Genomic DNA, 43,945 nt, shown 5'->3' on the forward strand with positions numbered 1-43,945 from the left:
TTATTTGATAAATATCAGCAAAGTAGTAAATTCAGTGTTTGTTTTTCCGGAAAGCGGCGGCAAAAAGACAATATAAATGCAATAACGCTTTTAGGGGTGTAAATGATAATGGCGTTATGGGGTTGTTGTGTGTAATGCCACAAACAGATAACACATTAAATAATAGATTATGAAGAAACAGTACATATTGATACTATTAACGCAATTCATATTTAATAGCTGCAACGTAAATAAACCGGAGAGCCAATATTATCAGATTGTTTCAATACTATTTCAGGAGAGCATTAATATTCCAAGAGCAAGTGAACAAGATGGAGAAAGGCTTATTATTTGGAATAAAGAGGATTGTCGTTTTAATCAGGAGTGGAAACTTGAAAAAATTGCCAAACATTATGTCATTAGTTCTAAATTTAATAATAAAGTAATTACTGCTGAAGGAGATATTGTTGTGCAATCAGACTTTGAGGAATCTGAGGGTCAGTTTTGGAAAATTAAGGAAGAAAAAAATATTATTTATATAATTTCAGTAAAAAGCGGATTGGCATTAACTGCAATCAAGAATGTCGATGGCAACAAAGAACTTTCTCTAAAAGAATTTGAAAAGGCTGAATCTCAGAAATGGGTATGTGAGCCATCCGGGATGCAATATATTAAAGCTGATTTTAATCGAGTTTTGACTCCCGATGAGATGACAGCGGATTTTGAATATTTTTTCGAAAAACTTGAAGCTGTGCATGTAAACCCGTATGCATATGTTGGAAAAGATAGTGTTGCGCAACGAAAAGAGGAGTTGAAGAAAATATTTTCAAAGCCATTGAAATATTATGAATTTAACAGGGAGTTTGCCAAACTAAACGGATTATTTGATGGTCATACCAATATATACCTTGATTGGAGTTATTATAGGACCTACTGTAATCAATATGGTAGACTATTCCCATATAATGTTAAACTTATTGAAGATAATCTTTACATACAAAACGAAGTTGACTCATTAAACAATTTATTAATACATTCAATAAATGGAATTTCATCTAACAGAATAATTACAGAGATAAAAAAAACTATAAGTATAGAAAATGAACAAAAAAGAAATATTTATCTGGAATCGAATTTTAAAAAATTGATTATCGCCATACTTAACATTGAATCCCCATATAATCTGTTATTAAATAATCGCAACTCCCTTGTTTTAAAAACGATGATTGTTAATGGATCTCCTTATTTTAGGTTTCCTGAAAAACCTAATGTTACTCATTCAGATTATGAACTAAGGGAGTACCTTCAAGATTCCATTGCTATAATTGAATACAACTCATGCGCTAAACTTAACTGGGATAAAAGGAAAAATGAAGTCGATGGTATATTTGATTTGGTCAAAAATCACAATATAAAATATTTATTCATTGATATTTCAAGAAATGGGGGTGGCAGTTCAAGGCCAAATTCCCTATTTTATAATAATATAAATCACTCCCCTCATCCATACGTATTCCAATTTGCACGAAAAATGAGCTTGGAAAATAGCTTGTGGCGTTCAAGATTTCAAAAGATGAAAACAAAAGAAGATATTCAAAAACAGGAAAATGAATATTTGTCCATTATAAGTACAAAAAAGTTTACTACAGCAGAGAGAGATTCTTTTAACATAAATGGAGGTGGACTAAAAGAACAAAACTGGGAAATGTGTACAGATAGTATATCTGATGGTTTTGATGGAGAAGTTATTCTGATTCAAAGCGAAAAAACATATTCTGCCGCATTTGGATTTTCTGCATGGTTTAAGTATGGCAACATAGGAACCATTATTGGTTGTGAAACTGGAAATTGTACCGAGATGTTTTGTGAAGCAGTCCCTTTTCGAATGCCGGGAAGTCAAATGGGATTTCGAATAGCTGACAATTATTCTAAGTATCCCAATGGCAGTCTTTACAAAGGAGTAGTACCTGATATAGACCTTGGATATAGTTTTTATAAGGACAAATACGAGCTTGATGATTTAAAAGACTTTTTGAAATTAATCAAAGAACAAAAACAGTGGTAACATAAACGCATTATACACAATATATTAGGAGTATGAGCGGTCGGCACGATCCAGCGATTACTCCAGGTTGAAGGACATCCCGGTAGAGCTACAACAAAATACTATGGACCTACTGTCGTTTTTTTATGTTTTTGAGAAGAATGCCCATGCTTTAATTGTGTTGCTTTTGTTCAATTTATTTGATAAATATCAGCAAAGTAGTAAATTCAGTGTTTGTTTTTCCGGAAAGCGGCGGCAAAAAGACAATATAAATGCAATAACGCTTTTAGGAGATCAACGATAATGGCGTAATGGGGTTGTTGGCAGTAATGGAATAGAACAGATTGCAAAATATAAACGAATGAAGAAATTATGATAGAATCACCAAGAGGTATGACAATTATGGAAGCTTATGAGTTATACCGTAACAATAAGCTATTTATAAATAGAAGATATCAAAGAAAACTTGTGTGGAGTCAATTAGAAAAGAAAGCTCTTATTGATTCTATAATGCAACAATATCCGATCCCCTTGATTCTTTTAGCTACACAAGGGGATAAGTATGAAATAATTGATGGAATGCAAAGATTGAATTCCATTTTTGGGTTCATTGAAAACCATTTTTCTGTTTTGATTGATGATATAGAAAAATACTTTAATATTTCAGACTTTACATTTGCTCAGACTCAAGTCAATAAAGGTATTGTTGTTCCCAAAGAACAAGTGGAATACTTGACCCAAGAACAAGTTTCGTCATTTATACAATACCCATTCCCAGTGACAATATTTAAAACTGGTAGTACAGACGAAATTAACGAAACTTTTAGACGAATTAATTCGACAGGAAGAAAGCTGTCTCCACAAGAAGTGCGACAAGCTGGAAACACCTCTAAATTTTCATTACTTGTAAGAGAAATTTCTTCTGAAATTCGAGGCGATGCTTCAAGGGAAGAGTTATTACTACAGGACATGCCAACAATAAGTATTGACTCTAAATTATCAAAGCATGAATATGGTGTTAATGCTGAAGATACATTTTGGTGTAAGCACGGAGTGTTAAATGTTTCAGATTTAAAGGAAAGCGAAGATGAACAAGTTATTGCAGACATAATATTGTCATGTGCATTAGGAGAGCCTTTTCCAGCAAGTCGTGTTGCATTTGATAATTACTATGGAAGTGGTAATGATGACAAATCAAATGATATTGATGTGAAAATTAATGCCTTGGGAGCAGAGAATATAAGAGCAGACATCTTAACTGTTTATTCCGAAATCATAAATCTGGTTGATTTTCATTTTGGGGACGATAGATTGAAGAAAGTTTTGAACCCAAATGCAGGCGGTAACCCTGTCAAAGAAGCTTTTTATACTGTATTTATGGCATTTTATGAATTAATGATTGGTGCGAATAAGGTTCCTCATAATTATTTGAAAATTAAAGAATCTGTCAATAACCTGCACGCAAAACTTGTACGGTCAAGAAATTATACAACCACAAAAGATAGACGAAACAATATTAATATTTGCAAAGGATTGATTCAAGACCACTTTAAAAAATCAAATTCAAATTTTAGAAGTGCTACATCATATATTGTAGATTTTCAGGCATACTTAATGAAGTCAAAGTCTGAATCAGCAGTTTATGATTTCAAACAAGGTTTTTACACATTGAATCCTTCAAAAAGAGAATTCGATGAAGCCAGTTTTTATAAGATACTATGTAATATTTCAGCTCTTGCAAATTTAGGAAAAGAACGTATTGGTTATTTATTCATTGGTGTTACTGATAAAGAAGCTGACACATTACAAGTTGAAAAAATTGACGGATTAATCAATCTTCCTAGATTTCATGATTTTGGGGTGGTAGGTCTTGAAAGGGAAGCAAAAATCAAAGGTGTTTCTCTTGACCATTATATTAGCTTCATCACTTCAAAGATTAGTAATTCGGGACTTGATTCAACTTTAAAAACGAGAGTTACTAAGGACTTAACCCCAATAACTTATCACGGGCAGACAATTTTGATGGTAAAAGTTGCTTGTGGAGATGAACCAGTTTACTTTGATGAAAAATTATTTCAACGTGATGGAGCAAACTGTGTTGAAGTTACAGGTTCAAAACAAAAGGATATATTTAAGCTATTTTAAGGAACCACTACTGCCAATATATAGGCGTATGAGCGGTCGGCACGACCCAGCGATTACTCCAGGTTGAACTACACTCCGGTAGAGCTACAACAAAATACTATGGACCTACTGTCGTTTTTTTATGTTTTTGAGAAGAATGCCCATGCTTTCATTGTGCTGCTTTTGTTCAACTTATTTGATAAATATCAGCAAAGTAGTAAATTCATTGTCTGTTTTTCCGGAAAGCGGCGGCAAAAAGACAATATAAATGCAATAACGCTTTTAGGCCATAAATGATAATGGCGTTATGGGGTCGTTGTAAGCAAGCGGAGGAAACATCCTGCAAATGGATTGGATGATTGGATAAGATATTTCATCGGATTTGTATATTTGATAAATAAAATTTAAACTATGGATTTTGAAGACCCATATGAATTAGAAGATTGGGAGGATGATAAGATTCTTTTTGAAAAGGAGGATTGGCCCAACTTATTAAAATTGAGAGAAGAAAGAGCAAATAAGAGTCCTTCTGATTTATATGCCCAACAACGATTTGCGGAATCACTTAATCTAAATAAAAGATTTGCAGATACATTGGAGTTCATTACACCTTTATATCGAGATAACTATGAGGTTGGATTTGGAATACATGAAATAATTGAAGCACTGTATGGATTAGGTAAATCAGAGAATGATTTTAATTGGATTGAAAAACCGAAAATAATAAAGCTTGATTCGGATGCATTGAAATTATGTGTTGATTTTTTAAAACCAAAAAGAAAGGTCAGTAGTATTACCGATATATATTGTGATTTAATAATGCAGGGGGATTATTCGGATTTTAATGAGGAGCAGTTGGCAGAGTTTTTATTAAAGAATACAGACACAATTGATATAAAAACAGACAGTGAATACCATTGGGATATGAAGATAAAATTAAAAAGAAAATAAAACCGCCAGCTTACAACACACAATATAAAACAATTGGGGTTCAGTGGTTTGCGAGGGTTTGTTCTCGCATCAACTTTTTTCCTCGGTGGATACAAACGCAGCCCGAAAACCCAACCGTTTCATATTGTCAAACGTTAGGCACAAGCAAAAAAAACGATACAGAGAAATTCCATTAGAAATTACATAACAAATGATAACTTTATGAGGTAAAATATTTATGACAATTAAAAGGAATAATGAATAACAAGATTATAAAAACGAAACTCGGAGAAATAGAATTTAGCATAATTGGACAAGGTGTTCCAATATTATTTATTCACGGAGGGCATTCAAATAGTAATGATACCCTTTGCTACAAAGGTTTTGATTTAAATAAATATCAACTAATAACGCCATCTCGTCCTGGATATGGAAAAACACCTTTGAATAACACAAAAACACCTAGCCAAGCAGCGGACTTAATTACTGAATTAATTAATTATTTGACTTTAGATAAAGTGATTGTTTATGGAGTTTCAGCAGGTGGTCTAACAGCTATTGAACTTGCAGCAAAATATCCAAATAAAGTAAAAAAACTAATTCTAGCTTCCGCTGTTTCAATGGAATGGCTCAACTTAAAGGGGAAAACATATAAAACAGCAAAAAAAATGTTTGCCCCAAATATTCAAGGAATAATATGGAAAACTATTCGTTTTTTTGGTAAAATTTACCCTAGAATGATTGCAAATAATTTTTATTCTCAACTTTCTAAAAAAGAGTCTCATCGTTTACGAAAAGAGGATATTCAGGAGCTTATATCGGCTCTTAATAAATATTGTTCTAACGAAGGTTTTATTAACGATATTAATCAATTACATTACGGAACCAATGAGAAAATAATTTCACAAATCAAGTGTCCGACCTTAATTATTCATAGTGAATATGATAATAGTGTTTCTCTTGAACACGCAAGATATGCAAATCGAATGATAGATAATTCAACGATTAAGATTCTTCAAAATGAATGGGGACATTTGTTTTGGATTGGACAAGATTCTAATGAGTCAATAAAAACGACAATAAAGTTTATTGAAAAAACTAATGCCAGTGCCTAATATATAGGCGTATGAGCGGTCGGCATGACCCAGCGATTACTCCAGGTTGAACTACATATCGGACTGATTTATATGGTGATTAACGAAGGTTTTAGTATCGTGGAAAAAGATATTTGAAGAAGCCAGGTTTTTACAACAACCGGTTCTGTTTTGATGATAATAACAAGATATTGCAAGAAATGATATAAATTCGTTTTCTCAGGGAGTTGCGAGCAAATATTTTATTGACATATAATATTCATACCGCCAATACCGCTATAAGAACGTTGTGCACCATTTAACAACAGCAGCACGTTCAGAACAAAATTTGACAGAAGCTGCTGATTAATAAACATTTATTAATTCAATATTTCGATTAGAGAATGTTTGGCAGTAATATCAAAATTCACGATTTTTACATTAAAAATAAGGCAATGAAAACAATAGATATTGTAAAAAACAGATTGATTGACAGAATAATGGTCACAAATAATGAACAATTACTTACTGCCATTGAGAATATTCTTAGCTCTACACAGACTGATGATAAACTGACATTAGATTCTCATCAAATTGAAATGCTTATGATGAGCGAAAGAGATATTCAGCAAGGAGCCTTAATATCAGAGTCAGATTTGAAAGAAGAAGATTCAAAATGGATCAATTAAAGATATTTTGGACTAAAACAGCCAAAAAACAAAGAGACCATATTTTTGATTATTGGAATAAACGCAATAAAAGTAATTCGTATACAATAAAACTAAATTCTGCAATTGGAGAAAAAGTAGCGTTGATTAAATTTCATCCAGAGATAGGAAAAACCACCAACTTTGGAGATACAAGGGCAATTTCTATGAAACATTACAGCATTCTGTATACGATAGATAATTCAAGGATTATTATAACTGGATTTTGGGATAACAGGCAAAATCCGGAAAAGCTTCTTAAATTCTTAAAAAAGTAAACAAGAGACCTTAATAATGAAACCTATTATCGACCATATTCAAATTACAGTCAAGGATTTATATAGTGCAGAATTGTTTTACGACAAATTCTTTCCTATTTTAGGTTTTGATATAAAAAATAAAGTAAAAGCATTTATTGCAGAACACGATTTTCACGTCATTGAATATACACACGATTCATTAGCTTTTGCAATTACATCTCCAAGAGAAGCATTTAAAAATGAGATAATAAATAGACGAAAACCAGGAGCTTTACATCATTTAGCATTCAGAGCAGATTCTAAATCTGAAGTAGACGATGCTTATTTGAAACTATTAGGAATTGGGGCAAATATCGTTTTAAAACCAGCAATTCATCCTGAATATAGCGAGAACTATTATGCAGTGTATTTTAAAGACAATCAGAATATTAAATACGAAATAGTTTATGATAAGAAATAAAAAAACGGTGCACAATATTTTGCATATTCCATACGGGTTTTAGTGGTATGCCAGCAGCGGTTTTCCGCTCATTCTCTTGTCCGTACCCAGACGCTGAATCTCACGCAAACCCATATGTAACATGCAAGTAACCGTTGGCAACAATACGCGATGACTTGTGAGTGGTTCGGATATGGTGTATGTTTACATCAAAAATAATTAACGCTATGGGAAGACAAAGCATTTCGTTCACACAACCTAACGATGAGTGGTTAAAAAATCAAGAGGACAATAATGAATACTCTAGTAAGAGTGAGGTAGTAAATGATTTGATTAGGCAAGCAAGAAAGCAGCAGGTTCAGATTGATTGGATTAGAGCTAAATTGGAGAAATCTGAAAAAAGTGGATTTACAGATGAAACTAAAGAACAGATTTTAAAACAATCAAAGTCTTTGCTTAATGTCTAAATATAGATTGAGTAATGAGGCCAAAGCAGACTTGATCAAAATTCATCAATATGGAGTTGGGAAATTTGGAATTGTGCAAGCCGATAAATATTTTGATGCTTCCTTTGAGTATTTTGATATTATTGCTCAAAGACTATTTTCATTTGAATCTGTTGATTATATAAAACAAGGATATAGACGTTGTGTTTGTGGGGTTGACAGTATATATTACCGGGTAGAGAATGGAATAGTTGAAACCATGGCGATTATAGGAAGACAAGATTTAAATAATATTCTATAGTCGTCTCAAACAATAAATCGTTTCGTTAAAATACGGTGAGTGAGAAACGATACGGAAATAGAAAGAGTTTTAAAAAAGTTAATCCAGATATGGAATCATTGATTGAAAGTGATGGGAGTTTTGGATTTTTTGTTAGGTATGCTTCAATGGAGTGCCATATGGATTGACTCATGAAGAAATGGTATAAAAAGTAATGAAATTTCTGAGATGGAATTGTCTTTATACTCAACTGATTAGCCGGAGACAGCCTTGTATGTAGATTTAAAACCGGACAAAGAAAGGACGAATTGTGATTGAAAATTCAAATTATGGCACTTATTTTTACATTAATTCGGTACTTAATTGGGAGTGTAATCTGAACTCTGTCCGTTCGTTTTTATTAGGTTTTCAAAATAAGTTATTTTTTTTCGTTGAACCAATTTCTAAAAGTTTATTAAGGTAGCGATCAGGTTCTGTCAAGGGCGGCTGAGGAACGAAGCCGTTTATATACCCTTGACGGGTTCTGAGAGTGACTTATCTTTGCTTTTAGTCATTGGTGCTTATAACTCTAGATTAAAGCGTCCTTCAAACAAAATACACAACTGCTGGGCTGTTAACGCCCGATTGTGCAGCGGCTGAGTCCATTGTTTTTTTGAGATGTTTACAAAAGTTTTTGTCATCCTCCAGTTCGATGTATTCATCTATAAGCATATGTTGATGTCTGTTTTTAGGCAACTCCCGCTCGTCAAGGTTGATTTCTTCAAACGAATGATAAAATAACTATTGGTTTTATGCCATCTATAAAGATTTCTAAAATCAATATAAGTTCTGTCAGCAACTACACCATTCTTGGCAGGGAGTATGATTTCCTTAGCAGCTTTTGCATCGTTGAGTTTGCCATCTGAAAGGTTGATGTAAATTGGGAGGCAGCCGTCAAAATCCATTAAGAGGTGGTGCTTTGTTGCCTCTTGTGTCCTTCGGAAGCTCTGCAATTAGGTTGGCAGCCTGGTTTATTTTCCTTTATGGTAGTGATACCACATCCGATGTAGAGGAATTAAAGCGACATAAAAGCAAAAAAAACGCATCACTTAAAAAGTGATGCGTGTAAAAATTCGAGGAAGCCTGATAGATGCTTAATGTTCAAGCTAAATTGCGGAGAGAGAGGGATTCGAACCCCCGGAACCTCACGGTTCAACGGTTTTCAAGACCGCCGCAATCGACCACTCTGCCATCTCTCCCGAATGCGGTTGCAAAAATAGGGGATATATTTTATTTGCAAAACTTTTTGTCGGCTTTTTTACGATAAAAAATGAGTTTTTTTCGTCTGTTTTTAAGCTTTTCGGACTAACTTTTTGCTTTGCAAAGAGTTGGGGTATTAGGGAGAGGTTAACGGCAGGGCAAGATTTTTAACGTGCCCGGATTGCAGTTCTGTTTCATTTCATGCTTGTGAGACTTTTTGCTATTTGTGTGCCTTGTTTAATGCGGTCGGCCATACCTATTCCATCACGAAGATTTCCGGCCAATATGATACCCGGAAACTGAGTTTCAATTTTCTCAACGGTTTTCAGTCGTTCGCCCGTTGTGATGCCATATTGAGGAATTGCGTACTGGTGTCTGAAAATTCGAAACAAATCCGGTTTTTCATCGGTAGGGGTTAGCAGCATACATTGTATTTCGGCCATTACCATTTCGCGAATAGTTGCATCGTCGTAGTCAACGACTTCAGGTTTGCGCACGCCACCAAGAAAAACGGATAGCAGGGCGCCTTCTTTGGGGGCTCTGTCCTTCAGAAATGAGGAAAGAAACAAAACTCCTAGCACATTTCTGTTCTCGCGATAGGGCACCAAACCACCAAAAGCATGAATGGGGATGCCGCGCCATTTTTTAAACCCGACAGCCACTTGTACTACCCGTGCATACGTCAGGTTGCTGATGGTTGCCTTTTCTTCCTGGTTAAGGAAGGGCAGCAGGTTGGGCACTTCATGCGCCCCGGTGGTTGAGATTACGATGGGACTGGTGAGATGTTCTGTTTTTCCGTCGAGACTATAACTAACCTGATATTGATTGTCTTTGGGGTAAACGGTTAAATCACGACAGTTGAGAATGATATTTTCAGTTCCAATTTCTTTCACCATGGGAGCCACCAGTTGGTCCAATCCACCGGGGATGGAAAACATCTCTTTGGTTACTTTTTTCTCTTCATCGGATTTTGGTTCTGCGCTTTTTTTGATGCTGCCTTTTATGAAGCTGCCATATTTTTGTTCCAGGTTATAGAGCTTTGGAAGGGCATAGCGTGTTACCAGTTTTGACGGATCGCCGGCATATATCCCCAGTATAAATGGGTCAACGGCATAATTCAGAAATGATTGTCCCAGTCTGCGTTTTACCAGTTGGTCCAGTGTCTCATCGGGGTTGGAACCGGGTTTGCGAAATGGTTCCAGCAGGATGCGGAATTTATCACGCCATTTAAACAAGGGGGTTGTAATACCCCCTTTGAGGCCCGACGGTAAATCATGCCAGCGGCCTTTTTTCCATATTAACCGTCGTTTGGCATCTGCATTGGCCGGTTCGTAATGAAAGTCCGGGCCCAATGATTCAAACAGATTTATCACTTCGGGGTATGAAACCATTCCGGTGTTTGGGCCACTTTCAAAAATAAAGCCATTTTCGCGGTAGGTATGTATCGATCCGCCATAATGGTTCATTCGTTCAATAATTGTTATGTTCCACCCTGCGCGTTTAAGGTATAATGCTGTGGTTAGGCCGGTAATACCCGCGCCTACTATGACTGCTGATTTGGTATCCATTAATTATCTGATATTTAAATGCGTCTTCCTTTAATTTGTTTCATTAATAACCTGAACGGTATAAAAAGGGTGATGAACGATTGGTTGCACATGATTTCACCCTGTGGGCAAAAATTGTGAGGTGTAATTGTCATCACCAAAATCAGGTTAGGCTTTCCCTTTCTATTAAATTAATATAGTGTTTGCCTGAAAACGCCTGTGGTCGATCGGAATGTCTGATTTTTGAGACTCCTGACGCTTAGGTTCCCATGCTAACACTAATAGTATTGGGCGTTTGGCTCTAAAGTTTAAATCCGGGGTTGACACAGCTCGAAAAATGTAAGTTTACTGATGTAAATGACCATTTTGAAAGCAAGCGTAACGTATAAGCTGGATTTTATAGTTAAACACTAAATACTTTTAGAGAAACGTTTATTACCACTATTTAGTTTAGTGTCTAATGTGGCAACAATATTTCGTATTGTAAATCGTCCGGCTTCGGTAATGGTCAGAGCCTCGTCGGTTACTATTAAAAGACCGTCATCAATAAAGGTCTGCATCTTTTCAGGCCGGTAATCGGTGATGGTTTTTATTTCGTTCTCGCTAGTATTAAGTCGATGGGCTAATTTTTCCCAATTCAGATAGTTATTGCACATTAGTTCGGTTATTACTTCTCCGGTAATATGCTCTTCGGGCGAAAGGTTATAGCCCCGTTCAATGGGAAATTCTCCTTTGTTTATAAGGCTGATGTATTCTGTTGTATTTTTTGTGTTTTGGGCATACATACGGTTTAGCTGACTGATGGCCGACATCCCAAAGGCATACACTTGTCCGGTGGTTTCGCGGGTACAGTACCCCTGAAAATTCCGGTGCAGCATGTGGCTGTTGATCGCAATACTTAACGGGTCGGAGGGTATTGCGTAATGGTCTAATCCTATGGGTTGGTAGTCGCTGGTTTGTGTGATGACATCGTGGGCTGCCTCATACATCGATAGTTTGTCGGCCGCATTGGGTAGTCCTAGTTTTTCGAGCGGTATTTGATGTGGTTTTACCCATGGCACATGCGCGTACGAAAAAGTTACCAAACGGTCGGGCCGAATGGTCAGCGCCTGTGCGATTGTATCCTTAAATGAAGACACGGTTTGTCCGGGTAAGCCGTAGATGAAATCGAAGTTAACGCCGGCGTGGTGGCTCCGGATTAAGGCTGTAAGCTCTTCTACCGGTAATTTGGAGGGGTCACGGTGTACGTTTTTTAGGATGTCGTCGTTAAAATCCTGTATTCCCAGACTAATGCGGTTAAAACCCATATCCATCAGCTCGTTTACATATCCGGTGGTGAGGTAGGCTGGATTACATTCAATGGCTATTTCTGTTGTTTTGCCTATTTTGAATGTCTTGTGAATTAAAGCCATGATGCTACCAATTTGGTTGGTTGATAAGGCGTTGGGTGTTCCGCCACCCCAGTGAATTTGCGTCACCGGACGGGTTAAATCAATCAATTGGCTAACCATTTTAATTTCCTGCTTAATGGCGTCTATGTAACTCTCTATAAGCTCTTCTTTTTTTGTTATAAGTGTTGTACATCCGCAGTATAAGCACAGTTTAGGACAAAATGGGATGTGTAGATATAGTGATATTGCCTGTGGCTCTTTGGCATTTGAGGCTATAATACCTTTTTTGTAATCGTCGGCGGTAAAATCTGTCTTAAAATAGTTGGCTGGCGGATAACTGGTGTATCGGGGAAGAGGCTGATCGTACTTTTCAATTATTGCTTTGTTTATCATTGTGTGCCGTTTAGGTAATGTGTTATATGATTCGGGTAGTGTTTGAGAAACGCTGGTTTCCGAAGGTTATAGTAGTTGTCGATGTATCTTGAAAACCAATGTTTGGTCAGTTTTTTTGAAACACCAAAAGTAGTAAAAAGGTTTTGTTTTTTGAAATGGCCGACCTCAATGTCTTTTGATTTCTTTTAGGTTGTTTAGTAGTTCATTAGTGTTTGCCCGAAAATGTTTTCGGCAGATAATACAGCCTGATTTTTGAGGCTTGCGAAGTTTTCAACATATGCGCTTTTTGATGTAAATAACCATTTTGAAAACGATGGTAACGAAAGAAATGGCATTTTTCCTGACTTTGTTTGGCGCCTGTCCCGTAAATTGGGCGTTTGAGCCAGCAAGTTTAAATACAAGGCCTGCGCAACTCGAAAAATGTGAGTTTACTAGTGTAAATGACCATTTTGAGAGTAAGCGTAACGCAGTATTTGGACTTGCTGGCCAAACATTATTTATCGTTAAATTTGGTTGGCGTTATACTCAATAAATCATTAAATTTAGTTTTCACTTACCAATCGTATGATATTTTAAGCTTGTCATTTTTTACAAATCAGGATAAAGTAATGTTAAAATTTGTTTTGATGGTTTTTAAAAAGGGGTATGCTTTGTTTTTGGGCTAAATTTTGGTATTGTGGTCTAAAAAATACGGGGTGTTCGATTAAAATTGTTAAAAAATTTGATTTTACCTCTGTTCATTGGCTATCTTTGCCACTCCTGAATATTAATCTAAATCATAAACTACTAATGAAGAAATTTTTGTTGAGTCTACTTATGATGTTTCTGATTCCATTTGCGGGATTTGCAGCAGACACAATCCCCATTGACACGGGGGCAACGGCCTGGATGTTAACTTCTACCGCGTTGGTGCTGTTGATGGTACCCGGTTTGGCCATGTTTTACGGTGGATTGGTTCGTTCAAAGAATGTGTTGGGAACCATGATGCATAGTTTTGCTGCCATGGCGGTTATGAGCGTTATGTGGATGGCGGTGAGTTACAGCATGTGTTTTGGCAGTAATGTGCTGGGTGGCTGGATTGGCTGGAATTCTGATTACCTTTTTTTAAAGGGTATTGATAATTCGATTCTTGAAGGCGGGGTGCCGGAGTATGTTTTTAGTATGTTTCAGGGGAAATTTGCTATTATAACGCCGGCTTTGTTGGCGGGTGCCTTTGCCGAGCGTGTCTCTTTTAAAGGTTATTTGGTTTTTATTACGGTATGGGGCCTTTTGGTCTACAATCCGCTTTGTCATTGGGTGTGGGCTTCTGATGGTTTTTTATATAATTTGGGTGCGGCTGGTGCCATTGATTATGCCGGTGGTACCGTGGTACATATTTCAGCCGGTGTAAGCGGCCTGGTGGCTGCCCTTTATATGGGTGGGCGCAGAGGTTATCCACGTACACAGATTCGTCCCAGTAATCTGGTTATGACTTTGATTGGTGCCGGGCTATTATGGGTAGGCTGGTTTGGTTTTAATGCCGGAAGCAGTGTCTCCAGTGGTCTGGAAACGGCACAGGCACTAACCGCGACACAGGTGGCGGCTGCCAGTGGTGCTTTAGTTTGGCTCTTAATAGAATATTTTCATTTGGGTAAGGCCACCGCACTGGGTTTTGCCAGTGGTATTTTGGCCGGGTTGGTTGCTGTAACGCCTGCTGCGGGTGTGGTGCAGCCGTATGGTGCTTTGGCCCTTGGAGCAGCGGCTTCGGTGGTTTGTTATTTGGCAATTATTGTGAAGGATAAACTGGGGTATGACGACAGCCTGGATGCTTTTGGTGTTCATGGTGTTGGTGGTATAGTAGGCGCTTTGCTGCTGGTGTTTTTTATTCGTGATTCATGGATGGCGAATGCCACGGAAGCTGCAGGTAGTACCTGGACGCTTTGGCAACAGCTGGGGGTTCAGGCGGCAGCAGTGGGTGTGGCTATTGTTTATGCCGTTGTGGTGACGCTATTAATTTTGTGGGTGATGAAAAAATTTGGCGGTCTCAGAGCAACGCCCGACGAAGAGATGGAAGGCCTCGACCGTTCCTTTCATGGTGAGCGTGGTTATGGCATGTTAAATCCTAATTGATGTTTGTCTATCATTGGTGTCCGGTAAAAATTTAGAGAAATGATTAGAACCCAGCTCCAATGTGCGAGCCAGATATTTTAGAAGATATTGGGGTTGCTTTCCGCCTCAAGGAATTTCCGTTAAGAAAATCAATTTTATTGGCGTAAAGAAATCCGGGCTGTCTGAGCGAAGCGAGTTCCCGGATTTTAGACAATGAAATTGATTTTTAGGAAATTACTTGCAGCGGCGGCATTTTTTGTTTACTTTTTTTTGCTGTAGAAAAAAAGTAAAAGCCCGTGCGGCTTGAGCACTTAAATGGAAAATATATTTTTTACCGGACAATAGTGTTTGTCTATATAAAGACAACTTCTGCGTAAGCCTTGGATTTGATCATTTTTATCAAGTCGTTGAGTTTTCTTGCTAATACCAGTTAAATTTTAAATCTCAGAAACTATGAAATTAATCACCGCAATAATACGTGAATATCAATTGGAAAAAGTACACGAATCGCTTATAAATGCAGGCATCAATCGGATTACCGTAGGACGCGTATCCGGACACGGAGTGCAAAAAAGGGAAGAGATGTATCGTGGTAAGCGCATTATGCCAAACCTGACGCCTAAAATGCGCATTGAGATTGCTGTTAACGATGAGTTTGTGGACGTTGTCATTGAGGCTATTATGAAGGCAGCTCGCTCTTCAGGAAATCATGAAGGTGAAGTGGGAGATGGCAAAATATTTATAACAACGTTGGATGAGTGTATTCGCATTCGTACCGGAGAACGGGGAAGTAAGGCTATTTAGTATTTGTCTATAAAGTCAACTTCTGCGTTATGCTTGCTCTCAAAATGGTCATTTACGGGAGTAAATTCACATTTTTCGAGTTGCGCAAGCCTTGAATTTGAACTTTATAGCTCAAACTCCCGACTTTATGGACAGGCACTGTTCAGAGTCTGTTTGTGAAGATCAACTTTTGCATTGCACTTGCGTTTAATATGGATTTTTGCGGGAGTAACATTGCGTTTGTTGATATTATAAATGCGTCATATAAATCATTTAAATTGAATATTTGGACTTTATAGACAGGTGCACTTTAGCGCTTGCCTATAAAGTCCAATTTTTGTGTTATGCCGACTCTCAACATGTTTTTTGATCTTTTTAAGCCCTAAACAAATTATTTTATCTGCTACTTGCGATTTTGTGTTAAGTAGTTAAATAGTTGGATTGTATATGTTTGGCATGGTGTCGCACAAAAGCCGGGTTTCGACTGGTATTAAACCGGAGGTATTGACAGCTGATCGGCTTTATTTGTTATTTTGTTTTTCGCCTTGTTTCTTTGGTCATACCATTGAACTACAAACATTAAAAGTATTGAAACGAGTAAACCCGGAACAACAGCATCCAGCTGCCAGGGCATTTCAAGGCCGGTTATTTTTATGAGTAACAAGATGCCACTACCACTAATCATAGCGGTTAAAGCAGCTCGCCGCGATGGCTTTTTAAAAATAATAAAACCCAATACCGGCGCCATTAGTCCGCATACCATAAAGGCATAGGAGAGTAGCATTAGTTCAAGTACAGATGGTATATAGAGCGCTACAATAATGGCCAGAATACCGACTAAAAGGGTCATCCATTGTGACATTTTTAGGGCGTTGTCCGCATTTTTATATTTGAATAAATCGAGACTTATATTTCCGGAGGCGGCCATCAAACAACTGTCGGCTGTTGATAGTATCGCAGAGAAATAAGCTGCCATAATCAATCCTAATGCGCCGACGGGTAACACTTGTTTAAGCATTATTGGCATGGCCGTTTCGCTGTCGGGATTGCTCATGTAGGCTTCCGGAATGACGCCCGATAAAAAAGCTGCTTTGGCCAGTAAGCCCAGAAAAACACCCAGAAATGCCATGAACGGATACTCGAACAGACCCGCAATAAACCAGGCCTTTTGCGCTTCACCAGCCGATTTGGCGGCGAAGATTCGTTGGTACAACGTCATTCCAATAAACCAGATGGGAATGATGGAAAAGGCCCAGTTGACAATGGTGATCATTTTAATGTTATTTAGCTGCAGCATTTCTGCGTCCAGAAATACTTTGGCCGCTTCCCATCCCCCAAGACTTTTTAGGGCGTAGGGTATGCCAATAAGTGATAACCCGGCCAGTAATATGATCCATTGTATGGTATCGGTGTAAATGACTGCTTTTATTCCCCCCAAAGCCGTATAGATAACTGCTATGGCACCCATCACGATTACTGCTTCCGTAATGCTGACTCCCGTGAAGGTGGCGCTGGAGAGTTTGGCGCCTGCCAATACCTGGCTGGCTGTGAATCCCATGTAGCCGATGGCCGATATGAGAGCTGCCGTTAGTGCCACGGTCTTGCCGTAGCTGTGTTTTAACAGCTCGGGAAAGGTTTGAATTTTATGTGCCAGTCCCGCTTTATGTACCTTCGGGATCAGGATGACGGCGGTGAGCCAGGCGCCCACTAATCCGGTAAATAATATCCATGAGCCCGATATCCCCATAACAAAGCCGAGTCCACCAAGTCCTATTGAAAATCCCCCGCCTACGTCGGTTGCAACGACCGATAACCCCAGATGCCATTTGGTCATCTTTCGGCTTCCCACAAAATAGTCCTCTGTATTATTGTTCTTTCGGTGAAACCAAAAACCGATCAGCAACATGGTGAGGAGGTAGATAACGATGATTGAGAAATCGATAAAATGCATTCAACCAATTGTTTTAATGAAGTAAGGGTTTCACGTTGCGTGAAGCCCTTATCTTTGATTTTTAATTTTAGTGTTTATCCCATAAGTTCCGGTTGCTGCTTCGTAAGCCTCATTACTGAGGTTTGTGTAGCTTTTTGGAAGGTCTGTTTTCTGTTGAAAATGATCGTCATAAAAGCAATCGTAACGCAAAAACCGGGATTTATTGACGTACTCTATTTATATTTTTTTGTACCACACATTCATACTTTCTATTTTCCCGGAAATTTGGGTGTTACGTATTAATGTGCCCGCATATCTGTAACTCTGGTTGTAAAAGGTTTTATTCATGGGTAATGAATGCAGGCGTGCAATGGTGTATAGGGTTTTAAAACCATCAGCCGACAGGCTATCTTCCATTAGCGACAACAGGTGGTTGGCCAGTCTTTTTCCCCTGTGAAGGGGTAATACAGCAAAGTCAGTCATCTCTGCATTTTGTTTCACTGTATTGCATTCGGCTGAGCTAATGCCAACCAACTCGTTGTCATAAAATGCACCAAAATAGCGCGTGTCATCGGTTTTCATGCTTTTGATCAAAAAAGCCGGATCGAAGATTGGAAATGGATAGGTCGCAAAAACTTTTTTAAACACGCTGGCCATTGCTTCGGCATCGGTTTCTTTTAATGGTCGGAAGATATAGCCTTTAACCGGTTCATTTTTAATTGTGCCAACCGGTTTCAGTAATAATTCCTGAAACGCCATCATCTCAGGTGTTTCGGGCTGACGACGTTCAGGCGTGGTATATTTAACTAAAAATAAGGCATCTTCACGATTGTTATAAAAGCCCGGTACTGCGGCTTCAATAATATAGCCTGCGTTGATAAACGAGGGACCATATTTTGCCGGAACTTTAGCAAATAATTTACTGTAATTGTATTCACTGGCCATTTGATCCAAAATGCCGATGATGGCAGGGAAATCATCCGGATGTAAATCCATCAGATAAACACGCTCACTTCCGTTACCATGCGACAAGGTTGATTTCAGCTCTTCATTACTCTTCTTCATGCACCGTTTCCTCTCTTCTTTCAAAACGTTCGTTATTGGCTGGTATTAGTGAAATGGTTTCATCATAATCGGACAGGAGTTGTTCTATACCGATGGCATTTATTTCGTCGCCGCTTTCTATATCCAATTCCAGAGTACAGTTTTTACAATCGCGATCGCAAACGGTGGATTCGTATTTATCGGGCTCCTGATAAGATGTTATCACACCTTCATAATTTCTCAATATCACCTTATTGGAACTCCAGGAGATGATGTAGTTGGGCATTACCGGAATTTTGCCACCACCACCGGGGGCGTCAATAACATAGGTTGGCACGGCAAAACCACTGGTATGACCTATCAGGCTTTCCATTATTTCAATGCCCTTGCCAACGGGCGTGCGGAAATGCGATAATCCTTCAGACAAATCGCACTGATAGAGATAGTAGGGGCGAACCCGGTTCATGACCAATTTGTGGACCAGTTCTTTCATAATGCGTGGGCAGTCGTTCACGTCGGCCAACAGAACCGACTGGTTACCCAGCGGAATGCCCGCATCAGCCAGTTTGGCCAGTGCTTCGCGAGCCGAAGCGGTCATTTCACGTGGATGGTTGAAATGGGTGTTTATCCACAGCGGGTTGTGCTTTTTCAGCATATTTACCAGATCGTCAGTAATACGGTAAGGCAGAACAACCGGGGTGCGCGTTCCGATACGTATCACCTGTACATGAGGAATGTTTCCCAACTCGGTTAAGATCCAGTCCAGATAGTCGTCCGACAGTAAAAAAGGATCACCGCCTGAGAGCAGGACATCACGCACTTGTGGGGTGTTGCGAATGTATTCAAGTCCTTGTTCTATTTGGTCTTTGGCCGGAATGAAATCAATATCGCCTACTTTACGTTTTCGGGTGCAGTGCCGGCAGTACATAGCACATACATTGCTTACGAGGAACAGAACCCGGTCGGGATAGCGGTGAGTAATGCCCGGTACCGGACTGTCGTTGTCTTCGGCCAAGGGGTCGCCCATCTCGCTGGGCGTGATAATTAATTCGCGGTTGTCAAGGAATGCTTGTTTGTAGATGGGATCGTTTTTGTAATTCTCTTTTTTTATGAGTGAAAGGTAGTACGGTGTGATGGATAAAGGAAAATGCTCGATGGTTGCTTCAAATTCTCTTTTTTCAGCAGGGGTAAATATTATTCCGGTAAGATTTTCAAACTGTTCGATGGTTTTAATCGCATGTTTCATGTGCCATTTCCAGTCACGCCAGTTTTTAAGTTCTGATTTCGATTCAATTCTGTGGGCAATGTTTTGTTGGTGTTTAGTAAATATGTCCATTTTGTATGGTTTGTGACCATGTGCTTTCGGTTCCGAAGATAAAAGTGAGTGATGAGGAGTTTTTATAATTGGTGATATGGTATTCCGACTGACACGGTCGTTAGTATATTTCGGCTTTTGATGTCTCTTCGGCTCCTCTGAATATGTTCTGTACGACAAATATACGGTAATTTTGTTGAATATTCAATTTGTAGCCTTGCCTCTGTCGGTATATTGGGGCTTCCACCATGGCTTAGTAAACTGGTACATAATGGCTAATTACTTTATTAATTTATTGTAAAGATTGATCAATTTGTCGTAAGAAGATTAATGTAGAGGTGTTATTTTTGGCCTTCCAATTTTGTATTTTAATTGTATTAATATGAAATGACCGTGATAAAAAATCTCTCATGCATGACTCTTTTATGGAAGTTTCATGAGGCAATAGGAATAAACTATAGGGTTGTTATAACTTGTTTATAAACAATGCTATCGTCGATATTAATGAGTTTTGTCCGGCAGATAAAATTATACTGCTTGCATTGATCTGTCAATGTCAGCGCAAACCACAGAAATGATGTTATATTTAACCATAAAAATTATTTAATAGCTTATGAAAAGATTAATATTTTTAGTAGTCTCTGTTTTCATATTCGGCGGTGTTGTTGCTCAGAACGAAGCTTATCACTCTGATGTACTATGGGTTACAACGCCTGATCATGCTGATTGGTTGTATCGTTTGGGTGAGAAGGCCGAAATAAAGGTCTCGTTGTATCAATACGGTATTTTGCTGGATGGGCGAGAAGTGAGATATAGTATAAGTCCTGATATGATGCCTGAAGAACGATCGGGATATGCTATTTTAGAGGATGGGGAGGCAATTGTTTCTATAGGAACGATTGAGCAACCCGGCTTCTTGGATTGCCGATTGAGTGTGGAACTCGATGGACAAGTTTATAAACATCACATAAAAGTGGGGTTTGAACCGGATAAATTATTGCCTTACACAACTTTACCCGATGATTTTATGAGTTTTTGGACGGGTGCAAAAATCAAAGCAGCTGAATGCCCCATGGTGTTTACAAAAACTTTTGTTCCTGAGTATTCAAGTGATAAAATAGACTGTTATCTTGTAAAATTGCAGACTTACAGCAAAGGTGATTATGTATATGGTTATCTAACAATGCCTAAAGGTGATGGCCCATTTCCGGTTGTGTTTTCACCGCCCGGTGCCGGCATTAAGCCTATGAATCCCATGAAGGATATTTTTTACGCCGAAAGTGGCTTTATTCGATTTGATATGGAGATTCATGGTATCAGACCCAACCTGGATGCAGAGACTTATAAGTCGATAAGTCAGGCCTTTGGCAGTGATAATAATAGCTATTTGGTAAACGGGTTAGATGATCGTGATTCGTATTATATGAAAAAGGTGTATTTGGCGTGCGTTCGTGCTATTGATTTTTTGACTTCATTACCTGAGTGGGATGGTAAAAACGTGATTGTTCAGGGGGGTAGTCAGGGCGGTGCTTTGGCGCTTGTGACAGCTGCTCTCGACGACCGGATCACGGCTTGTGCTGCTAACCATCCCGCGTTGAGCGATATGGCTGGTTATAAGGCCGGCAGGGCTGGTGGTTATCCTCATTTGTTTACGCGGTTTACCGGGATGGATACCCCACAGAAAATGAAAACACTGCAATATTATGACGTGGTAAATTTTGCCAGACAAATAAAGGTGCCTGTATTCATGACCTGGGGTTACAATGATAATGTGTGTCCGCCAACCACAAGTTATATTATTTATAATGTTTTGGGTTGTGAAAAAGAGGCTTTGATTACGCCGGTTACTGAACATTGGATTTCACTCAATACGCGCCATCGTATTTTGGATTGGATTAAAGGACAATTGAAGTAATAGTTTGTGGTTAATTTAAAAAGAGGAACTAATAGCTTGGAACGTTCCTCTTTTTTTTTGCTTCCAATCGGCGTAAATGCTCATTGGTGATTTTCTGAAAAATGTTTTAACAGAGCCGGCCTCATGACTTTGCTGACCGAGATGGTGTGTGTGCCCACCTTAACCAGGTTCCCATTTATTTCGGTCACTTTATTAAGAGCTACAATGTACGATTTGTGAATACGCATGAAGCGATTGCCCGGCAGTTCTTGTTCCAGTTTACGCAACGAAAACAGTCCCATGTATTTGTTGTCCTTGGTGTGAAACGTTACATATTCAAGCGCGCCTTCTATGTAAAGAATATCGTCGTATAGCAATTTTATAATTTTGCGGTCTGACCGAACGATGATAAAATCTTTTCCTTCTTCTTTTTCCTGAATAATTGGGGTTGATACGGTATTTTGTTCTGTGGCATCCATCAATAATAATTTTTTTCTAAAATTAAGAATGGTGGTAATTTTATTGACGGCTTTAATAAAGCGTGGAAAAGAAACCGGTTTGAGCAGGTATTCAGTGGCATTCACTTCAAATCCCTGAACAGCATATTGCGGATAGGCCGTAACAAATACAGTGATGGGGGCCAGCGGAAATCCCATGTTTTTGATGAAATCCATCCCCGACATTTCCGGCATTTCTATGTCGGTGAAAATAACGTCAATATCGCCCTTGGTGATGGTGTCGATGGCAGCTATGGGTGAGTCGAACGATTCAACCAGCCTGAACTGCGGTATTTTTGAGATATAATCGGCTAAAAGTTTTCGGGCCAGGTATTCATCGTCGATAACTATACAGTTATATTTTTCCTGAGATGCCATTATTTGTAGAGTTCAAGTTCTATTTTATGAAAATTAGCTTCGCTGATGATGTTCAGTTTGTGTTTTGCAGGGTAGAGCAGATTCAGCCTGTTACGTGCGTTATCAATGCCAATGCCACGGTTAAATTTTTTGCTTTGTGGAACATTGTCGGGGACACTGTTTTCAACGCTAAAATAGAACTTTTCGTCGGTTTGAGAAAGATGAATGGTGACAAATCCTTGTTTGTTTTTTTCTATTTTACTATGCTTAAATCCGTTTTCAACAAAGGTAACTAATAACATGGGAGCAATTTGGTAATTGTCGTCATACGGACCGGCATAAAATGTGATATTTTGCCTCTTTTCGGTTTTTAGTTGCTGAAATTCAAGAAAACTACTGATATAATCAATTTCTTTGTATAAAGAAATAAATTCTGATTCGCAGTCGTATAACACATAACGCAACATATCTGACAGCATGGTAATTTTTTCGGGTGCCGATTTGTCACCTGTATAGGCCATGGAGTATATGTTATTTAGTGCGTTGAACAGAAAGTGTGGATTTATTTGTGTCTTCAGAAATTTTAATTCACTCTCGGCTTTATCGCGTTTTAGTGTTTCTATCTCAATATTGGTTTTTTCTTGTTTTGCTACTAAGTAGCGGGTCATGCTGACCCAAAAAGCCATGAGACATAAAATGAGATGAAGAATAAATGGGCCCAGTAATTTGAAATGTGAAGGGGTTAAATCGTCGGTGAAAAAATGCCGGTACACAATTTCTGCCAATACGCCAAAACCTGCCAGTAGAGGCATTAATGCAGCATTGTAAAGCCGGAACTTACGTTTGTCTGTTTCGTAATACCGGGGCATAAATTTTCGCAGGTTCAGATTGTAAACCAGGTATTGCATTGGCACAAACAGAACGACGTGAAATAGTCCTCTTATCAGGTTTATTTGCAAGCCCAGTACAAAGTAAAACAGAGCCAGTGCAACCCAAACAGCATAGGATGTCAATAAATTGTACCAATTGTTTATTTTTGCCGGCATATTTTTTCTTTTATTGAGATGAATTATTTCGTGTTTCCCCAAAAATTCTAAGGGTAGATCAGAATGCTTCATTATTGAGGCTTCCGAAGTTTTAAATATGTGAGTCTATTGTCGTAAATGACTATTATTAAAGCGAGAGTAACAAAAATAAATGACGTTTTTTTGCTAACTCAATCTATATTCCGATGCAAAATTATAACTTTAATTTATTGTTAATTCTTCTTTTGGTTTTATTCAAGAATCGCTCTGATTTGTTAAATTATCCGATTATTGAAATTTTTTGGGCTGAATATTGAAAGCTCTAGTCTATTGCTTGATATTTTTTTCATTTATCAAGGAATGAGATGATATTTGTATCCTGTTTTTTTCAGGCAAACTGAATGGATGTTGTTGTTTATTGCTTATTTAGAGTCTGTCCATAAAGTCAGGACTTTGATAGACAAGCTTTATTTTTGGCTGTGTTTGTAGAATATTAAATTATAAAATAAGAAAATGCGAAAAAGGCTTTTATTTTTTTTGATGACAGTGTTTTATCTTGGTTCTTTGTCAGCTCAGGATACGCTTAACCTGACGCTTGGTGATGCTCAGCTGCAAGCGCTGGAGCAGAATAGAACATTGAAAAATGCAACACTTGACGTGCGCGTGGCTGAGGCGAGCCGATGGCAGACACTGGCCACTATGTTGCCACAAGTCAGCGCAACTGCCGATTATAGTAATATGTTTGATTACCAGATGAATCTGGGCGACTTTAAAATTTCAATGCCCAATTCATTAACAACGGGACTTACGGCTTCGGTGGCTTTGAGTGGCGCACAAGTGGTTGGGGTTCAACTGAAAGATATTGCCAAACGAATGTCGGATATCACACTTCGGCAAACCGAAAAAGAGGTCACTGATCAGGTTAAGAAGCTTTATTATTCGGCTTTGGTGCTCGATGAGACCATTGGGCTGCTGGAAGAGAATTTGTCAAATCTGGAGAAATTGTTGTACTACACCAATCAATCGATTAATGTGGGCGTGCTGGTGCAAACCGATGCCGACCTTATTTCGGTCCGGATTGCTTCCATGAAAACCAGTATTAGCGCCAATAAACGGTCGTTGGAAATGATCTATAACTCAATGCGTCTTCAGCTTGGTCTGGATGTGAAGACCGAGATTAAACTGGTTGAGAATTTGGATGATTTGATGCGCATTGATAATGCAATTTCTTTGCTTGATGTTAATTTTGTGCTTGACAATAACTACAATTATCAACTGCTGAATGAGAGTCTGAACCTTTCTAAAAAGCAGGTGACATTGAAGAAATGGGCATTTGCGCCTTCGGTGTCGGCCTTTTATCAGTATTCTGAAAAAAAATATTACAGCGACGAAGCGACCATGAATTCAACACCTCCGAATTTATTTGGCGTATCGCTTACCGTACCTGTTTTTTCTTCTTTTAGCAGAGTAAAAGCTGTGCAGGAGGCCAAGTTCGGCTATCAAAAACAGTTAAATACGTTTGACGACACCCGTGAGTCATTGATTATTCAGCATCGTCAATTGGTGTACAATCTGAGTTCGGCTTACGAAAGCCTCGAAACGCAAAAAGAGAATATGGTGGTGGTTCAACGGGTGTTCGATGATATTTCACGCAAATATGAGCAGGGTATGGCGGCCAGTCTTGATGTTACCAATGCCGGAACCGATTTAACGACTGCCCAGAGTGCTTATGTTCAGGCTCTGCTCGATGTTGTTAACGCGCAAATTGATCTGGAGAATCTTCTTAATCTTAATAATAATTAGGAGGTTCATTTAGGCGCTGGCTAGAACCAGGTAATAGAACATTACGGTTTGCGAGCTCTAAAAAGGTAAGTCTTTTTCCACGACCATTTAGATGACCAGTGTGATGGTTAAGTACTATTTTATAGACAAGAATTAATTAATAGAACAAAATAAAAAAACTAATAATATGAACAGTGTATTCAGAACCGTTGTAGTATGCAGTGCTGTTGTTGTTATGGCCGGTTGTGGTTCGCAGCAACAAGATGCTCAGCAGGGTGAAGCTGAAAGAACGGAGATTGTAAAAGTTTCTCCGATTACAAAACAGAAGGTGTCACGCGAAATTGAACTGTCAACCACGCTCGAAGGCTACGAAACTGTGAAAATTGCGCCTTCGGTTACAGGCAATATTGAACATATTTATGTGGAGGTTGGGTCTGCCGTTAATGCCGGTGATTTGTTGGTGCGTATGAACCAGAATCAGTTAAATACCACCAAACTGGCATTTGCTAATAGCGGCGTTGAGTTTGAACGTATTAAAGTATTGCACGAAACAGGTACTGTGTCACAACAAACCTACGATCAGACTGAATTGGCTTACAAACAGACCAAAGAAAATCTTGATTTTCTGGAAGCCAACACTTTTGTAAAGGCGCCTTTCCGTGGTGTTATTTCCGCTAAAAATTATGAAGATGGCGAATTATATAGTGGAAATCCAATTCTGGAGCTGACACAGACGCATCTGCTCAAAGCCTTAATTGCAATTCCGGAATTATATATTCCATATGTACAGAAGGGGATGGATCTGAAAGTTACCACAGAAGTGTTTGACAAACGTGAGTTTCCAGCTAACATCGAAATTGTTTATCCAACCATCGATCCGAACACACATACTTTTCAGGTTAAGATTAAAATTCCAAACAGTGACAATCAACTGCGCCCGGGTATGTATGTCCGTACGACTTTGCAATTAGACCAGGTGGATGGTATCATGGTGCCCTATCAGTCTATTCTGAAGCTGACGGGGTCCAACGAACGCTATGTGTTTATTAACGACGGCGGTGTGGCTAAACGTGTTAGCGTAACTCTGGGTAAACGTTTTGACGATTTGATTGAGATTTTTTCTGACGAGCTAAAGGTGGGCGATGAATTGGTCACCATGGGGCAAGCGAAACTTATCAATGGTATTAAATTGAAAGTGGTGGAATAATGGTCTTTACAACTGGATTTGTCTTGTTTGTAAAGAGGGGACTGGAGCGCCATGTTTCTGATTGTATTTGTCTTTTTTGAACGGGCGTCTTCTTTCTTATCATAAAAATATTAGGTGTTTAAAACAGAGTGCGGTATTGTCGTACTCGTACAAACCTTTGATTATTAAGTAACATGAGTATATTTAAAACATCAATCAATAAACCGGTTACAACAGCCCTTATTTTTGTAGCCGTGATGGTGATAGGATTGTATTCGTTAAAGCAATTGCCTATTGACCAATATCCGGAAATAGAGCCACCCTATATTTCGGTTATGACTTCGTATCCGGGGGCTAATGCCAGTGAGGTGGAAACCAATGTAACACGATTACTGGAGAATAGTCTGAATTCGGTGGATGGGCTCAAGGAGCTGACTTCTAAATCAATGGATAATATGTCGTTGGTTACGCTTGAACTGGAGTGGGGGAGCAACCTTGATGAGGTGATTAACGATGTGCGTTCGTACATCGATATGACCAAGGATAATTTGCCCAGTGGTGCTTCAAATCCTTTCATTTTTAAGTTCAGTACCAGCTCAATGCCTATCATTATGTACTCTGTTACGGCTAATGAAAGTTACGCAGGGTTATATAAAATTCTGAATGATGTGGTTATGCCACAATTGAATCGTGTGGATGGTATTGGTAATATTTCGTTGTCGGGTGCGCCTGAGCGTTATGTGTATGTTGACATTGATCAGGTTAAACTGGACGCTTACAATATTTCGCTCGAAGCGGTTGGCAATGCTATCAGTGGTAATAATCTGAATCAATCATCGGGGACGGTGAAAATGGAAAAGGAACAATATCAGTTGCAGGTTCGAAGCGAATACGTTGAAAGTTCCGAAATAAATAATATTGTGGTGTCAACCACCAATGACGGCCGTCAGATTTTTGTGCGCGACATTGCAACGGTTAGAGATACCATTAAAGACCTGACCCTCGATGAAAAATTTAATGGACAGGATGGGGTTCGTGTGGTTATTGCCAAACAATCGGGTGCCAACACCGTCGAAATTTGTCGTGAGGTAAACAAAGAGATGGCGAATATTCAGAAACTATTGCCATCCGATATCAAAGTGGATATTATTTACGACTCCTCTACCAATATCGAAGATTCTATCAGTAGTCTCGAGGAGTCTATCCTTTATGCTTTGCTGTTTGTGGTACTGGTCGTTTTGGTTTTTCTGGGACGCTGGCGGGCGACGGTCATTATTAGTCTTACAATCCCGATAGCCCTGATTGTCTCGTTTATTTATCTGGCTTTTGTTGGTAGTTCTCTTAATATCATTTCTTTGTCGTCATTGACCATTGCTATTGGAATGGTGGTTGACGATGCGATTGTGGTACTTGAAAATATTACACGGCACGTTGAACGGGGATCCAGTCCGCGCGAAGCGGCTATTTATGCCACCAATGAGGTCTGGGTTTCGGTAATTGCCACCACGCTGGTGATTGTGGCCGTGTTTGTTCCTTTAACGATGTTGGGCGGATTGGCCGGTATTATGTTTAAAGAATTGGGCTGGATTGTCACTATTGTTGTGGTTACATCAACGCTGGTTGCCATTTCGCTGACGCCTATGTTGAGTTCAAAGCTGCTTAAAGCACGTAAAGTTAGTGTTGATGAGCATGGTAATGTGATTCCCGAGGTGCCTAAAAGTAACTGGTATCAGAAATATGTGGTAGGTGCTTTCGACCGTCTGGATGCCTGGTATGCTAAGGTGCTTCGTTATAGTTTGCATCATAAAAAACTGACTTTAGGTATTATCATTTCTGTGTTTATTGTGACGATGCTTCCCTTGTTTTTGGGTTTTATTGGTACTGATTTTATGCAACAAAGCGACATGGGGCGTATAACTGTCAGTGTAGAACTTAATCGTGGTACCCGTCTCGAAGAAACGTTGAAAACAGCCCGTCAGCTCGAAAGCCGGTTTATGTCTCTTGCCCCCGAAATTAAAGTGGTGTCAACCACCGCCGGTTCTTCCGATGACGCCGGTATTTCGGCCCTGTTCTCGTCTTCTACCAATAACACCATTTCGATGACGGTTGTATTGGTTGATAAGCGCGATCGTGAGCGCAGCGCTTTTGATGTGGCCGAAGATTTGAGAAAGGAAATGGCCCGATATCCTGAAATTATTGATTTCCAGGCTCAGGTGTCAAGTGGAATGGCAGGCGCTGCTTCTACTGTTGATGTTGAAATTTATGGACACGATTTTGACCAGACAAATATTCTGGCTGAGCAAATTCAAAATAAACTAAAGACGGTTTCGGGTGCCCGTGATGTAACCATCAGTCGTGATGACGACCGCGCTGAGTTGAAGATTAATGTGGATAAGGAGAAACTGTCGCGTCTTGGTTTAAACGCCACAATGGTGTCGGCTTATGTTTACAACCGTGTGGCTGGCATGTCGGCAGGTTATTTGAAGGAAGATGGTGAAGAATACGATATTAAGGTGCGGGTTAAAGAAGAGGATCGAAATTCCATTTCCGATATTCAGTCACTTTCCATTCCTACCGCAAAGGGGAACGTTAAGTTGAGCGAAATTGCTACCGTTGAAGAATACTGGACGCCTCCAACCATTGAACGTAAAAGCCGGCAGCGGATTGTTTCGGTGAAGGTGACGCCTTACAAAATTTCGTTGGGCGAATTGGCTATTAATATTGAAAATGCCATACAGAATATTGAAGTGCCACAGGGTGCCACTATTCGACTGGCAGGTGACTATGAAGACCAGCAGGAGACTTTTGGCGATATGATGTTGTTACTGGCATTGATTGTTTTGTTGGTTTATATTGTGATGGCTTCTCAGTTTGAGTCCATGTCTAAACCTTTCATCATTATGATGTCTGTACCTTTTGCTTTCTCTGGTGTTGTAATGGCCTTGTTTGTCACCGGAATATCGCTGGATATGATTGGTGCCCTGGGGGTAATCATGCTGGTGGGTATTGTGGTTAAAAATGGGATTGTTCTGGTCGATTATATTAACCTGATGCGCGATCGTGGTTATGAGTTAAACGAAGCCATTGCACTGTCGGGTTCTTCGCGTTTACGACCGGTATTAATGACCGCATTTACAACTATTCTGGGAATGCTCCCCATGGCTCTCAGCCAGGGTTCGGGCTCTGAAACATGGCGTCCAATGGGCGTGGTGGTAATGGGTGGTTTGATGTTTTCAACCCTTGTTACGCTTATTGTTGTTCCTGTGCTGTATGGTATTATGTCACGACACGGCGAACGCGATAAAGAGGAGAAAAATCGTAAGGAATTTTTCTTCCTCAGAATATCCGACGACGAGAGCACTAGCAAATAAAGTTTGTTGAAAGAGCGACGTATCTTTTGTCGTTCTTTCAGCAACCGATAAATGAATTAAAAATTTAAACATCTGAAACGAGCCATGGGAGTTATTTCACGCACAAGATGATGATTAATTCCGGCGAGTTTCATGTGACCTTAATAAATAAATTATCAACACATGAAGTCAGTTTTTATAGTTTTTAACCAGGCCAACACCGAACGTGTTGAATATATGCTTGAATATCTGGGCATCCGGGGATTTACTTTTTTTGAGCAGGTACAGGGACAGGGGAGTGTTGATGGAGAGCCGCGTCGTGGTACGCACACCTGGCCGGAGATGAATTCGGCAGTTATCACAATGGTTGAAGACGATCAGGTTGACCCGCTGCTGGCTACCGTGAAAAAACTGGATCGTCGTAATAAGGATATTGGGGTGCGGGCTTTTGTCTGGGATATTGTGAAATCCTATTAGTGCCGTGTTTAACAATCAGTGTCAGCAAAAAGTAAGTTTACCGGGTTGTTTTTGGGGGTGTCCGGCTGCTGATTTGAGGTTGGCTGCCCCCTTGTGTTTAAGAAAACCAAAGTTGTTCTTTTGAATGGTTTTTGAAGCCTTTAGGTAGCTATTGTTTATAAGCCTTTCACGAGGGGGCGAAAAGTACCAATACTTTTTGTGAACACCCGGAAACTTATTAAATAGCGCAATTGAAACGTAACGAAATGGTGGTTTCTTGCTGACACTAAATGGATGAAGCTGTTGATAAAAAAAAAAAATCATGATTTGGCATTTTGCGTCGCGGGCGTACAATCTTTTATAACTTTGTAGCCTTAAAAATGAACTTCAATTAAACTTTTTGTTATGATTATAGATACGCTCGAAAATGCTTCAAGGTATTTTATGTTACATCCTTCTTTGGAGCAGGCTTTTGATTTTTTGGAAAATATTGATGACGAAGATTTTCCGGAAGGAAAAAATGAATTGGTTGCCGATCATTTGTTCGTTAATGGCATGATACGCGACACCAAAAATTATGAGGATAGTATCTGGGAATCTCATGATAAATTCATGGATATTCACTTTTTGGCCGACGGTGAAGAACGCATTTTTTATGCCGACGGCTCTGAAATGAAAATAGCTCAGCCTTATAATGCCGAAAAAGATATGACGGTGTATGAAGGCAATGGCGTTGAGATATTTGTGCCTGATAACGGTTTTGTCATCTTTTTCCCGGGCGAAATTCATAAAGCCATGGTACATACAGGTACCATTAAAAAAATTAAAAAAGCAGTGGTGAAACTGGGGATGGAATAACACCCCGTTCAGCTTGAGTTATCGAAGAGGGCTTCCTGATTTGGAAATGCCCTCTTTTGGTTTTATCATCTTTGGTAGCGTCTGCAACAGATTTAAAAAGGCGGATCGAATATGTGGCCTATTCACGATAAATTTTGTCCCGTTTTATTTGAATGACCTGCTCACGAATGATGTAATGCATCGTGGCAGCATGAATGCATCGTGGCAGCATGAATGCATCGTGGCAGCATGAATGCAGCCACTACATGCGTGTCGTTATTTGTTTGTCCTTACTTTTTGGGAAAAATAGAGTGACAGAAGTGCTAATCCGGCGGAAGCAAAAAACGGAATACGCCAGCTGATGGTCCACAAGAGGCCGCCAATGACCGGCAAAATGACTGCTGTTAAATGATTGATGGTAAAACCCACCGACATCGATGGCGCAATATCTTTTGGATCGGCCTGTTTTCTGAAAAATGAATTGATGGAAATAACAAAACTAAAGAATAGATTATCTACCAAATACATTGCAGTCGCAAAATGGGCGTTTTCGATAAGTGCATAGCCCATAAACACTAAGAACAACCCTGAATACTCAATGGTCAACATTGTGCGCTCTCCATATCGATTAACAGCTTTGCCAACGACCGGACTTAAAAAATAAGTGATGATATTGTTAATTATAAATAGCGTAGTGATAAAGGCTACCGAAAAATGGTATTTCTGAACCAGCAGAAATATGGAGAAGACCATGAAAATTTGTCGCCGTGCGCCACTTAACAGGTTCAGAACATAAAAAAGCCAATATTTCTTTTTTAAGACTAATTTTTTGTGCTGTGGCGGCAGGGTTTTATCCACAGGCTTTTTCGTGAAGGAATAAAGACCCATAAGCACTACAATAGCGCCAATAATGGTAAATATGTAGTTTATCTCCAGATGTTTCGATATGATCCAGATGAACACGCCAACCCCAACATTGCCTATTGCTGTATAACTTTTTAGTTTTGCCAGCACTATCGGCACTCTTTCGCCTGCAAAATACTGTAGCGTTAGCGATTGGTTACTCGTTTCAAAATAATGAAACCCCATCGATAGGGTTAGTGTTGTCAGTAATAATCCTCCGAATGATGGAAACAAACCCACCATAAGGTTGCCAATGCCAAGTGTGACGATGGCCAGTGCGGCAAAACGATGTTCTGCTACAATCAGTAAAATAAATACGGCGAAGAACGTCAGAAAGCCGGGAATTTCCTTTACCGATTGAATGGTGCCAACCTGAAAGGAATTAAGGCCAATGGTATCAACGGCAAAATTATTAAACAAGGTCTGCCATCCCTGAAAACCTATTGCTGAGGCTAAAACAAGTAGCACCAGGTAGGCGTACATCGGGTTTTCTTTGTAATTTTTAAATTTGTTCATAACATAATTAGTAGCAGCAATAAAACTTAATTGCTTATTAAGAAACATTCAAATTCAAGGTTTGCGTAGCTCGAAAAAGGTGAGGTTACCAGGGTAATTGACCATTATGAAAGCAAACGTAACGCAGAAGAACAGACTCTGGGTCGCATATTTTTTTTAAGGCACAAAAGTAGTCATTTGTTGACATGTCTGACTTAAATTATACGTCTCTTGCATTTTTTTTTGAATTTTTCCCCCATGATGTTTAAAATCGATGTTGACTAAATCCCTTCGGAATAGCTCATATCACAAATTACCCGAACACGTAAGCGAAGATGAGATCAATGGGTATCTGGCGGCTCTGAGAGGCCGGTGTATGACGATTGCGGTGCAATAACCTATAGTTACAACAATTATATGAGAGATAGTCCGGCGGGTGCAAGTCTCTTATGTGCCTGGTTAACACCGGGAAACATTAGTAAGTCGCAAGCTGGTTTGGAGTGATTCATGCAGTGAAGTGAGCGAGCCTGCAAAAGGCTGAACTGACGAACAGGAACGGAATAAGAGGCATAATTGTATGGGTCAGTAACCACATCATAAGTCGTTCCCGGCAAGGGGAATGGGCAATTGCTCAAAGTCCTGTTTTAGGAACAACCATCACTATTTCAAGACTAAAGAGGCACAATGGCGGTCATTTCAGCGTCAGCCGTCTACTCCTTTAGCGGCTGGCGATAATAGACTTTATGTAAGATTCTGGCGTTAAGACACCAATCTCACTTTTACTAAAATCTTTTAAATTTCGAGTTAAAATCACATCGATTTCTCCATTTTTCATCGCAGCAAAATTTTGCAAGCTGTCCTCAAAATTTTTAAATCCAGAGTTGAGAGCATTGCTTACAACTTCCCTATCCATAAGCAAAACATCTGTAATCATGAGTAATTGTTTTAGGTTATCAATCACTTTATCGTGTCTTGCTGTTTGTCTTAATAAGTAATAAACATTACTATAAATCACAGGAGTAACAAATCCTTTTATTTTATTTGTCTCACATAATCCTATTACTTGCGTAGAATACTCTGCAAAAGGCTGCCTGTCAAAAAAGAAATCTAAGATTACATCAGTATCAATTAATACTTTATCCATATTACAAATATTTCTTTGATAGTCCCTTTGCTAACTCCTCTTTGTAATCAAATTGTTGTGGTGCTTTAAAAGAACCTCGTAATGAAGAAGCTATTGGAGTCGAATCAATTACTTTGGTATTATCTTCCTTTATTATCACTTTGAGGTAATTCTCAACAATATCAGATAAACTTCTCCCTTTACCTTTAGCATAATGCTTAGCCTTTTCAATTAATGCCTTTTCAATTGTCAATGTTAGCTTTGTATTCATAACACGGCCGTTTAATTATTAATTTATACGTGCAAAGTTACAAAATAGAATCTAATCCGTGCGAATAAATATCAAATTGTACGTATTGCAACTGGGTGGCTAGCTTGCCGCTAACGACTCGACTAAGAAACGTAAGTGATTTCAAGCCTTCAAAAGTCTGAACTGACGAACAGGAACGGAATAAGAAGCATAATTGTATGGGTAAGTAACCACATTATTAGTCGTTCCCGGAAAGGGGGATGGGCAATTGCTCAAAGTCCTGTTTTAGGAACAACCATAACTATTTCAAGACTAAAGAGACGCGGTTACATATCTATGCCGGAATTTCATTTGTCGCTTAACCCATCAAGGTACAAACCGCCGTATATGCACCCGAGTGAAAAATATCCTGTGAATATTTTGAATGAAAGGTTGGAGCAGAGCTCGCGTACGTACAGTGGTGTGAGAGGCTATCCGCTGTGCTTTTAGCCTGGCGGCAGTCTACTCGATTAGGTGCGTGTTTCTAGTTATCATAATGAAATCTACAAGAATAAATCAATGTTTCACTTTCCCGGTATTGATATACTAATCTGTGTTCTAAATCAATCCGACGAGACCAAAATCCAGCCAAATCGTATTTTAATGGTTCTGGCTTACCAACCCCCTCATAAGGAGTTCTTTGGATATCCTTAATTAGTTCGTTTATCTTTCGAAGTGTTTTTTTATCCTCTTTTTCCCAAGAAAGATAATCTTCCCATGCGTTTTTTGAAAAAGTAATTCTCATCAGTCCTCTATCAAATTATTCGTGATTATATCACCTTTTTTCATTTGATTTATGGACTCATACAATCTATCCGCATTAGTTTTTGAACTTAACAGATGTACAGTCTCCATTATTGAATTATACTCATCCAATGAAAGCATTACAGTGCCTTTTCCTGTCTTCCTCTTTACTATCAATGTCTCATTATTATCTTCAACATTATCAAGGTACATTTTTAATTTTGTCCTAAATTCTGAAAAATTTGCTGCTATCATAATCTACTTATTTAAGTAATTAATAAAGTACGAATATAAGTACTTATTTATGGATTGTCAAATTTTTATTCTCATTTGAAGGTCTGAACATGCAGCCTAACGTTATTGTAAGCGTAGTGCGAATTTGCTTGCACTTACTTACCAATTTATTAAGTAGCGAATTTAATTTTTGTACGCTTTAAAAACACATTTGAGTTTTGTGAAGAAATTAAATGTGCGGGGTTTATTAATTGCTCAAAGTCCTGTTTTAGGAACAACTATAACTATTTCAAGACTAAAGAGACGCGGTTACATATCTATGCCGGGACTTCATTTGTCGCTTAACCCATCAAGATACGAACCGCCGTATATGCACCAGAGTGAAAAATATCCTGTGAATATTTTGAACGAAAGGTGGGAGCAGAGCTCGCGTACGTACGGTGGTTTGAGAGGCTCTCCGCCAGTATTTTAGCCTGGCGGCAGTCTACTCGATTGTGGTGCGTTTTTGTTTTTTTGTCTTTATGTCAATGAGGAATCGTCTATTATATTTTAAGCAACACCACCTATTGGATTTATCTTAATTTGACCTCCAATAGCTTTTAATACTTTCATAATTGTCTCAAATTGAGGCTTTGATCCCTCAGATAAAGCTTTATATAAGCTCGGTCTACTTAGTCCAGTTTCCTCCGCAATTTTAGTCATTCCAATTGCTTTTGCAATATGTCCAATTGCAGTAATAACATCAGAATTATCTCCTTCCTCCAAAACAGCGTTGAGATATTCTGTAATCATTTCGTTACTATCTAAATAATCTGCTATGTCGAATTTTGAAGCTTCCATATCTCTACTTTTTAAATTTTTTTAAAATGTCTTTTGCCTTTTCAATGTCTTTTGGTTGGGTTGATTTGTCTCCGCCAATAAGTAGAATAATAATTTTTCCGTCTTTTTCTTTAAAATAAACTCTGTATCCTTTAGCATAGTTTATTTTCAGTTCTCTAATTCCTTCTCCAACAGGCCTACAATCTCCAAAGTGTTCATCGCTTTCAAGCTTTTGAATCCGGAATAGTATTTTTGCTTTGGCTCTTAAATCTTTCAGTTTTTTAAGCCATTTGTCAAACTCAACTGTTTTCTCAATAAAGTACATTTACTAATGTGTATTCATTTGGATACAAATTTAGATAATCTTTTCGAATCAACAAAGGCTTTTTTTGGTAATTCGCAGCGTCATTTTAAATGCACCACAACGCCCCGCGGTATGGAACGTTTGGGAGAGCGGGTTTCGTTCATATCTACCGTTACCAAACTTTGATGCGTGGCAGAATACTCGAATAGCTACTTTCCCCCAAATGTTTTATGACCGCTTGTGTGTTGGCTTGAATGGTAAATATAAACAAATTTTCACATTTTATTGTGAGAAAGTCCGACGAGTGCAAGTCTCTTATGTGCCTGGTTAACACCGGGAAACATTAGTAAGTCGCAAGCTGGTTTGGAGTGATTCGTGCAGTGAAGTAAGCGAGCCTTCAAAAGTCTGAACTGACCAACAGGAACGGGATAAGAAGCATAATTGTATGGGTCAGTAACCACATCATAAGTCGTTCCCGGAAAGGGGGATGGGCAATTGCTCAAAGTCCTGTTTTTAGGAACAACCATAACTATTTCAAGACTAAAGAGACGCGGTTACATATCTATGCCGGAATTTCATGTGTCGCTTAACCCATCAAGGTACGAACCGCCGTATATGCACCCGAGTGAAAAATATCCTGTGAATATTTTGAACGAAAGGTGGGAGCAGAGCTCGCGTACGTACGGTGGTGTGAGAGGCTCTCCGCTAGGCTAATGGCCTTGCGGCAGTCTACTCTATTGTGCTTTCGTGCTTTTAGTTTTGATTGTCAATAAAAGTTCTCATAAGTCTAATTGATTCGCTTAATTGATTTTCATCAAATCTCACATTATGATTATTTTCAGGATGATGTATTTGATGTCGAATATATTCAGTCAATATCTTTTGCTCAGTGAGTGTTGAGCCATCTCGTCTAAGTCGTATATAATCAATAGTTTCTTTTCCTTCTTTAAAATCATTTATTAGACCCTCACTTTCCAAAAAACCATATAATTCATTATGATATTCTTCTGATATTTCCTCAAATGCCGCATAATTTACCTCATTCAGAGATGGATAAGGAAGTTGTCCAGGTGCAACTGAATTGACAGTCTTTACTCCGTCTTCAATCTGTATCAACCTCAACTGGTCAAAAGCCATTTTTTTAACTATAACTGGACTATGTGTTGTCAATAAAATTTGAGTATTATCTGCGCCCGATAAATTAATTAATGCTTGAATCAATAACTTTTGATGCGCTGTGTGTTGGGATGTTTCTGGTTCTTCAATTGCATAAATGACACTAGGAACATTTCTCTCTCTTCGTCTCCGGTCGGCTTCAGCTCTAAAAAAGTTTAAGAGAATAAGCCTTTTTACGCCACTTCCTCTTTTGTTAATAGGAATATCTTCGTCACCTGTAATGGAAACCTTCTTAAAAACGTCATTCCACTTTAGACTGTCTGATGAAGGAATAACAGGATTTAAACTATCCGCAATTTGAGGGTTCATCTCGCGTAGTTTGTCTAGAGTTAAATCCGCAACTTCCTGTAACTTTCCTTCAACAAGCTCTGCAACACCCGCCAATGTTTCCTGAATTTGATTATCATTCATTATTTGTTTTACAGCTTCATTCAAAGGGTCTTGAACCTCATTGTCTCCATCGCTATTTTTTCGGTCGGACTGGAAAAGTGTGTAAAGAGGTAAGTAATTCTCTAATTTATCCCAAATTGACTTTGTTTCCCCTTTTGTAACATCAATTTCAATTTCTTCTAGCTCAAGGTTTTCTGAGTGGTGAGACCAAATAGCTGTTCTCATAACAGCATTTATAGTTCGGTTTTCGCATTCAATTTCATTATCTGCAACTATTTTTTGAAGGGCTTTTTGAGTTTTTAGAAGAAGGTCAGAGCAATTTTCATTTGTTGGGTGATTAGCTTTTATAAATACTTTCTCACTACCACCGTTGTTATATCTTTTTATTATTTCTAAATGACCATTTACATTCAAAAGATATTCACTTTCTAAAGATGTTTCATATGTGCTATCAATAACAATTGAATTAGGGAATTGGTCAAAAGTTAGAGATATTTCAGTTATTGTATCTCCATTGGATAGACAAGTTTTATTTACATCATCTTTGTCCATTTTTATGGCACCTTTCCCTTTATTAAAGAAGATGTCAAGGGCTTCTAAAATTGTAGATTTTCCTATATCATTTTTACCAACAAATGTTGTAAGATTCCCAACTGATATTTCAATTGGTTCCTGATAACTTCTGAAGTTTTTAATTTTTATAGTTTGCAGTCTCATAGTTTATTGTTGATTGGTTTTTCAGCATGAAGCACAACGGTAAATTGTTTGTTGTCGTTGCGGATTACGTGTGATTATCAGTCCGGGTACGGACGGATGATCGTGCGAGAATCCGAACAACGAATACGCACTACCACCGCTATGCAATAAACAAAATGTTATGGGGGCGTTTTTTATTTATCTCTTATTTCCATTAGACTGATTGGTTTATATCTCTCACAATAAATTTCAATTCCTAATTTCATAATTAGCGCAATTATCGAAGCAGCAATCATTTTTATTCCTACTCCCAAATTTACCAAACAAGAAATCACTGCTGATCTGATGTATCCTTTTGATAAAACAATTTTCATCCCATTGTTGAACCATGTTTTGTAAATATCACTTTCTGGATTACATAAAGAATTATAAATAACTCTTTTTACTGACTCGAAGACTGTTTGTCCAACTTCGGTATCTTTGATTTTTTGTGTAGGGCTTGGCAAAGCTAATCTTTCAGCAGAAGGAAGTTGTTTAGTCGAGTAATCATATACCAAAAACATCAACTCTTTTGTTGCTCTTGGTGATGCTTGTCCTATTTGTGCAAATATTTCTTGTTCTGTTAAAGTCTGAATAATTCTTATTACTTCTTGTTCAATTTCATCCTCATTATAACTTACATCATCTGAACTCTTTAATGTACAAAGAGCAACTTCTTCGTTAAATCTGTTAATTATCTCTTTGTGAAAAATCTTTCTTGTCCTATCTGACTTTATAACGCTTTTGTTAGTTAGTACTTCTTTTATATATGGTTTCGCTTTTATTATTTCCTGCATTCGAACATAGCATATTGCCATAAGGGATGTTGTCTCAAGATAGATTCTTGTATTCTTGTTAAGAACCTCTCTATTTGAGTTTAATCCGTTAATTGCAAAATCATAATCGCCAAGTTCTATTGAAAGTTCAAATAATTTATTTTTGGACTGACTCAAACGAACAAAATGATTAGTCGGTCTTAATAAAACTTGCAAATCTAAAACCAATGCTTTAGCTGCTTGAATGTCCTGATTTTTTATTGCGACTTCAAGTTTGGGCTCAAGTATTTTAAGTCTTTGTTTTTGTATGTCTGAAAGTGGTGTGTTCATTTTTTAGTCTTGTTTAAATGCCCCATAACGCCATTATCGTTTATGGTCTAAAAGGGTTATTGTCTTTATATTACATTTATATTGTCTTTTTGCCGGTGATTTCCGGAAAAACAGACAATGAATTTACTAATTCGCTGCTATTTATCAAAAAAGTTGAACAAAAACTGCTTTCATGTTTAGATGGTAGCCATGGCGCATAAAGAGCAAATCTTCAAAAATGAACCTTCGCTGCTTGGGGAGAGCCATGCTGCCATTTGGCAGAATCATGCTGCCTTGGGGGAGGAGCGTGCGCCCCGAGGTTCTCAAGGGGTCGCCGTTACACATTTTTGTCCAATTTCAACATCTTGAAACGGAAATGTTTCGTTATATCCAAAAAAACTACCGCCACTCAAAGAGGGATCGTTTCTGCGTCGATTCTGCCTGCATGTCATGCCGGATGGTTACGTACGCATCCGTCGGTTCGGCATTTATCACCATTCCACAAAGCGCCATCTGAATTTGCAATTTGTGCCGGATGAGAAACCTGACATTGACCAATTGATGGTACCCAAAAAGGAAGAAACAGCTTCAGAACGTATTTTAAGATTAACCGGGATTGACGTGACCAAATGTCCTCATTGCAAAAAGGGACGTCTGATTGTCATAAGAACTATGCCCAGAATTTGGTCACCCGCAGGATCTTCTATGCTTTTTGCAAAGTTGCTGTAACCAACAAAACACCTCCCTTAAAAACTTCATGAACATGGGGTTAGTGGTTAGGGGGTGTATTGTCTAAAGGGTAGGTTTTAAGCCAAAAAGAGATTGGTTTTTAACTTTTGAGTTGCAAAATGCTCTCTTTTTTTAAAAACAAAGAGTTTAAAGCAACACAATTAAAGCATGGGCATTCTTCTCAAAAACATAAAAAAACGACAGTAGGTCCATCGTATTTTGTTGTAGTTCTACCGGGATGTCGTTCAACCTGGAGTAATCGCTGGGTCGTGCCGACCGCTCATACTCCTATATATTGTGCTTCGTAATTATTCCTCAAATTTCTTTATCAAATCAATATTGTATTTTTCATTATCAGTAAAGCAAAATTGAAACTCCCCATTTCCTCTCTCATTATACCACTCTTTTTTAGAAAAATAATCTTGTAAATCCTTTGACTTAAAAATATATCCATATTGAGCAAAAATTTCGTTTCTCATCAGTCTCAGTTCAGTTTGATTTCTATTCTTCAAATCAGAATTTGTCAGTTTTTTGAGCGAACCCTCTGGATATTCTCTGAATCTGTAATATCTCTTATTATACGAATAGAAAAGACTGTCATTATTTCGATATAACCTATTTTTATAGTCTAAAATATGATAAGGTTTGTCTCCAACTGGAGAACTTTTAATAAACCCTAATCTATAAATATTATCATAACCCAATATTCCAATTATTTCATTATTGCCATCTTTATCTATATTTCGGAATGCTTTTATCCTAATTGTAGAATCCATGCAAATAGTCGGTTTGGATGTCGAGTCAACTGCTATTATAGTATGGTAATCATAATCACTCCCGTACAAATACTTAGAAAATATCAATCCAGTCGATTTTTTATTTATTGCAACAACTTTAAAATTATATTCCTTATTGTCTAAGATTATATTATCAATCGAATCACATTCAATTTCATTCCCCCAAGCATCAAGATTATCAATAGTTAAATTACCTAACTTATTACTTATTGAAATCCTTCTATACCCATGGTCATCAAAAGTTTTGTAAGTCTGTGTATTTGTATATTTAATGTCGATTAGCTTTAAAGTGTCAAGAATTGTATCATAATCTAAGTCTAGAATGAATGTCTTTTCTATGAAATATGATTCTGCAAACTTATTTTCAACACTTTTGGTTTTTGCACTTATGGTATCTTCAGTATTGACAATTTTATTTGATTCTCTGGTTCCGTTACTACAAGAAATCAATAAAATCAAGGTGCAAACTATTATAGTCTTTTGTGTTATTTTCTTATTTATAATGCTCATGATATTTCGGGGTATCTTTTTATGAAGCACAACGGTGGCGGTATGAAATCGTTGGGGATTGCGGGTTACTTTCCTATCCAGTTACACCAAACTTTATGCGTGGCAGAATGATCACATAACCACCTAAACCCCAATATTTTATACCGCGTGTTAGAGTGCGTATTTAATGTTTTTTCTTCCTTATTTTATTTATATAATCAATTCTCATTAAATGTCCTTTTCTAGAATTCTCTGAGAGCATTAAATCCTTTGACTTTATATAAGCAGATTCAGGTGCTGAAATTCCATTATTTTTAACTACAACTCCTGTTACAATCGGGTTTTTAGAATAGTATCTAGTTTTATCAAAGTTAATTTTCAAGTCTCTTTTTCTAAGTTCTTCTAATATTTCAACGGACCTATTTTTAAAGTCTACTGGACTAGAAATAGTTAAATCGTCAACATAAAGAGTTACCTTGAATTGTTCTTTAATATATTTTTCTAACAAATCATTTGCACAATCATAAACTACCAATGCAGCTAAATAGGATGAAGTTGGACACCCCTGAGGAATTGCTCCTTCTTTAGTACATAATCTTGTAATTATCCTTGCAACATCTGGATAGAAACCAATTTTTCTTAATGCCTTCTCAACACGGGAATAATGAATTGATGGATAAAAATCCTTTAAATCAGTTTGGAAAAAATACTTATTCCCTTGATGTACCCTTGCATTAGTAACAGCATCCTTTCCTTTAATCCCACCGTAGAAATATTCAGGCAATTCGTATGAATAAAGGACTTTATTTAAAATTTTTGATTGGAGAACTTTTAGTTCTTTGATTGGAGCATTTATTGGTCTGGTTTGTGGTATTCCGTCCTTAAGCTTTTGTCTACCGTATTCATCTTTTTTTGGTTCTTCCCATGCACGATAGAAACTATCTTCATTAGAATCCAGTTTTAAAGCAATATTATTGAGCTCCTCTTTTTCACAATGAAGTGCATATGCTAAATCTTTGACTCTCCGTTTCAAAATAACTATGCTGTTTCAGCAATAAATACATCGCTTATTAATCCTTTTATGGATGGTTCCAACAATTTAAATGCCGCTTTTTTAGAATCAGCGACATCGTCCATATCCAAAGAAAGGAATACTAAAATAGGAAGAGGCATGGATAAAGCAGATGAAATTTGCTTTAACAAACTCAAAGTCGGTTCTTTTTTTCCTTTTTCAATAAGGGATAAATAGGATTGCGATAATCCACAAATCTCAGCAAAATCATTTTGTTTAAATCCTTTTTGCTTTCTGAGACCTTTTATTGCGTTACCTATATTCATAGTTACTTATTTTAATTAAAAAAAAGAGAAGTGTGGAATTAGAATAAGTCGCTAATATCATCAACTCCGAAGAATTTTAAATATCTAATGACCAAGGAGAGAATTTCAAACAATCGACTTTGGCTACTGCCACTTTCATTGCTTTTCATCTCTTCTAACTCTTCTAAGATTTTTTCTAGAAGAGCTTTGTCTGCTTCCGAGAACTCGTACCCGTTCTCATTTAATAATGACCTAACCCCATTTGAGAGGTGGTCTAATCTGTGTTTTAACATATTTATGTATTTATGAACTATGGCATTATTGCCTGCTCATTCAATAGCACCAGTCCATAATAGATACGTTCAAACACTTCTCGATTTCCTGCTTTTTTAAAAAGGAGATAATCCAATTCTAAATAAGCATGGAGCGTAACATAACAACATCTCTTAGTCTAGTCGTTGTCTTTCTCAACGGGACAGGAGAATTCTTGTGTGTGCTACAAGAACCCAAAATGGGTGGAGGCATTGCCTCTTCAATTGCTTTAATAATTTAAAATCAAAACACTTGGACTGATTTACACAGATATTTCAAAGAACTACGATGCAAATATAATCAAATAATATTACCCACAGTAATATTTTAGATATTTTTTCGAATTTATTTTATCTGTCAGTAATATTTTCGTTTGAATATCTTGATGCTAAGTTGCAAATTGGTTAGCTGTGACGGTTTATGCACTCTAACACCCCCATAACGCCATTATCCTTTATGACCTAAAAGGGTTATTGTCTTTATATTACATTTATATTGTTTTTTGCCGCGGCTTTCCGGAAAAACAGACACTGAATTTACTAATTCGCTGCTATTTATCAAAAAAGTTGAACAAAAACAGCTTTCATGTTTAGATGGTAGCCATGGCG

Annotated in this window: 40 protein-coding genes, 1 tRNA gene and 1 pseudogene; 20 read left to right on the forward strand and 22 right to left on the reverse strand. The window is 38.1% G+C overall.

Annotation, left to right across the window (positions count from 1 at the left end):
* The first annotated feature begins 169 nt into the window (after nt 1-169).
* From ACT3CD_RS16080 to ACT3CD_RS16120, 9 genes are all read left to right on the forward strand, one after another.
* Entirely contained in the window at nt 170-2,044 is a 1,875-nt protein-coding gene (locus ACT3CD_RS16080; protein ID WP_444646681.1) for a S41 family peptidase, read from the forward strand.
* A 351-nt stretch (nt 2,045-2,395) separates the two neighbouring features.
* A complete protein-coding gene (locus ACT3CD_RS16085; RefSeq protein ID WP_444646682.1) occupies nt 2,396-4,168 on the forward strand; it encodes a GmrSD restriction endonuclease domain-containing protein in 1,773 nt (590 codons plus the stop codon).
* A gap of 390 nt (nt 4,169-4,558) precedes the next feature.
* Nucleotides 4,559-5,098: a hypothetical protein gene (locus tag ACT3CD_RS16090; protein ID WP_444646683.1), complete on the forward strand. Its 540-nt coding sequence runs from the start codon at nt 4,559-4,561 to the stop codon at nt 5,096-5,098.
* Nucleotides 5,099-5,334: 236 nt separating this feature from the next.
* Complete coding sequence (locus ACT3CD_RS16095; RefSeq protein ID WP_444646684.1) at nt 5,335-6,192, forward strand: alpha/beta fold hydrolase; 858 nt, start codon at nt 5,335-5,337, stop codon at nt 6,190-6,192.
* A gap of 413 nt (nt 6,193-6,605) precedes the next feature.
* Complete coding sequence (locus ACT3CD_RS16100; RefSeq protein ID WP_444646685.1) at nt 6,606-6,839, forward strand: hypothetical protein; 234 nt, start codon at nt 6,606-6,608, stop codon at nt 6,837-6,839.
* Nucleotides 6,827-7,135 (forward strand): type II toxin-antitoxin system RelE/ParE family toxin, encoded by a 309-nt coding sequence (locus tag ACT3CD_RS16105; protein ID WP_444646686.1) that lies wholly within the window; start codon nt 6,827-6,829, stop codon nt 7,133-7,135. Before ACT3CD_RS16100 ends, ACT3CD_RS16105 begins: the two co-directional genes overlap by 13 nt.
* A 16-nt stretch (nt 7,136-7,151) precedes the next feature.
* On the forward strand, nt 7,152-7,577 hold the full coding sequence (locus ACT3CD_RS16110) for a VOC family protein (RefSeq protein ID WP_444646687.1): 426 nt from the start codon (nt 7,152-7,154) through the stop codon (nt 7,575-7,577).
* Nucleotides 7,578-7,783: 206 nt separating this feature from the next.
* Complete coding sequence (locus tag ACT3CD_RS16115) at nt 7,784-8,023, forward strand: ribbon-helix-helix domain-containing protein (protein WP_444646688.1); 240 nt, start codon at nt 7,784-7,786, stop codon at nt 8,021-8,023.
* Nucleotides 8,016-8,303, forward strand: a complete 288-nt coding sequence (locus ACT3CD_RS16120; RefSeq protein ID WP_444646689.1) for a type II toxin-antitoxin system RelE/ParE family toxin — start codon at nt 8,016-8,018, stop codon at nt 8,301-8,303. Before ACT3CD_RS16115 ends, ACT3CD_RS16120 begins: the two co-directional genes overlap by 8 nt.
* Before the next feature lie 680 nt (nt 8,304-8,983).
* Here ACT3CD_RS16120 and ACT3CD_RS16125 read toward each other — a convergent pair.
* From ACT3CD_RS16125 to hemN, 4 genes are all read right to left on the reverse strand, one after another.
* Entirely contained in the window at nt 8,984-9,274 is a 291-nt protein-coding gene (locus ACT3CD_RS16125; protein ID WP_444646690.1) for a transposase, read from the reverse strand.
* Nucleotides 9,275-9,435: 161 nt separating this feature from the next.
* Nucleotides 9,436-9,520 (reverse strand) — tRNA-Ser (locus tag ACT3CD_RS16130).
* Nucleotides 9,521-9,715: 195 nt separating this feature from the next.
* Nucleotides 9,716-11,089 carry a protoporphyrinogen oxidase gene (hemG, locus tag ACT3CD_RS16135; RefSeq protein WP_444646691.1) on the reverse strand — a complete coding sequence of 458 codons (1,374 nt, stop codon included), beginning with the start codon at nt 11,087-11,089 and terminating at the stop codon, nt 9,716-9,718.
* 389 nt (nt 11,090-11,478) lie between these two features.
* A complete protein-coding gene (gene hemN / locus ACT3CD_RS16140) occupies nt 11,479-12,852 on the reverse strand; it encodes an oxygen-independent coproporphyrinogen III oxidase (RefSeq protein WP_444646692.1) in 1,374 nt (457 codons plus the stop codon).
* A gap of 304 nt (nt 12,853-13,156) precedes the next feature.
* Between hemN and ACT3CD_RS16145 the strand changes: the two genes are divergently transcribed.
* The 3 genes from ACT3CD_RS16145 (at nt 13,157) to ACT3CD_RS16155 (ending at nt 15,744) form a co-directional block, all read left to right on the forward strand.
* A complete protein-coding gene (locus ACT3CD_RS16145; protein WP_444646693.1) occupies nt 13,157-13,384 on the forward strand; it encodes a hypothetical protein in 228 nt (75 codons plus the stop codon).
* A gap of 257 nt (nt 13,385-13,641) precedes the next feature.
* Nucleotides 13,642-14,961, forward strand: a complete 1,320-nt coding sequence (locus tag ACT3CD_RS16150) for an ammonium transporter (protein WP_444646694.1) — start codon at nt 13,642-13,644, stop codon at nt 14,959-14,961.
* 432 nt (nt 14,962-15,393) lie between these two features.
* A complete protein-coding gene (locus ACT3CD_RS16155) occupies nt 15,394-15,744 on the forward strand; it encodes a P-II family nitrogen regulator (protein ID WP_444646695.1) in 351 nt (116 codons plus the stop codon).
* A 469-nt stretch (nt 15,745-16,213) separates the two neighbouring features.
* Here ACT3CD_RS16155 and ACT3CD_RS16160 read toward each other — a convergent pair whose 3' ends face one another.
* The 3 genes from ACT3CD_RS16160 to ablA form a co-directional block, all read right to left on the reverse strand.
* Nucleotides 16,214-17,674, reverse strand: coding sequence for a sodium:solute symporter family protein (locus tag ACT3CD_RS16160; protein ID WP_444646696.1), 1,461 nt, complete (start codon nt 17,672-17,674; stop codon nt 16,214-16,216).
* A gap of 216 nt (nt 17,675-17,890) precedes the next feature.
* Nucleotides 17,891-18,718 (reverse strand): putative beta-lysine N-acetyltransferase, encoded by an 828-nt coding sequence (gene ablB / locus ACT3CD_RS16165; RefSeq protein ID WP_444646697.1) that lies wholly within the window; start codon nt 18,716-18,718, stop codon nt 17,891-17,893.
* Complete coding sequence (gene ablA, locus ACT3CD_RS16170) at nt 18,705-20,033, reverse strand: lysine 2,3-aminomutase (protein ID WP_444646698.1); 1,329 nt, start codon at nt 20,031-20,033, stop codon at nt 18,705-18,707. Before ablA ends, ablB begins: the two co-directional genes overlap by 14 nt.
* A 592-nt stretch (nt 20,034-20,625) precedes the next feature.
* Between ablA and ACT3CD_RS16175 the strand changes: the two genes are divergently transcribed.
* On the forward strand, nt 20,626-21,927 hold the full coding sequence (locus ACT3CD_RS16175) for an acetylxylan esterase (RefSeq protein WP_444646699.1): 1,302 nt from the start codon (nt 20,626-20,628) through the stop codon (nt 21,925-21,927).
* Between the two features lie 80 nt (nt 21,928-22,007).
* Here the strand turns inward: ACT3CD_RS16175 and ACT3CD_RS16180 are convergent, their stop codons facing one another.
* Together ACT3CD_RS16180 and ACT3CD_RS16185 are read right to left on the reverse strand one after the other, a co-directional pair.
* Nucleotides 22,008-22,781, reverse strand: coding sequence for a LytR/AlgR family response regulator transcription factor (locus ACT3CD_RS16180; RefSeq protein WP_444646700.1), 774 nt, complete (start codon nt 22,779-22,781; stop codon nt 22,008-22,010).
* A complete protein-coding gene (locus tag ACT3CD_RS16185; protein WP_444646701.1) occupies nt 22,781-23,806 on the reverse strand; it encodes a sensor histidine kinase in 1,026 nt (341 codons plus the stop codon). The genes ACT3CD_RS16180 and ACT3CD_RS16185 overlap by 1 nt, the downstream gene beginning before the upstream one ends.
* A gap of 492 nt (nt 23,807-24,298) precedes the next feature.
* On the opposite strand from ACT3CD_RS16185, the gene ACT3CD_RS16190 reads away from it, so the two are divergent.
* The 4 genes from ACT3CD_RS16190 to ACT3CD_RS16205 all read left to right on the forward strand — a co-directional run bounded on the left by ACT3CD_RS16190 (nt 24,299) and on the right by ACT3CD_RS16205 (nt 30,580).
* Nucleotides 24,299-25,588: a TolC family protein gene (locus ACT3CD_RS16190; RefSeq protein ID WP_444646702.1), complete on the forward strand. Its 1,290-nt coding sequence runs from the start codon at nt 24,299-24,301 to the stop codon at nt 25,586-25,588.
* A gap of 166 nt (nt 25,589-25,754) precedes the next feature.
* Nucleotides 25,755-26,774 carry an efflux RND transporter periplasmic adaptor subunit gene (locus ACT3CD_RS16195; protein ID WP_444646703.1) on the forward strand — a complete coding sequence of 340 codons (1,020 nt, stop codon included), beginning with the start codon at nt 25,755-25,757 and terminating at the stop codon, nt 26,772-26,774.
* A 173-nt stretch (nt 26,775-26,947) separates the two neighbouring features.
* Nucleotides 26,948-30,124, forward strand: coding sequence for an efflux RND transporter permease subunit (locus ACT3CD_RS16200; RefSeq protein ID WP_444646704.1), 3,177 nt, complete (start codon nt 26,948-26,950; stop codon nt 30,122-30,124).
* A gap of 162 nt (nt 30,125-30,286) precedes the next feature.
* Nucleotides 30,287-30,580 (forward strand): PG0541 family transporter-associated protein, encoded by a 294-nt coding sequence (locus ACT3CD_RS16205; RefSeq protein WP_444646705.1) that lies wholly within the window; start codon nt 30,287-30,289, stop codon nt 30,578-30,580.
* Between the two features lie 21 nt (nt 30,581-30,601).
* Here ACT3CD_RS16205 and ACT3CD_RS16210 read toward each other — a convergent pair whose 3' ends face one another.
* Nucleotides 30,602-30,883 carry a hypothetical protein gene (locus tag ACT3CD_RS16210; protein ID WP_444646706.1) on the reverse strand — a complete coding sequence of 94 codons (282 nt, stop codon included), beginning with the start codon at nt 30,881-30,883 and terminating at the stop codon, nt 30,602-30,604.
* A gap of 81 nt (nt 30,884-30,964) precedes the next feature.
* On the opposite strand from ACT3CD_RS16210, the gene ACT3CD_RS16215 reads away from it, so the two are divergent.
* Nucleotides 30,965-31,417, forward strand: coding sequence for a YhcH/YjgK/YiaL family protein (locus ACT3CD_RS16215; RefSeq protein ID WP_444646707.1), 453 nt, complete (start codon nt 30,965-30,967; stop codon nt 31,415-31,417).
* 255 nt (nt 31,418-31,672) lie between these two features.
* Here ACT3CD_RS16215 and ACT3CD_RS16220 read toward each other — a convergent pair whose 3' ends face one another.
* From ACT3CD_RS16220 to ACT3CD_RS16240, 5 genes are all read right to left on the reverse strand, one after another.
* Nucleotides 31,673-32,815: an MFS transporter gene (locus ACT3CD_RS16220; RefSeq protein WP_444646708.1), complete on the reverse strand. Its 1,143-nt coding sequence runs from the start codon at nt 32,813-32,815 to the stop codon at nt 31,673-31,675.
* A gap of 697 nt (nt 32,816-33,512) precedes the next feature.
* On the reverse strand, nt 33,513-33,938 hold the full coding sequence (locus ACT3CD_RS16225; protein ID WP_444646709.1) for a type II toxin-antitoxin system VapC family toxin: 426 nt from the start codon (nt 33,936-33,938) through the stop codon (nt 33,513-33,515).
* A 1-nt stretch (nt 33,939) separates the two neighbouring features.
* Nucleotides 33,940-34,188, reverse strand: a complete 249-nt coding sequence (locus ACT3CD_RS16230; protein WP_444646710.1) for a DUF6364 family protein — start codon at nt 34,186-34,188, stop codon at nt 33,940-33,942.
* Between the two features lie 502 nt (nt 34,189-34,690).
* Entirely contained in the window at nt 34,691-34,951 is a 261-nt protein-coding gene (locus ACT3CD_RS16235) for a Txe/YoeB family addiction module toxin (RefSeq protein ID WP_444646711.1), read from the reverse strand.
* The gene (locus ACT3CD_RS16240) at nt 34,951-35,205 is read right to left on the reverse strand and encodes a type II toxin-antitoxin system Phd/YefM family antitoxin (RefSeq protein ID WP_444646712.1); all 255 of its coding nucleotides are present in this window, start codon (nt 35,203-35,205) and stop codon (nt 34,951-34,953) included. Before ACT3CD_RS16240 ends, ACT3CD_RS16235 begins: the two co-directional genes overlap by 1 nt.
* A 199-nt stretch (nt 35,206-35,404) precedes the next feature.
* Here ACT3CD_RS16240 and ACT3CD_RS16245 point away from each other — a divergent pair, with 199 nt between their 5' ends.
* Nucleotides 35,405-35,656: a hypothetical protein gene (locus ACT3CD_RS16245; protein ID WP_444646713.1), complete on the forward strand. Its 252-nt coding sequence runs from the start codon at nt 35,405-35,407 to the stop codon at nt 35,654-35,656.
* A 77-nt stretch (nt 35,657-35,733) separates the two neighbouring features.
* On the opposite strand, the gene ACT3CD_RS16250 is transcribed toward ACT3CD_RS16245, so the two are convergent.
* The 4 genes from ACT3CD_RS16250 to ACT3CD_RS16265 form a co-directional block, all read right to left on the reverse strand.
* Nucleotides 35,734-36,024 (reverse strand): addiction module antidote protein, encoded by a 291-nt coding sequence (locus ACT3CD_RS16250; RefSeq protein WP_444646714.1) that lies wholly within the window; start codon nt 36,022-36,024, stop codon nt 35,734-35,736.
* A 4-nt stretch (nt 36,025-36,028) separates the two neighbouring features.
* Nucleotides 36,029-36,328 (reverse strand): type II toxin-antitoxin system RelE/ParE family toxin, encoded by a 300-nt coding sequence (locus ACT3CD_RS16255; protein WP_444646715.1) that lies wholly within the window; start codon nt 36,326-36,328, stop codon nt 36,029-36,031.
* Nucleotides 36,329-37,060: 732 nt separating this feature from the next.
* The gene (locus tag ACT3CD_RS16260) at nt 37,061-38,590 is read right to left on the reverse strand and encodes an ATP-binding protein (RefSeq protein ID WP_444646716.1); all 1,530 of its coding nucleotides are present in this window, start codon (nt 38,588-38,590) and stop codon (nt 37,061-37,063) included.
* Between the two features lie 173 nt (nt 38,591-38,763).
* Nucleotides 38,764-39,714, reverse strand: a complete 951-nt coding sequence (locus ACT3CD_RS16265; protein ID WP_444646717.1) for a hypothetical protein — start codon at nt 39,712-39,714, stop codon at nt 38,764-38,766.
* A 372-nt stretch (nt 39,715-40,086) separates the two neighbouring features.
* Between ACT3CD_RS16265 and ACT3CD_RS16270 the strand changes: the two are divergent.
* A pseudogene (locus ACT3CD_RS16270) lies at nt 40,087-40,422 on the forward strand (transposase); the annotation flags it as partial.
* A 308-nt stretch (nt 40,423-40,730) separates the two neighbouring features.
* Here the strand turns inward: ACT3CD_RS16270 and ACT3CD_RS16275 are convergent.
* From ACT3CD_RS16275 to ACT3CD_RS16285, 3 genes are all read right to left on the reverse strand, one after another.
* A complete protein-coding gene (locus tag ACT3CD_RS16275; RefSeq protein ID WP_444646718.1) occupies nt 40,731-41,678 on the reverse strand; it encodes a YARHG domain-containing protein in 948 nt (315 codons plus the stop codon).
* 214 nt (nt 41,679-41,892) lie between these two features.
* Complete coding sequence (locus ACT3CD_RS16280; RefSeq protein ID WP_444646719.1) at nt 41,893-42,741, reverse strand: reverse transcriptase family protein; 849 nt, start codon at nt 42,739-42,741, stop codon at nt 41,893-41,895.
* Nucleotides 42,742-42,746: 5 nt separating this feature from the next.
* Entirely contained in the window at nt 42,747-43,046 is a 300-nt protein-coding gene (locus ACT3CD_RS16285) for a helix-turn-helix domain-containing protein (RefSeq protein WP_444646721.1), read from the reverse strand.
* Nucleotides 43,047-43,945 lie beyond the last annotated feature (899 nt).

It is taken from the genome of Geofilum sp. OHC36d9, from assembly GCF_052400685.1.
GTDB lineage: Bacteria > Bacteroidota > Bacteroidia > Bacteroidales > Marinilabiliaceae > CAZHHH01.

Coding starts and splice junctions, on each gene's coding strand:
- ACT3CD_RS16080 (WP_444646681.1), top strand. CDS start 170: ATGAAGAAACAGTACATATTGATACTATTAACGCAATTCATATTTAAT.
- ACT3CD_RS16085 (WP_444646682.1), top strand. CDS start 2,396: ATGATAGAATCACCAAGAGGTATGACAATTATGGAAGCTTATGAGTTA.
- ACT3CD_RS16090 (WP_444646683.1), top strand. CDS start 4,559: ATGGATTTTGAAGACCCATATGAATTAGAAGATTGGGAGGATGATAAG.
- ACT3CD_RS16095 (WP_444646684.1), top strand. CDS start 5,335: ATGAATAACAAGATTATAAAAACGAAACTCGGAGAAATAGAATTTAGC.
- ACT3CD_RS16100 (WP_444646685.1), top strand. CDS start 6,606: ATGAAAACAATAGATATTGTAAAAAACAGATTGATTGACAGAATAATG.
- ACT3CD_RS16105 (WP_444646686.1), top strand. CDS start 6,827: ATGGATCAATTAAAGATATTTTGGACTAAAACAGCCAAAAAACAAAGA.
- ACT3CD_RS16110 (WP_444646687.1), top strand. CDS start 7,152: ATGAAACCTATTATCGACCATATTCAAATTACAGTCAAGGATTTATAT.
- ACT3CD_RS16115 (WP_444646688.1), top strand. CDS start 7,784: ATGGGAAGACAAAGCATTTCGTTCACACAACCTAACGATGAGTGGTTA.
- ACT3CD_RS16120 (WP_444646689.1), top strand. CDS start 8,016: ATGTCTAAATATAGATTGAGTAATGAGGCCAAAGCAGACTTGATCAAA.
- hemG (WP_444646691.1), bottom strand. CDS start 11,089: ATGGATACCAAATCAGCAGTCATAGTAGGCGCGGGTATTACCGGCCTA.
- hemN (WP_444646692.1), bottom strand. CDS start 12,852: ATGATAAACAAAGCAATAATTGAAAAGTACGATCAGCCTCTTCCCCGA.
- ACT3CD_RS16150 (WP_444646694.1), top strand. CDS start 13,642: ATGAAGAAATTTTTGTTGAGTCTACTTATGATGTTTCTGATTCCATTT.
- ACT3CD_RS16155 (WP_444646695.1), top strand. CDS start 15,394: ATGAAATTAATCACCGCAATAATACGTGAATATCAATTGGAAAAAGTA.
- ACT3CD_RS16160 (WP_444646696.1), bottom strand. CDS start 17,674: ATGCATTTTATCGATTTCTCAATCATCGTTATCTACCTCCTCACCATG.
- ablB (WP_444646697.1), bottom strand. CDS start 18,718: ATGAAGAAGAGTAATGAAGAGCTGAAATCAACCTTGTCGCATGGTAAC.
- ablA (WP_444646698.1), bottom strand. CDS start 20,033: ATGGACATATTTACTAAACACCAACAAAACATTGCCCACAGAATTGAA.
- ACT3CD_RS16175 (WP_444646699.1), top strand. CDS start 20,626: ATGAAAAGATTAATATTTTTAGTAGTCTCTGTTTTCATATTCGGCGGT.
- ACT3CD_RS16180 (WP_444646700.1), bottom strand. CDS start 22,781: ATGGCATCTCAGGAAAAATATAACTGTATAGTTATCGACGATGAATAC.
- ACT3CD_RS16185 (WP_444646701.1), bottom strand. CDS start 23,806: ATGCCGGCAAAAATAAACAATTGGTACAATTTATTGACATCCTATGCT.
- ACT3CD_RS16190 (WP_444646702.1), top strand. CDS start 24,299: ATGCGAAAAAGGCTTTTATTTTTTTTGATGACAGTGTTTTATCTTGGT.
- ACT3CD_RS16195 (WP_444646703.1), top strand. CDS start 25,755: ATGAACAGTGTATTCAGAACCGTTGTAGTATGCAGTGCTGTTGTTGTT.
- ACT3CD_RS16200 (WP_444646704.1), top strand. CDS start 26,948: ATGAGTATATTTAAAACATCAATCAATAAACCGGTTACAACAGCCCTT.
- ACT3CD_RS16205 (WP_444646705.1), top strand. CDS start 30,287: ATGAAGTCAGTTTTTATAGTTTTTAACCAGGCCAACACCGAACGTGTT.
- ACT3CD_RS16210 (WP_444646706.1), bottom strand. CDS start 30,883: ATGATTTTTTTTTTTTATCAACAGCTTCATCCATTTAGTGTCAGCAAG.
- ACT3CD_RS16215 (WP_444646707.1), top strand. CDS start 30,965: ATGATTATAGATACGCTCGAAAATGCTTCAAGGTATTTTATGTTACAT.
- ACT3CD_RS16220 (WP_444646708.1), bottom strand. CDS start 32,815: ATGAACAAATTTAAAAATTACAAAGAAAACCCGATGTACGCCTACCTG.
- ACT3CD_RS16225 (WP_444646709.1), bottom strand. CDS start 33,938: ATGGATAAAGTATTAATTGATACTGATGTAATCTTAGATTTCTTTTTT.
- ACT3CD_RS16230 (WP_444646710.1), bottom strand. CDS start 34,188: ATGAATACAAAGCTAACATTGACAATTGAAAAGGCATTAATTGAAAAG.
- ACT3CD_RS16235 (WP_444646711.1), bottom strand. CDS start 34,951: ATGAGAATTACTTTTTCAAAAAACGCATGGGAAGATTATCTTTCTTGG.
- ACT3CD_RS16240 (WP_444646712.1), bottom strand. CDS start 35,205: ATGATAGCAGCAAATTTTTCAGAATTTAGGACAAAATTAAAAATGTAC.
- ACT3CD_RS16250 (WP_444646714.1), bottom strand. CDS start 36,024: ATGGAAGCTTCAAAATTCGACATAGCAGATTATTTAGATAGTAACGAA.
- ACT3CD_RS16255 (WP_444646715.1), bottom strand. CDS start 36,328: ATGTACTTTATTGAGAAAACAGTTGAGTTTGACAAATGGCTTAAAAAA.
- ACT3CD_RS16260 (WP_444646716.1), bottom strand. CDS start 38,590: ATGAGACTGCAAACTATAAAAATTAAAAACTTCAGAAGTTATCAGGAA.
- ACT3CD_RS16265 (WP_444646717.1), bottom strand. CDS start 39,714: ATGAACACACCACTTTCAGACATACAAAAACAAAGACTTAAAATACTT.
- ACT3CD_RS16285 (WP_444646721.1), bottom strand. CDS start 43,046: ATGAATATAGGTAACGCAATAAAAGGTCTCAGAAAGCAAAAAGGATTT.